The organism is Escherichia sp. MOD1-EC6162, assembly GCF_002965125.1.
GTDB lineage: Bacteria > Pseudomonadota > Gammaproteobacteria > Enterobacterales > Enterobacteriaceae > Escherichia > Escherichia marmotae.
In genome coordinates, this window is sequence record NZ_PTSB01000023.1 from 1 (window position 1) to 57,671 (window position 57,671).

General features: G+C 50.3%; 55 protein-coding genes, 7 tRNA genes and 4 pseudogenes (1 of these 66 running past the window's edge). 19 read left to right on the plus strand and 47 right to left on the minus strand.

The features are described from left to right. The 3 genes from A9587_RS25105 to dpiA form a co-directional block, all read left to right on the plus strand. Positions 1–181 (plus strand): hypothetical protein (locus tag A9587_RS25105; protein ID WP_105281937.1); only part of this gene is annotated, 181 nt, incomplete at its 5' end. Beyond that, on the plus strand, positions 168–1,826 hold the full coding sequence (gene dpiB, locus A9587_RS17490) for a sensor histidine kinase DpiB (protein ID WP_000938914.1): 1,659 nt from the start codon (positions 168–170) through the stop codon (positions 1,824–1,826). The genes A9587_RS25105 and dpiB, both read left to right, overlap by 14 nt. Further along, positions 1,795–2,475 (plus strand): two-component response regulator DpiA, encoded by a 681-nt coding sequence (gene dpiA, locus A9587_RS17495; protein WP_000126491.1) that lies wholly within the window; start codon positions 1,795–1,797, stop codon positions 2,473–2,475. Before dpiB ends, dpiA begins: the two co-directional genes overlap by 32 nt. A gap of 37 nt (positions 2,476–2,512) precedes the next feature. Here dpiA and dcuC read toward each other — a convergent pair whose 3' ends face one another. Beyond that, entirely contained in the window at positions 2,513–3,898 is a 1,386-nt protein-coding gene (dcuC, locus tag A9587_RS17500) for an anaerobic C4-dicarboxylate transporter DcuC (protein WP_000958609.1), read from the minus strand. 573 nt (positions 3,899–4,471) lie between these two features. Here dcuC and pagP point away from each other — a divergent pair. Beyond that, positions 4,472–4,902 (plus strand): annotated as a pseudogene (pagP, locus tag A9587_RS17510) (lipid IV(A) palmitoyltransferase PagP). 174 nt (positions 4,903–5,076) lie between these two features. After that, positions 5,077–5,286, plus strand: a complete 210-nt coding sequence (gene cspE, locus A9587_RS17515; RefSeq protein WP_000034825.1) for a transcription antiterminator/RNA stability regulator CspE — start codon at positions 5,077–5,079, stop codon at positions 5,284–5,286. Positions 5,287–5,338: 52 nt separating this feature from the next. Here cspE and crcB read toward each other — a convergent pair whose 3' ends face one another. Continuing rightward, positions 5,339–5,722, minus strand: coding sequence for a fluoride efflux transporter CrcB (gene crcB, locus A9587_RS17520; RefSeq protein ID WP_000939742.1), 384 nt, complete (start codon positions 5,720–5,722; stop codon positions 5,339–5,341). Positions 5,723–5,814: 92 nt separating this feature from the next. Between crcB and A9587_RS17525 the strand changes: the two genes are divergently transcribed. Continuing rightward, on the plus strand, positions 5,815–6,603 hold the full coding sequence (locus tag A9587_RS17525; RefSeq protein WP_105263419.1) for a deaminated glutathione amidase: 789 nt from the start codon (positions 5,815–5,817) through the stop codon (positions 6,601–6,603). Positions 6,604–6,731: 128 nt separating this feature from the next. Further along, on the plus strand, positions 6,732–6,935 hold the full coding sequence (gene tatE, locus A9587_RS17530; protein ID WP_000503933.1) for a twin-arginine translocase subunit TatE: 204 nt from the start codon (positions 6,732–6,734) through the stop codon (positions 6,933–6,935). Between the two features lie 99 nt (positions 6,936–7,034). Here the strand turns inward: tatE and lipA are convergent, their stop codons facing one another. The 15 genes and pseudogenes from lipA to leuS form a co-directional block, all read right to left on the minus strand. Further along, a complete protein-coding gene (gene lipA, locus A9587_RS17535; protein ID WP_105263418.1) occupies positions 7,035–8,000 on the minus strand; it encodes a lipoyl synthase in 966 nt (321 codons plus the stop codon). A 209-nt stretch (positions 8,001–8,209) separates the two neighbouring features. Continuing rightward, positions 8,210–8,374: pseudogene (locus A9587_RS25110) on the minus strand (YbeF family transcriptional regulator); the annotation flags it as partial. Between the two features lie 42 nt (positions 8,375–8,416). Next, entirely contained in the window at positions 8,417–9,058 is a 642-nt protein-coding gene (gene lipB / locus A9587_RS17550) for a lipoyl(octanoyl) transferase LipB (protein ID WP_000284037.1), read from the minus strand. A 99-nt stretch (positions 9,059–9,157) separates the two neighbouring features. Further along, on the minus strand, positions 9,158–9,421 hold the full coding sequence (gene ybeD / locus A9587_RS17555) for a DUF493 family protein YbeD (protein ID WP_000850550.1): 264 nt from the start codon (positions 9,419–9,421) through the stop codon (positions 9,158–9,160). Positions 9,422–9,529: 108 nt separating this feature from the next. Continuing rightward, the gene (dacA, locus tag A9587_RS17560; protein ID WP_010380725.1) at positions 9,530–10,741 is read right to left on the minus strand and encodes a D-alanyl-D-alanine carboxypeptidase DacA; all 1,212 of its coding nucleotides are present in this window, start codon (positions 10,739–10,741) and stop codon (positions 9,530–9,532) included. A 138-nt stretch (positions 10,742–10,879) separates the two neighbouring features. Then, complete coding sequence (gene rlpA / locus A9587_RS17565; protein ID WP_001231396.1) at positions 10,880–11,956, minus strand: endolytic peptidoglycan transglycosylase RlpA; 1,077 nt, start codon at positions 11,954–11,956, stop codon at positions 10,880–10,882. Positions 11,957–11,966: 10 nt separating this feature from the next. After that, positions 11,967–13,079 carry a peptidoglycan glycosyltransferase MrdB gene (gene mrdB, locus A9587_RS17570; protein WP_000131717.1) on the minus strand — a complete coding sequence of 371 codons (1,113 nt, stop codon included), beginning with the start codon at positions 13,077–13,079 and terminating at the stop codon, positions 11,967–11,969. Positions 13,080–13,081: 2 nt separating this feature from the next. Next, the gene (mrdA, locus tag A9587_RS17575; protein ID WP_000776176.1) at positions 13,082–14,983 is read right to left on the minus strand and encodes a peptidoglycan DD-transpeptidase MrdA; all 1,902 of its coding nucleotides are present in this window, start codon (positions 14,981–14,983) and stop codon (positions 13,082–13,084) included. Positions 14,984–15,013: 30 nt separating this feature from the next. Then, a complete protein-coding gene (gene rlmH, locus A9587_RS17580; RefSeq protein ID WP_105263417.1) occupies positions 15,014–15,481 on the minus strand; it encodes a 23S rRNA (pseudouridine(1915)-N(3))-methyltransferase RlmH in 468 nt (155 codons plus the stop codon). 3 nt (positions 15,482–15,484) lie between these two features. Beyond that, positions 15,485–15,802, minus strand: a complete 318-nt coding sequence (gene rsfS / locus A9587_RS17585) for a ribosome silencing factor (RefSeq protein ID WP_001161664.1) — start codon at positions 15,800–15,802, stop codon at positions 15,485–15,487. Positions 15,803–16,061: 259 nt separating this feature from the next. After that, positions 16,062–16,673, minus strand: coding sequence for an adenosylcobalamin/alpha-ribazole phosphatase (locus A9587_RS17590; protein WP_016248457.1), 612 nt, complete (start codon positions 16,671–16,673; stop codon positions 16,062–16,064). 23 nt (positions 16,674–16,696) lie between these two features. Next, entirely contained in the window at positions 16,697–17,338 is a 642-nt protein-coding gene (gene nadD, locus A9587_RS17595) for a nicotinate-nucleotide adenylyltransferase (RefSeq protein WP_024191849.1), read from the minus strand. Position 17,339: 1 nt separating this feature from the next. After that, positions 17,340–18,371 (minus strand): DNA polymerase III subunit delta, encoded by a 1,032-nt coding sequence (gene holA / locus A9587_RS17600; protein WP_000620521.1) that lies wholly within the window; start codon positions 18,369–18,371, stop codon positions 17,340–17,342. After that, positions 18,371–18,949, minus strand: a complete 579-nt coding sequence (lptE, locus tag A9587_RS17605) for an LPS assembly lipoprotein LptE (protein WP_105263416.1) — start codon at positions 18,947–18,949, stop codon at positions 18,371–18,373. The genes holA and lptE overlap by 1 nt, the downstream gene beginning before the upstream one ends. A gap of 14 nt (positions 18,950–18,963) precedes the next feature. Next, a complete protein-coding gene (leuS, locus tag A9587_RS17610; protein WP_001366479.1) occupies positions 18,964–21,546 on the minus strand; it encodes a leucine--tRNA ligase in 2,583 nt (860 codons plus the stop codon). A 234-nt stretch (positions 21,547–21,780) separates the two neighbouring features. On the opposite strand from leuS, the gene A9587_RS17615 reads away from it, so the two are divergent. Further along, positions 21,781–22,263 carry a zinc ribbon-containing protein gene (locus A9587_RS17615; RefSeq protein ID WP_001044880.1) on the plus strand — a complete coding sequence of 161 codons (483 nt, stop codon included), beginning with the start codon at positions 21,781–21,783 and terminating at the stop codon, positions 22,261–22,263. Positions 22,264–22,337: 74 nt separating this feature from the next. Here A9587_RS17615 and A9587_RS25115 read toward each other — a convergent pair. Next, a pseudogene (locus tag A9587_RS25115) lies at positions 22,338–22,442 on the minus strand (hypothetical protein); the annotation flags it as partial. A 91-nt stretch (positions 22,443–22,533) separates the two neighbouring features. Between A9587_RS25115 and A9587_RS24765 the strand changes: the two are divergent. After that, a pseudogene (locus A9587_RS24765) lies at positions 22,534–22,866 on the plus strand (J domain-containing protein); the annotation flags it as partial. 28 nt (positions 22,867–22,894) lie between these two features. On the opposite strand, the gene A9587_RS17630 reads toward A9587_RS24765, so the two are convergent. Then, positions 22,895–23,449, minus strand: a complete 555-nt coding sequence (locus A9587_RS17630; protein ID WP_001035173.1) for a tetratricopeptide repeat protein — start codon at positions 23,447–23,449, stop codon at positions 22,895–22,897. Positions 23,450–23,550: 101 nt separating this feature from the next. Between A9587_RS17630 and A9587_RS17635 the strand changes: the two genes are divergently transcribed. Both A9587_RS17635 and A9587_RS17640 read left to right on the plus strand, forming a co-directional pair. Further along, the gene (locus A9587_RS17635) at positions 23,551–24,258 is read left to right on the plus strand and encodes a DUF1266 domain-containing protein (RefSeq protein WP_016263043.1); all 708 of its coding nucleotides are present in this window, start codon (positions 23,551–23,553) and stop codon (positions 24,256–24,258) included. Beyond that, positions 24,255–25,706: a hypothetical protein gene (locus tag A9587_RS17640; protein WP_061090786.1), complete on the plus strand. Its 1,452-nt coding sequence runs from the start codon at positions 24,255–24,257 to the stop codon at positions 25,704–25,706. Before A9587_RS17635 ends, A9587_RS17640 begins: the two co-directional genes overlap by 4 nt. Before the next feature lie 110 nt (positions 25,707–25,816). On the opposite strand, the gene hscC is transcribed toward A9587_RS17640, so the two are convergent. From hscC to miaB, 11 genes are all read right to left on the minus strand, one after another. Beyond that, positions 25,817–27,487: a molecular chaperone HscC gene (gene hscC / locus A9587_RS17645; RefSeq protein WP_016248464.1), complete on the minus strand. Its 1,671-nt coding sequence runs from the start codon at positions 27,485–27,487 to the stop codon at positions 25,817–25,819. An 83-nt stretch (positions 27,488–27,570) separates the two neighbouring features. Next, positions 27,571–28,506 carry a pyrimidine-specific ribonucleoside hydrolase RihA gene (gene rihA / locus A9587_RS17650; RefSeq protein WP_105263415.1) on the minus strand — a complete coding sequence of 312 codons (936 nt, stop codon included), beginning with the start codon at positions 28,504–28,506 and terminating at the stop codon, positions 27,571–27,573. Positions 28,507–28,623: 117 nt separating this feature from the next. Beyond that, entirely contained in the window at positions 28,624–29,349 is a 726-nt protein-coding gene (gene gltL, locus A9587_RS17655; protein WP_000631384.1) for a glutamate/aspartate ABC transporter ATP-binding protein GltL, read from the minus strand. Beyond that, a complete protein-coding gene (gene gltK / locus A9587_RS17660; RefSeq protein ID WP_000272808.1) occupies positions 29,349–30,023 on the minus strand; it encodes a glutamate/aspartate ABC transporter permease GltK in 675 nt (224 codons plus the stop codon). Before gltK ends, gltL begins: the two co-directional genes overlap by 1 nt. Continuing rightward, complete coding sequence (gene gltJ, locus A9587_RS17665) at positions 30,023–30,763, minus strand: glutamate/aspartate ABC transporter permease GltJ (protein WP_000020950.1); 741 nt, start codon at positions 30,761–30,763, stop codon at positions 30,023–30,025. Before gltJ ends, gltK begins: the two co-directional genes overlap by 1 nt. A gap of 169 nt (positions 30,764–30,932) precedes the next feature. Beyond that, a complete protein-coding gene (gene gltI / locus A9587_RS17670; RefSeq protein ID WP_001515970.1) occupies positions 30,933–31,841 on the minus strand; it encodes a glutamate/aspartate ABC transporter substrate-binding protein GltI in 909 nt (302 codons plus the stop codon). Between the two features lie 396 nt (positions 31,842–32,237). Further along, positions 32,238–33,776 carry an apolipoprotein N-acyltransferase gene (gene lnt / locus A9587_RS17675; protein ID WP_016248466.1) on the minus strand — a complete coding sequence of 513 codons (1,539 nt, stop codon included), beginning with the start codon at positions 33,774–33,776 and terminating at the stop codon, positions 32,238–32,240. A 24-nt stretch (positions 33,777–33,800) separates the two neighbouring features. Then, positions 33,801–34,679: a CNNM family magnesium/cobalt transport protein CorC gene (corC, locus tag A9587_RS17680; protein WP_001278605.1), complete on the minus strand. Its 879-nt coding sequence runs from the start codon at positions 34,677–34,679 to the stop codon at positions 33,801–33,803. A gap of 89 nt (positions 34,680–34,768) precedes the next feature. Then, positions 34,769–35,236 (minus strand): rRNA maturation RNase YbeY, encoded by a 468-nt coding sequence (gene ybeY, locus A9587_RS17685; RefSeq protein WP_000084457.1) that lies wholly within the window; start codon positions 35,234–35,236, stop codon positions 34,769–34,771. Further along, positions 35,233–36,273: a PhoH family protein gene (locus tag A9587_RS17690; RefSeq protein ID WP_024191850.1), complete on the minus strand. Its 1,041-nt coding sequence runs from the start codon at positions 36,271–36,273 to the stop codon at positions 35,233–35,235. Before A9587_RS17690 ends, ybeY begins: the two co-directional genes overlap by 4 nt. Positions 36,274–36,425: 152 nt before the next feature. Next, entirely contained in the window at positions 36,426–37,850 is a 1,425-nt protein-coding gene (miaB, locus tag A9587_RS17695; RefSeq protein WP_001515972.1) for a tRNA (N6-isopentenyl adenosine(37)-C2)-methylthiotransferase MiaB, read from the minus strand. A 145-nt stretch (positions 37,851–37,995) separates the two neighbouring features. Here miaB and ubiF point away from each other — a divergent pair, with 145 nt between their 5' ends. Continuing rightward, entirely contained in the window at positions 37,996–39,171 is a 1,176-nt protein-coding gene (ubiF, locus tag A9587_RS17700) for a 3-demethoxyubiquinol 3-hydroxylase (RefSeq protein ID WP_000184597.1), read from the plus strand. A 153-nt stretch (positions 39,172–39,324) separates the two neighbouring features. Here ubiF and A9587_RS17705 read toward each other — a convergent pair. The 7 genes from A9587_RS17705 to A9587_RS17735 all read right to left on the minus strand — a co-directional run bounded on the left by A9587_RS17705 (position 39,325) and on the right by A9587_RS17735 (position 40,026). After that, positions 39,325–39,399, minus strand: a tRNA-Gln gene (locus A9587_RS17705). Positions 39,400–39,436: 37 nt separating this feature from the next. Further along, positions 39,437–39,511: transfer RNA gene (locus A9587_RS17710), tRNA-Gln, on the minus strand. Between the two features lie 46 nt (positions 39,512–39,557). Beyond that, positions 39,558–39,634, minus strand: a tRNA-Met gene (locus A9587_RS17715). A gap of 15 nt (positions 39,635–39,649) precedes the next feature. Continuing rightward, positions 39,650–39,724, minus strand: a tRNA-Gln gene (locus A9587_RS17720). Between the two features lie 34 nt (positions 39,725–39,758). After that, positions 39,759–39,833: transfer RNA gene (locus A9587_RS17725), tRNA-Gln, on the minus strand. A gap of 23 nt (positions 39,834–39,856) precedes the next feature. Then, positions 39,857–39,941 (minus strand) — tRNA-Leu (locus A9587_RS17730). 8 nt (positions 39,942–39,949) lie between these two features. Next, positions 39,950–40,026 (minus strand) — tRNA-Met (locus A9587_RS17735). Positions 40,027–40,358: 332 nt separating this feature from the next. Here A9587_RS17735 and A9587_RS17745 point away from each other — a divergent pair. Continuing rightward, complete coding sequence (locus tag A9587_RS17745) at positions 40,359–40,796, plus strand: hypothetical protein (protein ID WP_000943492.1); 438 nt, start codon at positions 40,359–40,361, stop codon at positions 40,794–40,796. 41 nt (positions 40,797–40,837) lie between these two features. Here the strand turns inward: A9587_RS17745 and asnB are convergent, their stop codons facing one another. The 5 genes from asnB to nagB form a co-directional block, all read right to left on the minus strand. Beyond that, positions 40,838–42,502, minus strand: a complete 1,665-nt coding sequence (gene asnB / locus A9587_RS17750; RefSeq protein ID WP_000337102.1) for an asparagine synthase B — start codon at positions 42,500–42,502, stop codon at positions 40,838–40,840. 405 nt (positions 42,503–42,907) lie between these two features. Further along, positions 42,908–43,660 (minus strand): ribonucleotide monophosphatase NagD, encoded by a 753-nt coding sequence (gene nagD / locus A9587_RS17760; protein WP_000153129.1) that lies wholly within the window; start codon positions 43,658–43,660, stop codon positions 42,908–42,910. Between the two features lie 47 nt (positions 43,661–43,707). Next, a complete protein-coding gene (gene nagC, locus A9587_RS17765; protein WP_000187581.1) occupies positions 43,708–44,928 on the minus strand; it encodes a DNA-binding transcriptional regulator NagC in 1,221 nt (406 codons plus the stop codon). 8 nt (positions 44,929–44,936) lie between these two features. Continuing rightward, complete coding sequence (gene nagA, locus A9587_RS17770; protein WP_105263412.1) at positions 44,937–46,085, minus strand: N-acetylglucosamine-6-phosphate deacetylase; 1,149 nt, start codon at positions 46,083–46,085, stop codon at positions 44,937–44,939. A 61-nt stretch (positions 46,086–46,146) separates the two neighbouring features. Beyond that, a complete protein-coding gene (gene nagB / locus A9587_RS17775; RefSeq protein WP_001237072.1) occupies positions 46,147–46,947 on the minus strand; it encodes a glucosamine-6-phosphate deaminase in 801 nt (266 codons plus the stop codon). A gap of 331 nt (positions 46,948–47,278) precedes the next feature. On the opposite strand from nagB, the gene nagE reads away from it, so the two are divergent. The 4 genes from nagE (at position 47,279) to chiQ (ending at position 53,377) form a co-directional block, all read left to right on the plus strand. Next, positions 47,279–49,225 (plus strand): PTS N-acetyl glucosamine transporter subunit IIABC, encoded by a 1,947-nt coding sequence (nagE, locus tag A9587_RS17780; RefSeq protein ID WP_001515974.1) that lies wholly within the window; start codon positions 47,279–47,281, stop codon positions 49,223–49,225. A 243-nt stretch (positions 49,226–49,468) separates the two neighbouring features. Then, positions 49,469–51,133 (plus strand): glutamine--tRNA ligase, encoded by a 1,665-nt coding sequence (glnS, locus tag A9587_RS17785; protein ID WP_001287173.1) that lies wholly within the window; start codon positions 49,469–49,471, stop codon positions 51,131–51,133. 455 nt (positions 51,134–51,588) lie between these two features. After that, the gene (gene chiP / locus A9587_RS17790) at positions 51,589–52,995 is read left to right on the plus strand and encodes a chitoporin ChiP (RefSeq protein ID WP_085448777.1); all 1,407 of its coding nucleotides are present in this window, start codon (positions 51,589–51,591) and stop codon (positions 52,993–52,995) included. Between the two features lie 49 nt (positions 52,996–53,044). Next, a complete protein-coding gene (gene chiQ, locus A9587_RS17795) occupies positions 53,045–53,377 on the plus strand; it encodes a ChiQ/YbfN family lipoprotein (RefSeq protein WP_001515975.1) in 333 nt (110 codons plus the stop codon). Between the two features lie 93 nt (positions 53,378–53,470). Here the strand turns inward: chiQ and fur are convergent, their stop codons facing one another. The 5 genes from fur to ybfF all read right to left on the minus strand — a co-directional run bounded on the left by fur (position 53,471) and on the right by ybfF (position 56,125). Beyond that, complete coding sequence (fur, locus tag A9587_RS17800) at positions 53,471–53,917, minus strand: ferric iron uptake transcriptional regulator (protein WP_000131707.1); 447 nt, start codon at positions 53,915–53,917, stop codon at positions 53,471–53,473. Beyond that, positions 53,910–53,996: a fur leader peptide gene (gene uof / locus A9587_RS17805; protein WP_010380762.1), complete on the minus strand. Its 87-nt coding sequence runs from the start codon at positions 53,994–53,996 to the stop codon at positions 53,910–53,912. Before uof ends, fur begins: the two co-directional genes overlap by 8 nt. A gap of 209 nt (positions 53,997–54,205) precedes the next feature. Continuing rightward, entirely contained in the window at positions 54,206–54,736 is a 531-nt protein-coding gene (gene fldA / locus A9587_RS17810; protein ID WP_001515976.1) for a flavodoxin FldA, read from the minus strand. Positions 54,737–54,927: 191 nt separating this feature from the next. Beyond that, a complete protein-coding gene (ybfE, locus tag A9587_RS17815) occupies positions 54,928–55,221 on the minus strand; it encodes a LexA regulated protein (RefSeq protein WP_001300829.1) in 294 nt (97 codons plus the stop codon). A gap of 139 nt (positions 55,222–55,360) precedes the next feature. Beyond that, positions 55,361–56,125 (minus strand): esterase, encoded by a 765-nt coding sequence (gene ybfF, locus A9587_RS17820; protein ID WP_001515977.1) that lies wholly within the window; start codon positions 56,123–56,125, stop codon positions 55,361–55,363. 184 nt (positions 56,126–56,309) lie between these two features. On the opposite strand from ybfF, the gene seqA reads away from it, so the two are divergent. Beyond that, positions 56,310–56,855, plus strand: coding sequence for a replication initiation negative regulator SeqA (gene seqA / locus A9587_RS17825; RefSeq protein WP_001515978.1), 546 nt, complete (start codon positions 56,310–56,312; stop codon positions 56,853–56,855). 28 nt (positions 56,856–56,883) lie between these two features. Beyond that, on the plus strand, positions 56,884–57,671 hold the beginning of the coding sequence (pgm, locus tag A9587_RS17830; protein ID WP_010380767.1) for a phosphoglucomutase (alpha-D-glucose-1,6-bisphosphate-dependent). Its footprint extends 853 nt past the window's final position; only the first 788 of its 1,641 coding nucleotides appear in the window; its start codon is at positions 56,884–56,886; its stop codon lies beyond the right edge, outside the window.

A 57,671-nucleotide genomic window follows, 5' to 3' on the forward strand; every position in this document is an offset into this window, starting at 1 on the left:
GGTTTTAAGTTTTTTAATTAATGTAATTGCGAATTGGCGCGTGGTTTTAAGTTGTTTAATTGATTTAATGAATGAATTTTGCCACGATTATATTTTATTTTTATCCGTCAAGATTCAACATTTTAATTACATTCACCAAAAACAGGGTTTACCCCGCAAGGAAAACAATGTTGCAGTTTAATGAGAATAAACAGTTTGCTTTTTTCCAACGACTGGCATTTCCGCTGCGTATCTTCCTGCTGATTCTGGTGTTCTCAATATTTGTCATCGCAGCACTGGCGCAATATTTTACGGCCAGTTTCGAGGACTATTTAACGCTCCATGTGCGTGACATGGCAATGAATCAGGCAAAAATTATTGCCTCCAATGACAGCATCATCACGGCGGTTAAAACGCGTGACTACAAACGACTGGCGACCATTGCCAACAAATTACAAAGAGATACTGATTTCGATTATGTGGTGATTGGCGACCGCGACTCGATCCGCCTTTACCATCCTAATCCGGAGAAAATTGGTCATCCTATGCAATTCACCAAACCCGGCGCACTGGAGAAAGGAGAGAGTTACTTCATTACGGGTAAAGGGTCGATAGGTATGGCGATGCGCGCCAAAACACCGATCTTTGATGATGATGACAACGTCATCGGCGTGGTTTCGGTGGGTTATCTGGTCAGTAAAATCGATAGCTGGCGCGCCGAATTTTTATTACCGATGGCAGGCGTGTTTGTCGTGCTGTTGGGCATTCTGATGCTGTTGTCGTGGTTCTTAGCCGCGCATATTCGCCGCCAGATGATGGGGATGGAACCGAAGCAAATTGCGCGCGTGGTTCGTCAGCAAGAGGCGCTATTTAGTTCTGTTTATGAAGGACTGATTGCGGTGGATCCACACGGTTACATTACCGCCATCAACCGTAACGCAAGAAAGATGCTGGGGCTGAGTTCCCCCGGACGGCAGTGGCTGGGCAGACCCATTGCTGAAGTGGTCAGGCCCGCCGATTTCTTCATCGAGCAGATTGATGAAAAACGCCAGGATGTGGTGACAAATTTTAACGGCCTGAGCGTCATTGCTAATCGGGAAGCTATTCGTTCTGGTGATGATTTGCTGGGGGCAATAATCAGCTTTCGTAGTAAAGACGAAATTTCCACCCTTAATGCGCAACTGACGCAAATTAAACAATACGTCGAAAGCCTGCGCACATTGCGTCATGAACATCTCAATTGGATGTCTACGCTCAATGGTCTGTTGCAAATGAAAGAGTATGATCGCGTGCTGGCGATGGTTCAGGGAGAGTCTCAGGCCCAGCAACAGCTTATTGACAGCCTGCGCGAGGCATTTGTCGATCGCCAGGTGGCGGGGTTGCTGTTTGGTAAAGTGCAGCGCGCTCGTGAACTGGGGCTAAAAATGACAATCGTCCCCGGCAGCCAGCTTTCCCAACTGCCGCCAGGGCTGGACAGCACTGAGTTTGCGGCGATTGTGGGCAACTTACTCGACAATGCCTTCGAAGCCAGTCTGCGCAACGATAAAGGGAATAAGATCGTCGAATTATATCTGAGCGACGAAGGCGATGATGTGGTGATTGAAGTGGCCGATCAGGGTTGCGGCGTCCCAGAGTCTCTGCGCGACAAAATATTTGAGCAGGGCGTCAGTACGCGTGCTGATGAACCCGGTGAGCATGGCATTGGGTTGTATCTTATTGCCAGCTATGTAACGCGCTGCGGGGGAGTTATCACTCTCGAAGATAATGATCCCTGCGGTACTTTATTTTCAATCTATATTCCGAAAGTGAAACCTAATGACAGCTCCATTAACTCTATTGATCGTTGAGGACGAGACGCCGCTGGCAGAGATGCATGCGGAATATATTCGTCACATCCCTGGATTCAGTCAGATATTACTGGCGGGAAACCTGGCGCAGGCCCGAATGATGATCGAGCGTTTTAAGCCGGGGCTTATCTTGCTGGATAACTATCTCCCTGACGGTAGAGGTATTAATTTGCTGCATGAGCTGGTGCAGGCGCATTATCCCGGCGATGTGGTGTTTACTACTGCTGCCAGCGATATGGAAACGGTGTCTGAAGCAGTACGCTGCGGTGTGTTTGATTATCTGATCAAGCCAATTGCTTATGAGCGTCTGGGGCAGACATTGACCCGCTTTCGCCAGCGTAAACATATGCTGGAAAGTATTGATAGTGCCAGTCAAAAGCAAATTGATGAGATGTTTAATGCTTATGCTCGCGGGGAACCGAAGGACGATCTTCCGACCGGTATTGATGCGTTGACACTGAATGCAGTGCGGAAACTTTTCAAAGAGCCGGATGTGCAACATACGGCGGAGACGGTAGCACAGGCATTGACCATCAGCCGCACTACCGCCAGACGTTATCTCGAATATTGTGCCAGCCGCCATCTGGTTATTGCCGAGATTGTTCACGGCAAAGTCGGCAGACCGCAGCGTATTTACCACAGTGGGTGAAGAGAGTGCCGGAGGAAGCACGCCTCCGGCCAGAGAATTACTTACCAGTAACGGCGGCGGTTGTACCGGGGACCATCAACTCCGTGGCCACGATGACAATTACCAGCCCAACAAGCACCGGCACCGAGGTGCGTTTTACCACTTCAAAAGGTGAAATTTTCGCCATTCCGGCAACCGCAACCACCACGCCAGAGACTGGCGAAAGTGTACGACCCAGGTTTGATGCTTGTAGCATCGGAATTGTCAGGTATGCCGGGTTAATTCCGGAAGAGTGCGCCAGTTTCGGGATCATCTCAACGAATGCATAGAACGGCGCATTGCCGGAACCAGTAGTCACCGCCGCCAGCATCGTCAGGATAACCAGCACCAGCATGAGGATAATGCTCGCTGAACCGAATGAGGTAGCGATTGAGATCAGGCTCTGGATAAAGCCAATGGTGCTAAGGCCCTGGGCAAAAACACCGGCGGCAACTAATAGCATTACCACGTTAGCGAAGGCATCAGCCATGCCACGATAAGCCACTTCCAGGCCAGAAAAGACTTTTTGCGTATTAAAGCTGCGAATAAATTCCAGAATGGAGGCAATTAGCATACATATCACCAGAATGGTGATGATGTGCAATTGCGGCCCCCATTTGCCGTCAAAAAACAGCACGCCAATGATTGGGGTGAACGGCAGAATGGCGTAAAACGCAGGAGCGGTGGTCGTGATTTCGCTGACATCTAACATTTCATGGGAAATGTGCTCTTTGTTGTCCAGATAGCGCTGCCAGAAAAAGTGGGCAATCGCCATGCCGATAATTGCAGCAATTGAGATTGGCAGTGTCGTTTTGAAGGCGAAGTCAATTAACGGCATTTCGGAAGCCTGCGCCGCCAGTACCACATCACCTGAAGTCGGCGCGAGAATAATCGCCGCAGGTGAGGCACAAATGGCAGCCGCCGCGCCGCGACTGATACCAACGTTCACCATGACCGGGAACAGCGTTGCCATCAGTAAAACGCCCAGGCCGGTTGCGGAGGAAACTGCCAGTGACATCAGACAGGCAACAAAATAGGCGGCAATCATCAGCAGGTAAGGGGAGTTAATGTACTGCAATGGTTTTGACGCCAGTTTGACGACCATATCGTTTGCGCCGATATGGGTCATGTAAGCGGCAAAGCCACACAGCATCATGATCATCATGCCGAGGTCGCCACCGCGACTCATCAGTAATATTTTAATGTATTCAACGATATCCGTGGCGCTGTAGCCCGTTGAAGTCTGGCTGGATGGTAAAACTTTGTGCCCCATAATGGCACTGATTATCAGTAATAACAGACCGCCTGCAAATAACACCCCGGTGGCGGAATACCCTTTAATGATGTAGCGAGCTACACCCACAATAACTACAACTCCAATAAGGAGCTCAATAACTGTCAGCATAATTTTTCCTGTTTCCAGACTCCAAGATAAATAATAACAAATTCCTAAAACTAGTGAAAAATATGCCGAACAAATGGGTGGTGAATGCTGATTAAAATCAAGAAAAGCGACCATTAATACATTGATGTTGTTGTTTTTTATACATGAATAACAAAATGAATTTTTATAGTTGGTAATTACCAGTGTGATAATGTGTATTAATTGATAAGTTAATGATGTGATTTTGTTAAATTGCGCGATAGTGGTTTCTTTACTTGTTTAAAAAATATGCGCTCATGTGTGCGCGCTGGTAGTGTTAGTGATATTTATTTGTTAGCTTGTCATTGCATCTGATTAAAAAGCAAGAGATTTTTTCTTTTGTTTATTGCTGTCTATGTCGGGGAAGATTTTTTTTGCTTAAGTTGTCATTTGGAAGGAAATATTGCTTAAGTCTCCAGAATAATTTGGTGATATTTATTTGTGTAAGCCTATAAAATATTAATAGTATTCTTTATGTAGGTGTTAATACGGTTATGTTCATTTTAGTCCAGCTATGCTGGAAGTGAATTTTTGATAAATATTTTATAGTCACTAATGGATATAAGTGAATGTATTACCGTAATTCCCTTTGTTTTTATTAAGTTAATCAGCGTGATGAAATTTCTGTCTGTACAGAACAATGGATTACGGCATTTAGAGAGAATGTCGCAGCAACCTGACGGCAGCCAGAACATATGATTTGTATATTCCTGCCATCACCAGGCATGCACGTTTCGCTTACGATAAAGAAAAAGCTGATCGCTATAACTAAAAACGTGGGGCGGCGGTTTCGGTTAGTCGCGTTGGGATGAGAAAGGCAACTGGCACGGTTTGTACGTGATGACATTTGAGGATTCGTGGAATAAATGGGAGCCTGTTGCTGGATAGGGCCGTGAAAGCCGCTGGCTATCTTTCAGATGACTTACATCCTTGGTATCTACAACAATGGCAATGTTTACTTTGCCTGGATGCGGTTTCAGTTTTAGACAAGTTGCGGTTTTATAAAAGCCTTAAAAAACATAATGTAAGGCAAGGAGCATCAAAAATAACGCGACTTTTATCACTTTTTAGCAAAGTTGCACTGGACAAAGCGTACCACAATTGGTGTACTGGTAACCGACACAGCATTTGTGTCTATTTTTCATGTAAAGGTAATTTTGATGTCTAAGATTAAAGGTAACGTTAAGTGGTTTAATGAGTCCAAAGGATTCGGTTTCATTACTCCGGAAGACGGCAGCAAAGACGTGTTTGTACACTTCTCTGCAATCCAGACTAATGGTTTTAAAACTCTTGCTGAAGGTCAGCGCGTAGAGTTCGAAATCACTAACGGTGCCAAAGGCCCTTCTGCTGCAAACGTAATCGCTCTGTAAGATACGTCAGCAAGAATTCAAAACCCGCTTAATCAGCGGGTTTTTTTTGCCTTTAATGTGCTGTTGACGCCGAAAAAAGCCAGAAAGCCAGCGCGGTCATGGCAAATGAACCTGACAGGTTAACGAAGACGTTCAGTAACGCCCAGCCAAAGCGTCCTTCTTGCAACAAAAACACCACTTCTGCTGAAAATGTAGAGAAAGTCGTCAGCCCGCCACAAAACCCGGTAGTGATTAGCACTTTCCACACGGGATCAATGTTCGTCATCCGGCTAAACCAGGCAAATCCCATTCCAATGATGAATGCCCCAATCAGGTTTGCTGCCAGCGTCCCCAACGGAATAGCCTGATGCAGCGGGTTAAACCGCATACTTAACAGCCATCTCGCCACGCTTCCCGTACCACCGCCAATAAAAACTGCTAAAAGGAGTTGTAACACTGCAAAATCCTGCTATTTGATTTGTATGAGTGATAAGTGTAACGCCGAATAATCGTCGTTGGCGAATTTTACGACTCTGACAGGAGGTAGTAATGCTGGTTGCCGCAGGACAGTTTGCTGTTACATCGGTATGGGAAAAGAACGCTGAAATTTGCGCCTCATTGATGGCGCAGGCGGCGGAAAGCGATGTCTCTTTGTTTGTCCTGCCGGAAGCCCTGCTGGCACGAGACGATCATGATCCCGATCTGTCTATTAAATCAGCACAGTTGCTGGAAGGTGAATTTCTCGGACGTTTACTGCGAGAAAGTAAACGTAACATGATGACGACGATTCTGACGATTCATGTTCCTTCAACGCCGGGGCGCGCGTGGAATATGCTGGTGGCCCTCCAGGCGGGAAAAATCATCGCACGTTATGCCAAACTGCATCTTTATGATGCGTTCTCCATTCAGGAATCGCGTCACGTGGATGCCGGGGATATGGTTGCTCCACTGCTGGACGTGGAGGGGATGAAAGTCGGTCTGATGACTTGCTATGATTTGCGTTTCCCGGAGCTGGCGTTGGCACAGGCTTTACAGGGAGCAGAAATCCTTGTACTTCCCGCTGCCTGGGTTCGCGGACCGCTGAAAGAGCATCACTGGTCAACCTTACTCACCGCTCGTGCTCTGGATACCACCTGTTATATGGTGGCGGCGGGGGAGTGTGGTAACAAAAACATCGGGCAAAGCCGTATCATTGATCCTTTTGGTGTCACTATTGCCGCAGCGGCTGAAATGCCTGCACTCATTATGGCGGAAGTGACGCCCGAACGTGTGCGTCAGGTGCGCGCGCAACTCCCCGTCTTAAACAACCGACGGTTTGCGCCGCCGCAATTATTATGATGTTTTTTTACTCGGTGCTTGATTCACCTTGTTACAGATTGCTATTGTGTGCGCGCGTCGAATGACCGTTAATATTCTCTGGTTTTTAAGGCGCGTTCTGCTGCCTGTTTTATGTCAAGAAGGTATCTATGGGTGAGATTAGTATTACCAAACTGCTGGTAGTTGCGGCACTGGTCGTTCTGCTGTTTGGGACTAAGAAGTTACGTACGCTGGGCGGAGACCTTGGAGCGGCCATTAAGGGATTCAAGAAAGCGATGAATGACGACGATGCTGCGGCGAAGAAAAGCGCAGATGTTGATCTTCAGGCTGAAAAGCTCTCTCATAAAGAGTGACGTGGCGAGCAGGACGCTCCCTCAATATCTTGTTCGATAAAAAAACCCGCTTCAGATAGCGGGTTTTTTATCAGACAGATGTAAGTAATTATTACAGAATTACTTAACTTCCATCCCTTTCGCCTGCAAGTCGGCGTGGTAAGAAGAGCGGACAAACGGACCGCATGCAGCATGGGTAAAGCCCATCGCCAGCGCTTCGGCTTTCATTTCGTCGAACTCATCCGGGCTAACGTAACGTTGAACCGGCAGGTGATGGCGGCTTGGCTGCAAATATTGCCCCAGCGTTAACATGGTCACGCCATGACGACGCAGATCGCGCATTACTTCAATAATTTCTTCATTGGTTTCACCCAGACCTACCATCAGACCAGATTTGGTCGGGATTTCCGGATGCGCTTCTTTAAAGCGTTCCAGCAGTTTCAGCGACCAGTTGTAATCTGCACCCGGGCGTACCTGACGGTAAATACGTGGTACGTTTTCCAGGTTATGGTTGAACACGTCTGGCGGTGTGGCGATCAGAATATCCAGCGCGCGATCCATACGACCACGGAAATCCGGCACCAGAGTTTCAATTTTGATTTCCGGGCTTTTTTCCCGGATGGCAGTAATGCAATCTGCAAAATGCTGAGCACCGCCATCGCGCAGGTCATCGCGGTCAACGGAAGTGATAACCACATAGCGCAGTGCCATATCGGCAATGGTCTGCGCCAGTTTCACCGGCTCATTGGCATCCGGAGCTACCGGGCGACCGTGGGCAACGTCACAGAAAGGGCAACGGCGGGTACAAATAGCGCCGAGGATCATAAACGTTGCTGTACCGTGGTTGAAGCATTCCGCCAGGTTAGGGCAGGAGGCTTCCTCGCAGACAGAATGCAGGCCATTTTTGCGCATTGCGGCTTTGATGCCCTGGATACGTGTAGAGTCCGCTGGAAGCTTGATTTTCATCCATTCCGGCTTGCGCAGCAGGGCTTCGCGCTCTGTTGCCACGTTTTTAACCGGGATAAGGGCCATCTTATCGGCATCGCGGTATTTAACACCGCGTTCCATCACAATGGGTTTACTCATAGCGTGCGTGTTCCAGTTGCGAATTACGAAGGAAAGCGTTTCAATTCAATAGATTGTTGTAATTATCAACTATTTTTGAATTAACGACTGGCAGTATATCATTGAAACGAACCTGAAAGCAGCCAAAGCGGTCGCGAAAATGTAAAATTGTTGTTGGATTGTGCCATTTTATCGTTCTACGCTGTGAACTGGCTGTAACAATACTTTTTTCAAAATGCGTTATCGGTAACATCAATCATTCACCGTGAAGTAGGGGGGTGGCGGATGAATCGTTTGTAATGAACAGCAAAATCAATTTGCTCTTCATTTAATGTTGGAAAGGGCTATCTCTCCAGAGGCCAGCAACGGCTAAAGAGGACATAAACGTGGGCGGGAAAGCAATGACCCAGTGTAAGTTGGGCCATTTATGAGAGCCATTAAACAGGGATGTATTCTACGACAGGGTTGTTTAGCAGCATTAAAATATTTGCCAGCAAACGCGGTGCTACATTATCGGTTGTCGCATCAGGTTTCCATTGCGATATTTTAGCCATTTCCATTCCCGCATAGCCACAAGGGTTAATGCGTAAAAATGGAGAAAGATCCATATTGACGTTTAATGCCAGACCGTGAAATGAACAACCGCGACGAATACGTAAGCCGAGTGAGCAAATTTTCTTTTCCCCGACATAGACCCCAGGGGCATCAGCACGAGGATGCGCTTCAATATCCAGTTCAGCCAGGGTATTAACGACCGTTTGTTCGAGTAAGGTCACCAGCTCACGCACGCCCAGTTTGCGGCGTTTAAGATTGAACAGAACGTACATCACCTGCTGACCTGGGCCGTGATAAGTCACCTGACCGCCACGGTCGCTTTGGATCACCGGAATATCGCCCGGCATTAAGATATGTTCTGCTTTCCCCGCCTGCCCCTGAGTAAATACAGGGGGATGTTCTACCAACCAGATCTCATCCAGGGTGTTTTCATCGCGGGTATCGGTGAATTCATGCATAGCCTGTGAAATAGGCTCATAGGGCTGAAGGCCGAGCTGGCGGACAAGAATTTTATCCTGATACAAAACGGCATCTCCGTGGAGAATGAGTAAAAGAGGAGAAAAAGTATATCACAGCGGGGGGAGGGGAGTTACCCGACCAGGGCCGGGTAACGGAGAAACGAATTACAGTACCATGCGGACAATATCGATTTTGCCCAGCTCTTCATACAGAGTTTCAACCTGCTCGATATGAGTGGCGTTGATAGTGATAGATACCGAGTGGTAGTTGCCTTTGCTGCTTGGTTTTACCGTTGGGGTGTAGTCACCTGGCGCATGGCGCTGTACCACTTCAACCACCTGATCAACCAGCTCAGGTAACGCCTGCCCCATTACTTTGTAGGTAAACGGAGTAGGGAATTCAAGCAGTTCGTTAAGTTTGGTTTTCATGTCAGCTCCGGCGTAACGTAATTAAATAGCAACTCCCGCCAGAAGGCGGGAGTTTTTACTGATGTTTAGTATATGGGGGCGGAAATTACACTTTCAAGTGTTCAATTTTTAGCCAAACCAGTGATGGAACATTAATTTAATGTAATCAATGATTTTACCGAAGAAGTTACCTTCCGGAATTTCCTGTAACACTACCAGCGGACGCTGTTCAATGGTTTTGCCGTCAAGCTGGAAGTTAATTGTGCCGACCACCTGATTCTTCTGCAGCGGCGCATGCAGTTCGCTGTTGTTCAGCACGTAACTGGCTTTCAGATCTTTCATGCGGCCACGCGGAATAGTCAGGTAAACATCTTTATCGACACCTAACGAAGCGCGGTCAGTATTACCAAACCATACCGGTTCAGAGGCAAATTCTTTGCCGACTTTCAGCGGGTTAACGGTTTCGAAGAAACGGAATCCCCAGGTCAGCAGTTTTTTACTTTCGGCTTCACGGCCTTTGAAAGTGCGCCCGCCCATGACTGCGGAGATCAGACGCATCTGACCTTCTGTCGCGGAAGCGACAAGATTGTAACCTGCTTTGTCAGTGTGACCGGTTTTGATACCGTCAACATTCAGGCTGTTATCCCACAGCAGGCCGTTACGGTTGAGCTGACGAATACCGTTAAAGGTGAACTCTTTCTCTTTATAGATAGAGTATTCATTTGGCACATCACGAATCAACGCCTGTCCGATCAGCGCCATATCACGTGCGGAGCTGTACTGACCGTCAGCGTCCAGACCATGTACAGTCTGGAAGTGGGTATTTTTCAGACCCAGCGCGTTAACGTAGCTGTTCATCAGGCCAACAAAAGCATCCTGGCTACCGGCGGCAAAGTCTGCCATCGCCACACAAGCATCGTTACCGGATTGCAGGTTGATACCGCGGATCAGCTGTGAAACCGGCACCTGCATACCAGGTTTGAGGAACATCAGTGAAGAACCTTTGAACACCGGGTTACCGGTAGCCCAGGCGTCGTTACCGATGGTCACTAAATCCGTTTCTTTAAATTTACCTGCTTTCATCGCCTGACCGATAACGTAGCTGGTCATCATTTTTGTCAGGCTGGCAGGGTCGCGGCGGACATCTGCATTTTGCTCAGCGAGCACTTTGCCAGAGTTATAGTCGATCAGGATGTAGGACTCCGCGTCGATCTGCGGTACACCCGGGATCATAGTTTTGATATTCAGGTCATCGGCATGTGCAGCAGAGATAAAGGCTGTGCAAAGAGCCGTGGTGAGCGCCAGGCGCTGCATGAAACGAGCGGAAAAAATGGTATTCATGGTCTGAACTACGACATCCGTGATGGAATTAAAAAAGTGCCCTACTATAGCAAATGCACTACCGCCAGGCATCTGACTTTCCGCGTGACTTTGTTAATGTCATTTACAGAAATTGACATTTCAGATGCCTGCTTTACGCTACTGCGCGGTGGTAATAAATGACTGTAATTGGGCTTCGGTTTGTAAACGTTGCTGCAAAGCACTGGCTTCGGCTTTGCTGGCAAATGGGCCAAGTTGAATACGCCAGACTGCGCCGTTTTGCGTCACACGCCCGGGTACTCCGAACTTCTGTCCTAACTGCTGCTGATACTGTTGCGCGCGCGCCTGATCGCTAACGGCGCCAACTTGCACCATAAAGTTACCGCTGGAGGCTGGCGACGCGGCTTGTGGTGTCACCATTGCTGACGTTGTAGCCGGTGCTGTGACCACGGGCTGTGGTGCAGGCGTCGGTTCACTGCCTTCCAGCACGCCAGGTGCCAGGGTGGTTGGCGCGCCGAGGAAGCCGCTGCTGGTTACCGGGGCTCCGGTTGGATCTTCGCTTTTCAGCGTCGAATTGCTGACGGGAAGAATATCGCCCTGCGGGCCAGATACTGAACTTGTTCCCGCTCCGCCGCTTAAATCAGGTGGTGCGGGCAGGGCGTAAGTTTGCTTGGCGACGGTGGTGCAGGCCATACCGGGACCAGACAGCGAACCATCTTGCGCCACAATAATGGGATCGATGCGAACTTTGGTGTTGTTCGACGTGTTAAGACGGTCGGCAGCTGCGCGAGAAAGCGAAATTACGCGATCATTGCCATAAGGACCACGATCGTTAATGCGCACCACAATCATCCGACCGTTAGCCAGGTTAGTGATTCGCGCATAGCTGGGGATCGGCAACGTCGGGTGCGCCGCTGTTAGCTGCATCGGATCGAATGCTTCACCTGAGGCCGTCAGATTGCTGCCAGGTTCGGCATCATAAATAGCAGCCAGGCCCGCCTGACTAAAGCGAGAAGGATCCTGCACGATTTTGTAGCTTTTGCCATCGCGCTGGTAATCCTGATTCGCCGTCGCGTTCAGTGGTTCGAAACGCGGTTCTGCCCCGCCAATCTCAACTATTGGGCCGTTACATACCGCAGGCTGCGGCACACTTACCGTCTGTTGCTGACCATCATCGCTTGTACATGCCGCGAGCATTCCTGCCGCGATGCAGATCCCGAGCCACTGCTTACGCATTGCACACCTCTTACACGCTTTTCGACAACATTTTCCTGTGGGTGTGGATTGACATAACAATCCCGAACCCAGCCATCAGCACTATGAGCGCCGATCCTCCATAACTGACCAGTGGGAGCGGAACCCCTACAACCGGCAGAATACCGCTTACCATACCAATATTTACGAAGACATAAACGAATAATATCAGCATTAAACCGCCAGCCATGACGCGACCAAAGGTGGTTTGCGCTCTGGCGGCTATCCACAGTCCGCGCATGATCAACAGAATGTAGAGGGCGAGCAGAATCAAAATGCCTACTAACCCCAGTTCTTCCGCCAGTACCGCGAAGATAAAGTCGGTATGGCGTTCGGGCAGAAATTCAAGCTGTGACTGAGTGCCGTGCAGCCAGCCTTTGCCGCGTAATCCACCGGAGCCAATAGCAATTTTAGACTGAATAATGTGATAGCCCGCGCCGAGTGGGTCTGATTCCGGGTCAAGGAGCATCATTACGCGCTGGCGCTGGTAATCATGCATCAGGAAGAACCACAGAATTGGAATGAATGCTGCTACCAGCACCACCGCAACGCCAATCAAGCGCCAGCTAAGGCCAGAGAGGAAAAGCACAAACAACCCGGAAAGCGCAACGAGGATTGATGTCCCCAGGTCTGGCTGCGCTGCCACCAGCAGTGTTGGCATAAAAATCAGCACCAGCGCGATGGCGGTATTTTTTAACGATGGCGGACAAACGTCACGGTTGATAAAACGAGCTACCATCAACGGTACGGCTATTTTGGCGATTTCCGATGGCTGGAAACGGACGATACCGAGATCCAGCCAGCGTTGAGCGCCTTTGGATATGGCACCAAAGGCATCTACTGCCACCAGTAAAATAATACAGATGATATAGAGATAGGGTGCCCAGCCTTCATAGACGCGCGGAGGGATTTGCGCCATGACCACCATAATGACCAGACCCATTGCGATTTGGCCAATTTTACGCTCCATCATGCCGATATCCTGGCCGCTGGCGCTCCAGATTACCAAAGCACTGTAGACCAGCAATGCCAGTAAGATCAGCAGCATTGTGGGATCAAGATGGACTTTATCCCAGAATGTTTTTTTATTCGGATTATCCGTCATGATTAATGATCCTCCGCTGCGGTAACCGCTGGATTTTCCGCAGGCAGATCGGTGTTGTTATCGCCAAGCATAATGTGGTCGAGGATCTGGCGCATTAGCGTACCGACCGCCGGGCCCGCGCCGCCGTTTTCCAGAATCATAGCGACAGCCACTTGCGGATTGTTATACGGTGCAAATGCGGTCATCAGTTTGTGGTCACGCAGACGTTCGGCAATTTTGTGCGCATTATAAGTTTCGTTCGCTTTCAGACCGAAGACCTGCGCCGTACCAGATTTCGCCGCAATTTTGTACGGTGCGCTGGCAAAGTATTTATGCGCCGTGCCATTAGGGCGGTTGGCAACCCCGAACATGCCATCTTTTGCCAGCTCCCAGTAACCTGAATGAATATCGCCAACTGGTGGTTCATGTGGCGGCACCCACGGCACCTGTTTGCCATCTTCGGCGGTGCTCATCAGCAAATGTGGAACCTTCACGATACCGTCGTTAATCAGGATCATCAGTGCTTTACTCATCTGGATAGGGGTTGCAGTCCAGTAACCCTGACCGATACCGACCGGAATGGTGTCACCCTGATACCACGGTTTTTTAAAGCGTTTCTGTTTCCATTCGCGGGTAGGCATGTTACCGGAACGTTCTTCAGCAAGATCGATACCGGTGTAATGACCGTAACCGAATTTACCCATCCATTCGGAAAGGCGATCGATCCCCATATCGTAGGCAACCTGATAGAAGAAGGTATCCGCAGATTCTTCCAGCGATCTCGTGACATTCAGGCGGCCATGCCCCCATTTTTTCCAGTCACGGTAACGTTTTTCCGAACCCGGTAGTTGCCACCAGCCGGGGTCGAACAAGCTGGTATTGCGGGTAATGACGCCCGCGCTAAGCGCAGAAACAGCTACATACGGCTTAACAGTCGAGGCTGGCGGATAAACCCCCTGCGTGGCGCGGTTCACCAGCGGTGTGTTCGGGTCGTTCAGCAACGCGGAATAATCTTTGCTGGAGATGCCGTCAACAAACAGGTTCGGGTCATAGCTTGGCGTGGAAACCAGCGCCAGAACGCCACCTGTACGCGGATCGGTGACCACGACAGCCGCACGACTGCCTGCCAGCAGTGTCTCAATATACTGCTGGAGTTTGAGATCAATCGTCAGGTAAATATCGTGCCCGGCTTGCGGTGGGACTTCTTTTAACTGGCGGATAACGCGACCACGGTTGTTAACTTCAACTTCTTCATAACCCGTCTGACCGTGCAGCACGTCTTCGTAATAACGCTCAATTCCCAACTTACCAATGTCATGCGTCGCGGCATAGTTGGCCAGTTTGCCGTCATTATTCAGGCGTTCGACATCTTTATCGTTGATTTTCGAGACGTAACCGATGACATGCGTCAGTGCTGAGCCGTAGGGATAGTAACGGCGTTTATAGCCTTTCACTTCCACCCCCGGAAAACGGTACTGATTGACGGCAAAGCGTGCAACTTGTACTTCGGTCAGATTAGTTTTCACCGGAATGGAGGTAAAACGGTGTGAACGTGCGCGCTCTTTTCTGAAGGCTGCAATATCGTCATCGGTCAGATCGACCACGTTGCGCAGGGCATCCAGCGTTTGCTGCACGTTATCGACTTTCTCTGGCATCATCTCTATCTGATAGATAGTGCGATTGAGTGCCAGAGGGATGCCGTTACGGTCGTATATAATGCCGCGGCTGGGGGCGATAGGCACCAGCTTGATGCGGTTTTCATTAGAACGGGTCTGATAATCGGTAAAACGAACAATTTGCAGATTATACAGGTTGGCGATAAGCACGCCGGTCAGCAGCAAAATCCCCAAAAAGGCGACCAGCGCCCGGCGCACAAACAGCGCGGACTCTGCCGTATAGTCGCGAAAAGAGTTCTGTAGTTTCATCCGCTGCGTTTTCTACTCAAAGCTTTCTTATCACTCACGATGATAAGGATGGTTGGTGGTGATGCTCCACGCCCGGTACAGACTTTCTGCGACCAGTACGCGAACCAGCGGATGGGGGAGTGTCAGCGCGGAAAGCGACCAGCTTTGTTCTGCTGCTGCTTTACAGGCAGGCGATAACCCTTCCGGCCCGCCAATAAGCAGGCTGACGTTGCGGCCATCGAGTTTCCAGCGTTCCAGTTCAGCGGCTAACTGCGGCGTGTCCCAGGGCTTGCCTGGAATATCGAGGGTGACAATGCGGTTTTTACCTGCGGCTGCCAGCATTTGCTCACCCTCTTTGTCGAGTATGCGCTTGATGTCCGCGTTCTTGCCGCGTTTTCCGGCCGGTATTTCAATCAGCTCAAAAGGCATATCTTTTGGAAAACGACGCAGGTACTCGGTAAAACCGGTTTGTACCCAGTCCGGCATTTTCGTTCCTACGGCGACAAGTTGCAGCTTCACACATTAACTCCAGAGTTTTTCCAGCTCATACAGGCGACGGCTCTCTTCCTGCATAACATGGACAATCACATCGCCCAGATCGACGACGATCCAGTCAGCGCTGTTTTCACCTTCAACGCCGAGCGGCAACAGACCCGCTGCACGGGACTCCTGCACCACATGGTCGGCAATAGACATGACATGACGGCTGGATGTACCCGTACAGATGATCATGCAGTCGGTGATGCTGGATTTGCCCTGAACGTCTAAGGCGATGATGTCCTGACCTTTGAGGTCATCAATTTTGTCGATAACAAAATCCTGGAGTGCTTTACCCTGCAAGTTTTCCCCCTGGGTGAATCAAAAAAGATAAAAATGGTCTGTCAGTATACCTGAACCAGAGGCGATTTCGGGACAATTGTCTCCGAATCGGCTTCGAAAGTGGGCTATCATCCCACCCCGCGCCGCAGATTGCATCGCCATTTTTGTAAAACAATTTCTACAAAGTCGTGTTTAGCGGAAAAAGTCTGGCTGCGGAGAATATCAGCCTGCCCGGGGCTGTCAATGGTCGTTGCGGCTTACCCGTAAAAAAACAGAAAAGTCATGCGCTCTCGAACCCGATGGCACGGCTATTGAGGACACGCAAGGTTACAAATGTTTCGTTGATATCAATGGCGCTCCAGCATCCCTGGTCGATGCGAAAATGCCACATTGCCCCGGCGGGCATGCCAATTAAACGGGCAATTAACAGGCTCAACACGCCCTGATGGCTGACGACTAATATATTTTTATATTGCTGATATTCCTTAAGCCCGGCGATAAAGCGCTCTACGCGTTGCGAAAACGCCTGAAACCCTTCACCGTTAGTCGGGATGGTATGCTGCCAGTCATCGCACCACGCGCTGTAATTTTCAGCATCTTCTTGCATCAAATCGCGATGGTGCCGCATCTCCCAGTCACCAAAAAACATTTCGTTGAGTTCAGGGACGGTGTGTAGGGAGAGCTGACGATCGCTGAGAACCAGCCGCGCGGTATGCTGCGCACGTTCCAGTTCACTGCATAAAACTATATCGAAGGGAACATCACGCAGCAGGGTATGCAGGCTTTGCGCTTGCTCGACACCGCGCGCGGTCAGTGGCGTTGGCGCATGACCACTATATAAACCATCGACATTCGCTTGCGTTTCTCCATGACGAATTAACCATAGTCGCATCATTCCCTCCGTGATGACAGGTATCAGCGATACAAGCTTTGTTGGTTAATGTAGGTCAATACTGACTCCGGCAACAAATCCTCACACGATTCACCGTTTTGCAAACGTTCGCGGATAATGGTCGCAGAAATGTTAAACCACGGCGTTTCAGCAAGATAAATTTTACCGGCAGACTGAAGATGCAGATCTTCCGGGTTATGCGTCAAATGATCTTCCAACCACTGTTGATACTGTGGTTGCGCCATTTCAAGCGGATAACCGGGACGCCGACAGACAATCAAGTGTGCATTGTCGAGAATGGTTTCGTATTCGTACCAGGTCGGAAAGGTCAGCAATGAATCCTGACCGATAATAAATGCCAGCGGCACATCTGGTCCTTGCTCTTGCCGCCACTCTTTTAGTGTTTGTGCAGTGTAAGAGGGGGCATTGCGCTTTAACTCGCGTTCATCCAGGGTAAACAGAGGCTTGTCGGCAATCGCCAGTTCAAGCATGTGTTTTCGCTGTGCGCTGTTCGCTTCCGGCTGCGGACGATGCGGAGGAACATTGTTAGGGATGATAGTAACCCGCGTCAGACCAATCAAATTCGCCAGTGTTTCCACGGGTTTAAGATGACCATAGTGCACCGGGTCAAAGGTGCCGCCAAACAGAGCCTGTAAAGATTTCATATCAACCATCGATAAATACGTCCGCCAGTGGTTTATGGCTTAACAGAAGAGATAACCCCTCCAGCTCTGCCCACACCGACTGACCGTAATCTTGTTTGAGGGTGAGTTCCGTTCGTGCCAGAAGTTGCACGGCCTGACGTAACTGCGGCTGGCTTAGGCGATTTAACGCCTCACCCATCATGCCCCGGCGGTTCTGCCAAACGCGATGCTTATCAAACAACACGCGTAATGGCGTATGGGCAGACTGGCGTTTCAGGTTAACCAGTAACAACAGTTCACGTTGTAACGTGCGCAACAAAATAACCGGCTCGCTGCCTTCCAGACGCAGTTGCTGAAGAATATGCAACGCGCGCTTGCTTTTGCCCATTAACAAAGCATCAACCCAATGAAAAGGGGTGAAATGCGCGGCATCATTCACCGCTTGCTCAACGCGTGGCAGCGTCAGTTTGCCGTCAGGCCAGAGTAACGACAATCGCTCCAGTGCCTGTGCCAGCGCCAACAGGTTACCTTCATAACAATAGCAGAGTACCTGATTTGCGGCGTCATCCAGTTCCAGGTTGAGCTGTTTGGCTCGCGTGGCAACCCAGCGAGGGAGCTGAGCCTGTTCCGGCGTCTGACAGGTTACCTGCACACTTCGATTGGCAAGTGCGGTAAACCAGGCGGCATTTTCCTGCGCTTTACTTAACTTATTGCCGCGTATGATCAACAGCAGATCGTCATGCAGAAGTCCGGTGAGCGTGAATAGTTGTTCATTGATCGCTGCATTTGGCCCATTTTCTGGTAATAACAGCAACAGCGTTTGTCGACTGGCGAACAGGCTCATGGCCTGGCATAACGAAAAAATCGCATTCCAGTCCGTGTTGGGATCAATGGAGAAAGTGTGGTGTTCTTCGAATCCTTGTGCTGCGGCCACCTGACGAACAGCGTCCTGGCTTTCCTGCAACAACAGGGGATCGTTACCAAGTAAAAGATACGCCGCGCGCAGCCCTTCATTGAGCTGCGCGCGGAGTTGTTCTGGGTACAACCGAATCATCAGTTACCCAGTGTGGTGGAGACGCGTGCAGGCGTTGCTGTAGTATCCGTTGTTGTCGACGTATCTTCGTCGGAACGGATATCCGCAGCGCGAATGCTTGGCAGCTTACGAATAAGCTGTTCGGCGGCACGGTCGTACATCTCTTGAATGATCATGCTCTGCTCATTATCTTTCGCTAACGCCATTTGCGGGTTATCGAAGAACGAACGGAAGACTTTGGCGCTAATCGGGTAGATGTCACGGCCAGGGATCAATACGGTCGCATTCACCGTCATGATCATCTGATACTCTGCTGTTTGACCGTTACGGAATACCGAGGCGGTATCTTTCGCGATGCCCACTTTGCCCAGACGCAGAGATGGGACATCCTTGCGTGTAGTTTCTTTATCAAGTAGCTCAACACCGTTCAGACGCAACTGATTACGCACCGCACGGCTTAACGGCCCGTTCGGGTCGCCAGAGTCCAGGATCATGACTTTCATGGTGGAAGGAATCTGCGTGGTGTTACGCAGATGCCAGCCACACCCGGCGGTGATTAACACCGCCAGAGATAACAACAATGTTGCCAGATATCGCACGCTTCCTCCCGCGCTTAGCCAACGACCAGATTGAGGAGTTTACCCGGTACGTAAATCACTTTACGTACGGTAACGCCATCAAGATATTTTGCCACCAGATGTTCCTGGCCAGCACGTTCGCGAACCTGCTCTTCCGTTGCATCCACCGGAACGGTGATTTTGGCACGGACTTTACCGTTAACCTGCACAACCACCAGCGTGGAATCTTCCACCATCGCTTTTTCGTCAGCAACCGGCCACGGCGCGTTGTCGATATCGCCTTCGCCTTTCAGCTCCTGCCACAAGGTGAAGCAGATGTGCGGCGTGAACGGGTTAAGCATACGCACAACGGCCAGCAGAGCTTCCTGCATCAGCGCGCGATCCTGCTCGCTATCGGTCGGCGCTTTCGCCAGCTTGTTCATCAGCTCCATAATCGCCGCAATTGCGGTGTTGAAGGTCTGACGACGGCCGATATCATCGGTTACTTTAGCGATAGTTTTATGAACATCGCGACGCAGAGCTTTCTGATCTTCAGTCAGTGCATCGACGTTCAGTGCCGCAACATCACCTTTTGCAGTGTGCTCGTAAACCAGTTTCCAGACACGTTTCAGGAAGCGGTTAGCCCCTTCAACGCCGGACTCCTGCCATTCGAGCGTCATATCTGCCGGAGATGCGAACATCATAAACAGACGAACGGTGTCCGCACCATAACGTTCAACCATTACCTGCGGGTCGATACCGTTATTCTTCGATTTGGACATTTTGCTCATGCCGGTATACACCAGCTCATGACCTGCCGCGTCTTTCGCTTTCACGATACGGCCTTTCTCGTCACGCTCAACGATGGCATCAACCGGAGAAACCCAGTTACGCTCGCCGTTTTCGCCAACGTAGTAGAAAGCATCTGCCAGCACCATGCCCTGACACAACAACTGTTTCGCTGGTTCGTCAGAGTTCACCATACCTGCATCACGCATCAGTTTATGGAAGAAGCGGAAGTAGAGCAGGTGCATGATGGCGTGTTCGATACCACCAATGTAGATATCTACCGGCAGCCAGTAGTTAGCCGCTTTGGAATCCAGCATACCTTCTTTGTACTCCGGGCAAGTGTAGCGCGCATAGTACCAGGAGGACTCCATAAAGGTGTCGAAGGTGTCGGTTTCACGCAGTGCTGGCATACCGTTAACAGTGGTTTTCGCCCACTCAGGATCTGCTTTGATTGGGCTGGTAATGCCGTCCATCACCACATCTTCCGGTAGGATCACCGGCAGTTGGTCATCCGGAGTTGGCATTACAGTACCGTCTTCCAGCGTAACCATTGGGATTGGCGCACCCCAGTAACGTTGACGGGAAACACCCCAGTCACGCAGGCGATAGTTAACTTTACGCTCGCCAACGCCCATTGCCGTCAGTTTGTCGGCAATGGCGTTAAAGGCCGCTTCATGGTCAAGACCGTTGAACTCGCCAGAGTTGAACAGCACGCCTTTTTCCGTCAGCGCCTGCTGGGAGAGATCCGGTTCAGAACCGTCAGCCGCCAGGATAACCGGCTTGATGTTCAGACCATATTTAGAGGCAAATTCGTAATCGCGCTGGTCGTGACCCGGAACGGCCATGACTGCGCCAGTGCCGTACTCCATCAATACGAAGTTTGCCGCCCAAACCGGAATTTCTTCGCCAGTTAATGGATGAACAGCTTTAAAGCCGGTATCGACGCCTTTTTTCTCCATCGTCGCCATTTCAGCTTCGGCAACTTTGGTGTTACGGCATTCATCAATAAAGGCCGCCAGTTCAGGATTATTTTCCGCTGCCTTCTGTGCCAGCGGGTGACCTGCCGCTACCGCCAGGTAGGTACAACCCATAAAGGTGTCAGGGCGGGTAGTGTAAACGGTCAGTGTGTTGTCATAGTCGTTAACGTTGAAGGTGATTTCCACGCCTTCGGAACGACCGATCCAGTTACGCTGCATGGTTTTAACAGTGTCTGGCCAGTGATCCAGTTTATCCAGATCGTTAAGCAGCTCGTCAGCGTAAGCGGTGATTTTGATAAACCACTGCGGGATCTCTTTACGTTCAACTTTGGTATCACAACGCCAGCAGCAGCCGTCGATAACCTGCTCGTTCGCCAGTACGGTCTGGTCGTTCGGGCACCAGTTGACCGCAGAAGTCTTCTTATACACCAGGCCTTTTTTATACAGCTCGGTGAAGAATTTCTGTTCCCAACGGTAGTATTCTGGCGTACAGGTCGCCAGCTCGCGGCTCCAGTCATAACCAAAGCCCAGCATTTTGAGCTGGTTTTTCATGTACGCGATGTTGTCATACGTCCACGGTGCTGGCGCGGTGTTGTTTTTCACCGCTGCGCCTTCCGCAGGCAGACCAAACGCATCCCAGCCGATCGGCTGAAGAACGTTTTTGCCCAGCATACGCTGGTAGCGGGCGATCACGTCACCAATGGTGTAGTTACGAACGTGGCCCATGTGTAGTCGACCAGAAGGATAGGGAAGCATAGACAGGCAGTAATACTTCTCTTTGCTCTCGTCTTCGGTTACTTCAAATGTGCGCTTCTCATCCCAGTGAAGCTGTACTTTGGATTCTATCTCTTCCGGGCGGTATTGCTCTTGCATGGCAGCCAGTGGTCCTGTTTTCAATACGGCTACAAATGTAGCGTTGAGGTGGTTTTTCAGATCCGCATAGCATAGCCCAAACGTCCGCGTCAAAACAGCCTTTCGCGCACTCGACGTTGAAATGATGCCCGGATTATTCATACATTAATTTACAGAGTTTGTGGGCGTATTAGCAAAGTAAGGAACAAAGAACGTCTATTATTATAGTCAGTTAACGACCCGGGAGATGAAACGATGAACAAGGTTGCTCAATATTACCGTGAACTGGTCGCGTCACTGAGCGAACGCCTGCGCAATGGCGAGCGTGATATCGACGCGCTGGTAGAACAGGCGCGCGAGCGCGTAATAAAAACAGGGGAGTTAACGCGAACCGAGGTCGATGAACTGACACGCGCCGTCAGACGTGACCTGGAAGAGTTCGCTATGAGCTATGAAGAGAGTCTGAAAGAAGAATCTGACAGTGTTTTTATGCGGGTGATTAAAGAAAGCTTGTGGCAGGAGCTGGCGGATATCACCGATAAAACGCAGCTTGAGTGGCGCGAAGTTTTCCAGGATCTCAACCATCACGGGGTTTACCACAGCGGAGAAGTGGTAGGGCTGGGGAATCTGGTCTGCGAGAAATGTCATTTTCATCTCCCAATCTACACGCCGGAAGTGCTGACGCTATGCCCGAAATGCGGTCACGACCAGTTCCAGAGACGCCCGTTCGAGCCGTAATAGTCTGATTTCGCACAGTAATAAAGATAATTTGGGTCGAATGAAAATCGTCCGACCCTTATCTGTTTTTATCTCTACAGTAAATTTTCAATCTCACGGATTTCTTTACTGACATCTCTTGTAGCGGATGACTGAACTTTACGGTACAAGTTGAGAGCCTGTCGGAGATCGACAGCCTTTACCAGTCAACCGCTTCTTCATATTTAGGGGGCTGTATCGTCGAGAATGCGCCCCGGCAAATTGGCTGCTAATGCATGTTCTTAATACACTGAAATTGCAGAACATGAAATTTTGCTGGCATTTCGCGCATTATTATCCTCGGATGAGGAACGATTTAAGCAGTCCACCTGGCAGCGATTCATTCATCAATTAAATCATTGCTCAATGGAATAGATTGATAAGTTACGCTGGTTGCTGTGCAGGATAACCATGAATGCTGCCTATTTATCTTTCGAGTATGTCGTGTTATTAGCAGAAAGAGTGCGGTGGTTGCAGGAGGAAAATGCCGGGATAATAGACGAAAAAGAACTGGAATCCTTTTTATATGCCATTGCCAGGGGTAATGTTTTTAACTTCCAGACCATCCTGTATTTACCCGTTGCATTCTCCATTTAGTTGGCTGATAAAAATCTTAATGTGCGGGAAGCTCTGCAAGTAATTCTTCCGCATTTTTATAATGTTGTTCCGCTGCCAGTTTCAACCATTTGCGGGCTTCATAATTATTGACGTTTATGCCTGTGCCGTTTCTGTAGATCAAACCCAATGTGTATTGTGCATGAACATACCCTTGTTTAGCGGCTTCTTTATACCAGAGAATTGCTTTACGGGTATCGGGTTTGACTCCCAGCCCTTTCAGGTAGATCCACCCTAGTTTGCTCTGCGCGCGCGGATTTTCCTGTTCCGCCGATTGCTCATACCAGTACCTCGCCATTGCATAATCCAGCGGTTTACCATTACTACCATGAAGATAAAATTCGCCAAGGCGATATTGCGATGTTGAGTGACCATGAATGGCGGAAAGTTCCGTTGCTGCCGTGGTAAACGGAAGGCTGCCCGGTGCGCTTAAATAATCAAAGACATAATTCGCCATAGCTTTATCGCGCAAGGTCGTTTTCTTAGGTTGGCTAATACAAGTGATTGCCGCAACTATAAATATTGCGAATATAAAATATATTTTTTTGTTCATTTATCAATGCTTCGATTTTCTTTTTATTTTGAAAGCGTCAAGTTTATACTCATCATTAATAAAAAAGTAGTCAGTTAATGTACTTAAAGGATTGTTAATAAATGGATAAGGATGAACAACACCTTCTATTTGCGCTTTCTACGCCAATGGAAATTCTTAATCAGGGATGCAAGCCTGCACACGACTCGCCAAAAATGTATACCGGAATAAAAGAATTTGATCTCTCATCATCCTGGGGAATAAATAATCGTGATGATTTAATTCAGACTATTTACCAAATGACTGATGATGGCCACGCGAATAATTTAGCTGGTTTATATCTGGCATGGCATCGCTCTTCCCCTGATGAGTGGAAAGCATTAATTGCTGGTGGCTCCGAACGCGGGTTGATTTATACCCAATTCGTTGCCCAAACCGCTATGTGCTGTGGGGAAGGGGGAATCAAAGCCTGGGATTATGTTCGGATGGGGTTTTTGTCGCGCGTCGGTGTACTCAATAATTGGCTGACAGAAGACGAAAGTTTATGGCTGCAATCGCGCGTTTATGTTCGGGCACACTATTACTATCACAGTTGGATGCACTATTTTTCCGCCTATTCGTTAGGGCGTCTCTACTGGCAATCCTCCCAGTGTGAAGACAACGCTTCGCTACACGAGGCGCTAACCCTGTACAAATACGATAGTGCCGGAAGCCGAATGTTTGAAGAACTGGTGGCAGGAAGCGATCGTTTCTATGCCACGCTTCCCTGGCGGCCATTAACTGTTCAGCCTGAATGCCCGGCAACGCTTAAGGATGTGAGCGACCTATGAAAACATGTTGGCAAATTCTCGAAATCGAAAGCACAACGCAAATTGATATTATCCGTCAGGCTTATCTTGCTCGCTTACCGTTGTGTCATCCCGAAACCGATCCGCAAGGGTTTAAAGCATTACGTCAGGCCTATGAAGAGGCGCTGCGACTGGCGGTAAATCCTGTAGAAGAATCAGTTGATGAAAAGAGCAACACCGCAGTTGAACATGAAGCACTGAGCGCATTCAGGGCATTACTGAATTCAGAAAGTGAACGTTTTCAGCCCTCCGCCTGGCAGAAATTTATTCAACAATTAAATAACTACAATATGGAAGAGGTGGATCAATTACGCTGGTCGCTGTGCGCAATCGCCATAGAAGCGCGATACCTTTCATTAAATTGCGCTTCTTTGCTGGCCGGGCGTTTGAACTGGCATTCATTTAGTGACAGCGAAGGAATGGATGAAGAAGAGCGGGAGGCTTTTCTTGAGGCTATTCAGGCTGGGGATTGTTTCGATTTTCTTAGCCTTCTGGAATACCCCGTCGCGTTACAAAACCAGACTATTGAGTATTACTTCGCGCTGGAACGCTGCTGTCGTTACCATCCTGACTATGTTACTGCGTTTTTAGCGATGGAAGGTCCGTGGTTCATTCCTGATGATGCGAAGTTACATCGCAAACTGTTGCGCTGGTACAGCTCGGTGCAAACAGGTATGGCGGAACTCATTCCTGTAGCCCAACAGTGGCAAGCGGAAGAACCAGAAAGCGAAGATGCCCGTTATTACCAGTGTGCACAACGGTTGTACTGCGGCGAGGGGGAAAGCCTGCTTGCCGATCTCTGTGCATACTGGGAGAGTCATTCATCGACGCAAGCGGATAATTTGTTGTTGCAGTGGAGTGCGCAACATTGCCCGGATTATTTCGCGCTGTTAGTGATGGTTATCGAAGCGCAGAGCATGGTTGATGCACAAGGTAAGCCGCTGAAATATGTTCCAGGCGAGAGCGCCCGAACACGGCTTTTGTGGGCGCAAATATTACATAGCGGTAAATTATCCTCTTTAGGGCAATCATTTATTGAATCGCTGTTTTATAAGCGCAAAGCATGGGCGTGGTGGAAATCAAAAGTCGGTAGCGAGACAGAGCAAGATTCACCGTTACTGAATCTGTATCAGGTAGCGGAACAGGTTGTGCTGGAAGCGTTTCCGAAACAAGAGAAGCTGGCCCGCCTGAAGGCGCGGCTGGAATGCGGAGAAGCACATCCGTTAGAAGCGATTATCACTCGTATGCTGTTGACAAAAGTGAAGCTGGAGCCGGTGGATGAAGATGTCGATGAGCCAATACCTGAAAAACATGAAGAGAAGAATGATGAGATTGAAAAACCACAGAGCATTATCAGCATTATCAAAATCAGCTTAACGGTGCTGGTGATAGGTTATGCACTCGGCAAAATTGCGATGTTGTTCAGTTAGATGTGAGGCTAACGCATCCTATCCTTCAATGTCGGATGCGATGCTAACGCATCTTATTCGACCTACGGGTAGGCCGGATAAGGCGTTTACGCCGCATCCGGCAGCCGTGCTTAAGGGATCTCAATGGCCAGATAATCGCTCGCCCGCCGACGAACTTCATCGACGCGCGCTATGTCGTTTGACTGCAATGCCGCATCAAAATCGGCAATCACCCGGCCAATCTCTTCTCTTTCATCGCCCAGCGCTCGTGCCCATAACTCTTCCAGTTTGGCTTTAAAAGTTCGGTTAATAAGCATATCGCGCGGATAAATTTTTAATGCCGATAACCGCGCCCGACTCTCTTCTATTTGCTGCGCATTTAACGTCACCGGGCTGTGATTAATCACTCTGGACTTAACGTTACCATCTTCCAGAAGCACGTCAACTTCAAGCAATCCGTTGATATCATAGCTAAAACGAATATCGATAGACTGGTAAGCGCCGGTTTTTTTCAGCGGCACATCGAAGGACTCCACCAGAATATTGTTCTTAACTTTGTGGTTTTCCCCCTGGTAGACATTAACCGTAATTGAATCCTGCTCCGGGTGCATGGTCGAGTAAGTTTCTACACGCGATACAGGTACAGTCGTGTTTCGTTCAATAATCGGTGAGAAAATGCCGGAAACCCCCTGACGGTTTACTTCTACGCCCAAAGAGTAAGGGCAGATATCGGTGAGGATCACTTCTTCAATATCTTCACTGCGTAAGCGGCAGGCGGCCTGGATTGCTGCGCCCAATGCGACAATGGTGCTCGGATCGTAGCTTTGATACGGCAACTTGCCAAACAGACGTACCGCAATTCGCTGTACTAATGGCATTTGCGAAGCGCCACCAACCAGCACCAGACTGTCGATTTGACTCGGTTTCAAACGTGCATCGCGCAATGCCTGTTCGATAGGCACACGCAAGCGGTTGAGTAGCGGTAACCACAAATCTTCCAGTTCGTTCTCGTAAAATTCGCACTCCCGCGTTTCTTCCTGGTACTGCCAGTGAATGTGCAGCGGTAATTGATTGCCACATTTTGCCGCTTCTACACAGACATACAGCGCCGCCAGTTCACTTTCGTTGAGCGTGTTTTTAGCCACTGCGGCGCGTTTTAACACTTCATCCACCAGCATATGAGTAAAATCTTCGCCACCAAGGAAGTTGTCGCCAGCGGAGGCGTGAACTTCAATCACCGGCGTGGCGTATTCGAGCACCGTGACGTCAAACGTGCCGCCTCCGAGATCAAAAACCAGCGAGCGGGTGTTTTGTTGCGTATGCAGGCCATACGCCATCGCGGCTGCTGTGGGTTCATTAATTAAGCGTACTGCATTTAACCCGGCTAACTCCGCTGCTAAACGGGTATGCTTGCGTTGTTCATCGCTGAAATAAGCCGGAACGGAGATCACCACATCTTTAATCGGACGTTGCAGAAATTCTTCGGCATCTTCTTTTAATGAGCGTAATACCAAAGAGGATAGTTCTGGCGCGTTAAATGTGTCGCTGCCTAACCGCCAGTTGGTATTACTGCCCATTGCGCGTTTAAATAACGCTGCGGTTTTATCCGGATGCGAAGTGCGCCGTGATACAGCCGGTTTTCCGACCAGAATATGATTATTTTCATCCATGCTAATTATGGATGGTGTTAAATATTCACCGAATTTATTTGGAATTAATTGTGCGGCACCGCCTTTCCAGACGGCAATTAAACTATTGGTAGTACCGAGATCGATACCAATGGCGAGTTCTGCATTATCCATTGCATTTATATCTTGAAGGAAAAAGAGAGAGTCAGAGTAAGATCACCCCATTTTCACGTGGTGATCTTAATCAATGACGTGTATTAAGCGTAAAATTTCAGACGATCGGCCAGTAAATCAACAAAGCCCTGACGATCCACATCGACCATTATGGTGGTATTTGGTTTATTACCAGTGAGATAGTAATAATCAACAACCGTCATACCCTGAGTATATTTCCCTTGTGTTTCGACACCAACCCAGCGTTCAACGGTGGTAAACAGTTCAGGTTTTAGCAGCCAGGCGATGGTGCATGGATCATGCAACGGTGCGCCGACAAAGCCCCATTTTTCGTCTTTGTGATATTCGAGGAAGAAATCCAGCAGTTCGGCAACGATGGTTGAAACAGGGTTACCAATAGCGCGGAAACGCTCGGTATCCTCAACGTAAATTTGCGCTTTGTGGGTGACATCCAGACCAGCCATCACCACCGGAATCCCTGACTGGAAGACAATTTCCGCCGCTTCCGGGTCAACGTAAATATTAAATTCTGCCGCTGGCGTCCAGTTACCGAGTCCCATCGCGCCGCCCATAATCACAATTTGAGCGATTTTGTTATGCAGCTCCGGGTGGCTGTTGAGCAACAACGCAACGTTAGTTTGTGGTCCGGTGGAAACTATCGTGACGGGTTCAGCACTTTCGCGCAGCGTTTTCGCCATCAGCTCCACCGCCGTGCAATTTTGCGGCGCAAACGCCGGTTCCGGCAATGCCGGGCCGTCCAGGCCGCTTTCGCCGTGCACATTGTCCGCGATAATCAAGTCACGCATTAACGGTTTTACTGCGCCACCAGCCACCGGAATATCGGTGCGATTAAGTAGGGTCAGCATACGCAGAACATTACGTAATGTTTTATCGGGCGTCTGGTTTCCGGCGGAGGATGTGATGGCTTTGACATCAAGCTCTGGTGAGGCGAGGGCGAGAACTATTGCGATAGCGTCATCATGACCTGGGTCGCAATCTAACAGAATTGGCAGTGCCATTGTTGCTCCTTGTTGTGTGCTTCTTTGCGACAAGGGTAACGCCGGGATGTAACAGATACGAGAGGCGAAACGATAAAGCGTGAGATGGCGCGCACTTGAGTATGCGCGCCTGACTTATTAGTGCAGTATTTTCGCGAGGAAGTCTTTTGCGCGGTCTGATTTCGGATCATCAAAGAACGCGTCTTTTGGCGAGTCTTCGACAATTTTACCTTCATCCATAAAGATCACCCGATTTGCTACTTTACGGGCAAAGCCCATTTCGTGGGTGACCACCATCATAGTCATTCCTTCATTCGCCAGCTCCACCATCACATCCAGCACTTCGTTGATCATCTCCGGATCCAGTGCCGATGTCGGTTCGTCGAACAGCATCGCAATAGGATCCATACATAATGCGCGGGCAATCGCTACACGCTGCTGCTGACCACCGGAAAGCTGCGCCGGAAACTTATTGGCATGCGCAGAAAGTCCCACGCGTTCCAGCAGTTTCAGGGCCTTTTCGCGGGCGGGCGCTTTATCGCGTTTAAGCACTTTTACCTGCGCCAGGGTCAGGTTTTCGATAATCGACAGATGGGGAAACAACTCAAAATGCTGGAACACCATTCCGACGCGGGAACGCAGTTTTGCCAGATCGGTTTTCTTATCGTTAACCACGATGCCATCAACGGTGATTTCACCTTGCTGCACCGGTTCGAGGCCGTTGACGGTTTTAATCAGTGTCGATTTACCGGAGCCGGACGGGCCGCAAACCACCACCACTTCACCTTTTTTTACTTCGGTTGAGCAGTCGGTCAGCACCTGAAAGTGACCATACCATTTTGAAACATTTTTCAGGGTAATCATTATGCTGTCCTTCTTTTCAAGTAGCTGACCAACAACGATGCGCTAAGGCTAATGATGAAATAAACAAATCCGGCAAACAGGATCATCTCCACCTGCGTACCATCACGTTCACCAATGGTTGAGGCGGTACGGAAGAAATCGGCCAGAGATAACACATACACCAGCGAGGTATCCTGAAACAGGACGATGCCCTGAGTGAGCAGCAGCGGCACCATCGCACGGAACGCCTGCGGCAGAATAATCAGTTTCATCGACTGCCAGTGGGTCATTCCTAACGCCAGCGCAGCGCTCGACTGACCACGAGAAATACTTTGAATACCGGCGCGGATAATCTCGGAATAGTAGGCCGCTTCAAACATCGAAAATGCCACCATTGCAGAAATTAAGCGGATATCGGTTTTGGGTGATAATCCCAGCACGTTTTGCAGAAAACCCGGCACGATCAGGTAAAACCACAACAGAACCATCACTAACGGTATTGAACGGAACACGTTGACGTAGGCTTTGGCAAACCACGCCACGGGTGCAAAGCTGGACAGGCGCATTACCGCCAGCATCGTGCCCCACAAAATACCAATCACGACTGCCGTGATGGTGATTTTCAGGGTGATCACCAGCCCATCCAGCAGATACGGCAGGGAAGGAACGATTGAACTCCAGTCAAACTCGTACATTATTTGCCTCCCATGTTGCCGGGCAGGCGAACTTTACGTTCGACCAGCGTCATCACCAGCATAATAACGGCGTTAATCAGCACATACGCCAGCGTGATGGCGGTAAACGATTCCCAGGCGTGGGCGGAGTAATCGAGCAATTTTCCGGCCTGTGCTGCCATATCTACCAGACCAATGGTTGAGGCGATGGCGGAGTTTTTCACCAGGTTCATCATCTCAGAGGTCATCGGTGGGACGATAACACGATAGGCGTTAGGTAACAGAACATAGCGGTAGGCTTGCGGCAGCGTCAGCCCCATCGCCAGTGCGGCATTCTTCTGCCCTCGTGGCAGCGACTGGATCGCGGCGCGTACCTGTTCGCAAACACGAGCGGCAGTAAACAGCCCCAGGCAGAGCATGGAAGAAAGGAAAAACTGAATATTGGGATCCAGCTCCGCCTTAAACCACATGCCGATTTTTTCCGGCAGTAGTTCTGGGATCACCAGATACCAGGTAAAGAATTGCACAATCAGTGGCACGTTGCGGAACAGTTCGACATACAACGTGCCCAGACCGGAGAGAAAACGGTTTGGAACGGTACGTAAAATGCCGAATAACGAGCCGACGAGGAAAGCGATAATCCAGGCGCAGATCGACAGAGCGATAGTGACCTGAAAGCCGCTCCAGATCCAGCCGAGATAGGTGGTGTTGCCGAACGGGGCTTGTTGTAAAAAAATACCCCAGTTCCAGTCTATAGACATAAATCTACTCCAGAAAAAAAAGGGTAGCAGCGTTAACTGCTACCCTCGAAGATTGTTACCCAGCGTATTGCGGTTTTCAGGCCCGATGGGGAACGACCATCAGGCGTATAGTCTGTCCGTGCTACGTAACAATCGAGAGGGCTGAACTTTCCGCCCCTGGTTCTTGTAATTAGTTCAGTGCTTTGTCATTAGGTTCTTTGAACAGTGCTTTCATTTCGTCCGACAACTCGAAATTCATGTTCAGGTTTTTCGGTGGAATGGGGTTTTTGAACCACTTATCAAACCATTTTTCCGCTTCACCGGAGGTCTGCACCTGGGCGATGGTGTCATCCATCAGCTTTTTGAATTGCGGATCATCTTTGCGCAGCATGCAGCCGTAAGCTTCCTGAGACTGCGGTTTGCCGACGATTTCCCAGTTATCAGGCTTCTTCGCTTTCGCTCGTTCACCGGCCAGCAGGGCGTCATCCATCATAAAGGCAACGGCACGACCGCTTTCCAGCGTGCGGAAAGAGTCACCATGGTCTTTGGCGCTGATGATGCGCATATTCATCTTCTGATCTTCATTCAGTTTGTTGAGCAGAACTTCAGAAGTGGTGCCGGAAGTGACTACTACGGCTTTGTCTTTCAGATCAGCAAAATCTTTAACATCACCGTCTTTTTTGGTCAGCAGGCGCGTACCGACCACGAAAATGGTGTCGGAGAAAGCCGCCTGTTTCTGGCGTTCGAGGTTGTTGGTGGTAGAACCACATTCAAAATCGAAAGTGCCGTTTTGCAGCAGCGGAATACGGTTTTGTGAGGTGATCGGGATCAGTTTCACCTGCAGATCCGGTTTGTTGAGTTTCTTTTTCACTGCCTCGACAATGGCGTTGGAATAATCCTGAGAGTAACCCACCACTTTTTGCTGGTTGTCGTAATAAGAGAAAGGCACCGAAGATTCGCGGTGACCGACGACAATCACGCCGTTTTTGGCGATTTTGTCCAGCGTACTGCCTGCAGTCGGGGCAGTGTCTTCTGCCTGTGCCAGACCTGCGGAAAGCGCCAGGGCCAGGATTGCTGTGGCAGATTTACGTAATTGCATATCCAACTCCTTTATCTTCTGCGTTAAGAACGCATGGATACCCGTTGTGAGTGTTTGTGTTGTTATCATCTGCAACTTTATTGTGCAGTGTTGTGCTTGTTAGGTAACATTTAGTTTGTATAAATGTAAAGATATTGATGTTTTATTGTTTGTTTTTGCGAGATGCACCGCACCATTCCGAAGCAAAATTCTCAAAATGCACTCTTTTGGTGCTATCGGTGGATTGCTATGGTGCAACCTGGTTGTACCGACACCGGTTCAAGGTTTGCCTTGTATAACAAAGCAATAGATGTGCCAAAGTTGGATAGGGGAATTTTGTCATCCGGATAACGCATTGACGCCGCATCCGGTGAGCGTGCCGAAATACGTAATGTATTCCGGCACAATTAGAAGGGATTATTTACGTCGCTGACGGAGACTCATCAACACAGAGGCAAAACCAAACAGTGCCGTCAGCACCCACAGCGGCCAGTTGCCGGTACGTGCGTACGGTGTGAGTCCGGTAGTCGGCGTCACGTTAGTGGTTAACACCTCGCGGGTGAATTGCGGGATCATCGCCTGAACCTCACCCTGTGGGCCAATCACCGCCGTAATGCCGTTGTTGGTGCTACGCAGCAGCGGGCGCGCCAGTTCCAGCGCACGCATTCGCGCCATCTGGAAGTGCTGCCACGGGCCAATAGACTTACCAAACCATGCATCGTTGGAGATAGTCAGCAGATAGTCGGTATCCGGGCGGAAGTTATCGCGCACCTGCTCGCCAAGAATGATCTCGTAGCAAATGGCTGCGGTAAGCTGAATACCATTCACGGACAGCGGCGGCTGGATATAAGGCCCGCGGCTGAATGACGACATCGGCAGATCAAAGAACGGCGCTAACGGACGCAGAATCGACTCCAGCGGGACAAACTCGCCAAACGGCACCAGATGGTTTTTGTTATAGCGATTGGTCGATTCATAGCTGTAAGGTGCACCTTTACCCAGCGTGATGATGGTGTTGTAGGTATCGTAGCGGTTCAGCTTATTGAGGCGCGCGTCGACAATCCCGGTGATCAGCGAGCTACCTTTTTCACGCAGCACGCCATCCAGCTCTTTGAGGAACGGTTGCTGATTCATTTCCAGATCGGTAATTGCTGACTCTGGCCAGATAATCAATGACGATTTACCCATCAGCGGTGCTGTCGCGTTGTAGTAAATCTTCAGCGTATTAAGAAGCTGGCTTTCATCCCACTTCAGTGATTGTGGAATATCACCCTGAACCATTGAAACCTGAATGGTTTTCTCCGGTTGCGGGGTAAACCACTGGATGTAACGCAGAGGGAAGGGGAGTGCAAACAGCACAACGGCCACCACCAGCGGACGCCAGTTGCGTTTGACCAGCGCCAGCGCCAGCAGGCCACTAACCATCATCAGCAGGAAGTTAATGGCTTCCACGCCCATTATCGGTGCCAGCCCTTTTAACGGCCCGTCAATCTGGCTATAGCCGAACTGCAACCACGGAAAGCCAGTTAGCACCCAACCGCGCAGAAACTCGGTGACTTGCCAGAGGGCAGGGGCGGCAATCGTCACGCGCAGCCAGGTGGTTTTCGGCCACAGCCGCGCCAGAACACCAGCAAACAGTCCGGTATACAGCGAAAGATACGCCGCCAGCAGCACCACCAGGAAGATGTTTACCGGGCCTGGCATCCCGCCAAAGGTCGCGATGCTGACATATACCCAGTTAATACCGGTGCCAAACAGGCCAAATCCCCAGCAGAAGCCGATAGCGGCAGACTGAAGTGGGCGGCGGTTAAAGGTCAGAGCCTGAAGCCCCATCAGCGAAACAATCGCCGCAGGCCAGACGTCATAAGGGGAGAAGGCCAGCGTTCCGCAGGCACCGAATAATAACGCCAGCAGCAGGCGAATGCGCTGGCGTTCAAGTAATGAGGCAAAAGCCATGTAGTTATCTATCCAGTTTCGGTTTTATTCATCCAGCTTCGGCTGGGGTGAGTCATCCGGGATTTTGACATGAACCTGAATAATACGCCGACTGTCGGCCATCGCCACTTTGAACTGGTAACCGTCGATGTCGATGGTTTCGCCACGCGCCGGAAGATGCCCAAACGCCTGCATCACCAGACCACCGATGGTATCGACCTCTTCATCGCTAAAGTGGGTGCCGAACGCTTCGTTGAAATCTTCGATGGAAGCCAGCGCACGCACGGTCCAGGTGTGACGGCTAAGTTGACGGAAGTCAATATCATCTTCTTCGTCATACTCGTCTTCAATCTCACCAACAATCAGTTCCAGGATGTCTTCAATGGTCACCAGACCGGAAACACCGCCGAATTCGTCAATGACGATCGCCATGTGGTATCGCTGAGAGCGAAACTCTTTCAGCATCCGGTCTACGCGCTTACTTTCAGGAACGACAACCGCCTGACGTAACACTTTGTCCATGCTGAAGGCTTCAGCATCGCTGCGCATAAACGGCAGCAAGTCTTTCGCCATCAGAATCCCTTCAATGTGATCTTTATCCTCGCTGATCACCGGGAAACGCGAGTGGGCAGACTCGATGATGACATCAAGGCATTCATCCAGCGTCTGGTTGCGTTTCAGAGTAATCATCTGGGAGCGCGGGATCATGATGTCGCGAACGCGTTGGTCTGCGATGTCCATTACCCCTTCGAGCATATCGCGCGTATCTTCGTCGATAAGGTCGTTCTGCCCGGAATCACGGATCAGCGCCAGCAGTTCGTCACGGTTTTTCGGTTCACCGTGGAAAAGTTGGCTGAGTAACAGGGAGAAAAATCCCTTCTTGTTGCTTATCGTGTCACTACTGTGTGAATTGTCGTCGCTCATGGCGTCGTATGGGTTCTCATGTTAGTTAATCAAAACACCGTCGTTACTTACCAACGGCGGGGACGTCTGCCAGTCAAATGCCCGGCAAATTATTCTTTCTCGGCAATGTACGGATCCTCATAGCCCAGAGCAAGCATAATCTCTGTTTCGAGGGCTTCCATCTCTTCTGCTTCGTCATCTTCGATGTGATCGTAACCTAACAAATGCAGACTGCCGTGCACCACCATATGCGCCCAGTGCGCCTCCAGTGGTTTACCTTGTTCCTGCGCTTCTTTCTCAACCACCTGACGGCAGATAACCAGATCGCCCAGCAGCGACATCTCCATGCCAGGCGGCACTTCAAATGGGAAGGAAAGCACGTTGGTCGGCTTATCTTTACCGCGATAGGTCAGATTCAGACTGTGGCTTTCGGCGGTATCGACCAGGCGAATAGTCACTTCTGATTCTTCCTGAAACTGCGGGATCACCGCATTCAGCCATGTCTGAAACTGGCTCTCTTCCGGTAGCCCGGAATTATCTTCACAGGCCAGTTGTAAATCGAGGATCACCTGACTCATTTTTGTTCCTGTTCTTCACGCTTGCGCTCTGCCGCCAGCGCCGCTTTACGTTTTTGTTCGGCTTCTTCCCAGGCTTCATAGGCGTTAACGATACGCGCCACTACCGGGTGACGAACAACGTCTTCGCTGTGGAAGAAGTTAAAGCTGATCTCTTCGACATCGGCCAGCACTTCGATGGCGTGGCGCAGACCCGATTTGGTATTACGCGGCAGGTCGATCTGCGTGACGTCGCCGGTGATAACCGCTTTTGAGTTAAAACCGATACGGGTCAGGAACATCTTCATCTGTTCGATGGTGGTGTTCTGGCTCTCATCAAGAATGATAAATGCGTCGTTCAGTGTTCGACCACGCATATAGGCCAGCGGCGCGACTTCAATAACGTTGCGCTCAATCAGTTTCTCGACTTTTTCAAAGCCAAGCATTTCGAACAGCGCGTCGTATAGCGGGCGCAGATACGGGTCTACTTTCTGGCTTAAATCGCCGGGCAGAAAACCTAATTTTTCACCAGCTTCTACTGCCGGACGGGTCAGCAGAATACGACGGATTTCCTGACGTTCCAGCGCATCAACCGCCGCAGCCACAGCCAGGTAGGTTTTACCCGTACCCGCCGGACCCACGCCGAAGGTGATGTCATGGTCAAGAATATGGGCGATGTACTGCGCCTGGTTCGGTGTGCGTGGTTTAATGACCCCGCGTTTGGTCTTGATATTGACCGCTTTGCCGTACTCCGGCACGCTTTCCGCACTTTGTTCCAGCACTCGCGCTTCTTTAATCGCAAGGTGGATCTGCTCCGGTTCGATATCCTGGATCTGACCGCGCATTGGGGCAGTATCGACATACAGACTGCGCAGAATGTCTGCCGCGGCAGTGACGCAAATCGGACGACCGGTCAGTTTAAAGTGGTTATCGCGGCGATTGATTTCGATGCCGAGACGGCGTTCGAGTTGCTTGATGTTGTCATCAAACGGGCCGCACAGGCTCAACAGACGCGCGTTGTCTGCTGGCTCCAGGGTGATTTCGCGAGTGTCTATGTTCAAACCGTTCCTCTTATTTGTATGCCGCCGGAAGCTGAACATTCACCGGCCTATAAGGAAATTATTCACGCCACAGGAAAAAGGCGCAAGCATTGCGATAAAAATGGGGATAAAGAGAGAAAAAACAAGGCCCACCGGAACGGCGGGCCTGAGAATTACGGCTGATAATAACCCACGCCAAGGTCGTTTTCTTTGCGGGTACGGGCAATCACTGATTCCGGAGCCTCTGCCACGCGCAGACCCATTTCCTCTTCGGTACGTACCACTTTACCGCGCAGGGAGTTCGGGTAAACGTCGGTAATTTCCACATCGACGAATTTACCGATCATATCCGGCGTGCCTTCGAAATTGACCACGCGGTTATTTTCGGTACGCCCGGAAAGTTCCATGATGTTCTTACGCGAAGTACCTTCCACCAGAATACGCTGGGTGGTGCCGAGCATCCGGCGGCTCCATGCCATCGCTTGCTGATTGATACGTTCTTGCAGAATATACAGACGCTGCTTCTTCTCTTCTTCCGGAACATCATCAACCATATCGGCGGCTGGTGTACCCGGACGTGCGGAGAAGATGAAGCTATAGCTCATGTCGAAATTGACGTCGGCAATCAGCTTCATGGTTTTCTCAAAGTCTTCGGTGGTTTCGCCAGGGAAGCCAACGATGAAGTCAGAACTGATCTGAATATCCGGACGCGCCGCACGCAATTTACGGATGATCGCCTTGTATTCCAGCGCCGTGTGGGTACGGCCCATCAGGTTGAGGATGCGATCGGAACCGCTCTGTACCGGCAGGTGCAGGAAACTCACCAGTTCTGGCGTATCGCGATAAACCTCGATGATATCGTCGGTAAATTCGATCGGATGGCTGGTGGTAAAGCGAATACGATCGATCCCGTCGATAGCGGCAACCAGACGCAGCAGATCGGCAAACGAGCCGGTGGTGCCGTCGTAGTTCTCACCGCGCCAGGCGTTCACGTTCTGACCGAGCAGATTGACTTCACGCACGCCCTGAGCGGCAAGCTGGGCAATCTCAAACAGAATATCGTCGGATGGACGGCTTACCTCTTCACCACGGGTGTAAGGCACCACGCAGTAGGTGCAATATTTATTGCAACCTTCCATGATGGAGACAAACGCGGTTGGTCCTTCGGCGCGCGGTTCTGGCAGACGGTCAAACTTCTCGATTTCCGGGAAGCTGATATCTACGACCGGGCTGCGGTTTCCGCGCACGGAGTTGATCATCTCCGGCAGACGGTGCAGCGTTTGCGGCCCAAAAATAATATCGACGTAGTGGGCGCGTTGACGAATGTGGTCGCCTTCCTGCGAAGCCACGCAGCCGCCAACACCGATAATCAGGTCCGGATTCTTCTCTTTTAACAGTTTCCAGCGACCCAACTGATGGAAGACTTTTTCCTGAGCCTTCTCGCGGATTGAGCAGGTGTTCAGCAGCAGCACATCCGCTTCTTCCGCCACGTCGGTCAGTTGATAGCCGTGGGTGGCATCCAGCAGATCGGCCATCTTCGATGAATCGTACTCGTTCATCTGACAGCCCCAGGTTTTAATATGGAGTTTTTTGGTCATCGACTTGCTCTTGCGAAATAGTAGCCAGGAATGCAGGGCGCATAGTGTAATGCTTTGCTGCCGTTGTGACCAGTATGAGCGTTATCAGCCCTTGGGGGTAAAAATCCTGTAAACTTAAAGCATATTGCTAACAGGATGATTGACCATGACAAATCAACCAACGGAAATTGCCATTGTCGGCGGAGGAATGGTCGGCGGCGCACTGGCGCTGGGACTGGCGCAGCACGGATTTTCGGTAACGGTTATTGAACACGCTGAACCTGCGCCGTTTGTAGAGGACAGCCAGCCTGACGTGCGTATTTCAGCGATTAGCGCTGCGTCGGTATCATTGCTTAAAGGTTCAGGTGTCTGGGATGCGGTACAGGCTATGCGTTGCCATCCTTATCGCAGACTGGAAACGTGGGAGTGGGAAACGGCGCATGTGGTGTTTGACGCCGCTGAACTTAAGCTACCGTTGCTTGGCTATATGGTGGAAAACACCGTTCTGCAACAGGCGTTGTGGCAGGCACTGGAGACGCATCCGAACGTGACGCTACGTGTACCGGCCTCGCTGATTGCGTTGCATCGCGATAATGATCTTCAGGAGCTGGAGCTGAAGGGCGGAGAAGTGATCCGCGCGAAGCTGGTGATTGGTGCCGATGGGGCAAATTCACAGGTGCGGCAGATGGCGGGAATTGGCGTTCATGCCTGGCAGTATGCGCAGTCGTGTATGTTGATTAGCGTGCGGTGCGAGAATGATCCTGGCGACAGCACCTGGCAGCAGTTTACACCTGACGGGCCGCGTGCTTTCCTGCCGTTGTTTGATCACTGGGCGTCGCTGGTGTGGTATGACTCTCCGGCGCGCATTCGCCAGTTACAGAATATGAATATGGCGCAGTTACAGGCGGAAATCGCGAAACATTTCCCGTCGCGTCTCGGTTATGTGACGCCGCTTGCTGCGGGGGCGTTTCCACTGACGCGTCGTCATGCATTGCAATATGTTCAGCCAGGTCTGGCACTGGTGGGCGATGCGGCGCACACCATTCATCCGCTGGCGGGGCAGGGCGTGAATCTTGGTTATCGCGATGTTGATGCTCTGATTGACGTTCTGGTGAGCGCGCGCAGTCATGGCGAAGCGTGGGCCAGTTATCCAATCCTCAAGCGTTACCAGATGCGTCGCATGGCGGATAACTTCATTATGCAAAGCGGTATGGATCTGTTTTATGCCGGATTCAGCAATAATCTGCCGCCACTGCGTTTTGTACGTAATCTTGGTTTGATGGCGGCGGAACGTGCTGGCGTCTTGAAACGTCAGGCGCTGAAATATGCGTTAGGGTTGTAGCCTCACAACATTGCCGGATGCATGCCAACCGTAGGTCGGATAAGACGCGGCAGCGTCGCATCCGACTTCGTAGGGTAAGGCGTGCCAACATCGCATTCGATATTGAATAAACGCAGAAAAGCAAAAAGCCCGCCGAAGCGAGCTTTTTTAATGTGGCTGGGGTACGAGGATTCGAACCTCGGAATGCCGGAATCAGAATCCGGTGCCTTACCGCTTGGCGATACCCCAACAGGGTGCACTTACGATGTAAGCGTCTTGAATAAATTGGCTGGGGTACGAGGATTCGAACCTCGGAATGCCGGAATCAGAATCCGGTGCCTTACCGCTTGGCGATACCCCAACAAATTTTTTTGAACTTGCCGAACCTGTTCGACACATTCAGAATTTGGTGGCTACGACGGGATTCGAACCTGTGACCCCATCATTATGAGTGATGTGCTCTAACCAACTGAGCTACGTAGCCAGATTATTTCTTCGATGGCTGGGGTACCTGGATTCGAACCAGGGAATGCCGGTATCAAAAACCGGTGCCTTACCGCTTGGCGATACCCCAATAACCGGGCGGTGAACCGCTTACTCGAAGAAGATGGCTGGGGTACCTGGATTCGAACCAGGGAATGCCGGTATCAAAAACCGGTGCCTTACCGCTTGGCGATACCCCATCCGTACAACGCTTTCTGGTGAATGGTGCGGGAGGCGAGACTTGAACTCGCACACCTTGCGGCGCCAGAACCTAAATCTGGTGCGTCTACCAATTTCGCCACTCCCGCAAAAAAGATGGTGGCTACGACGGGATTCGAACCTGTGACCCCATCATTATGAGTGATGTGCTCTAACCAACTGAGCTACGTAGCCATCTTTTTTTTCGCGATACCTTATCGGCGTTGCGGGGCGCATTATGCGTATAGAGCCATGCAGCGTCAACCTCTTTTTCAAGGAAAATTGCTTGAAATTGACTGTTTGGTTAGGTTGCGAACAGCGTGGCGCTATATTCGTCAATTATTGTTTACTTTGTGTTTTTTCTACAGCCTGCAGCCATTCTTTTGTCATACGGGGTGAAATTCAGAATTCAACAATAGCGGTGGGAAATTAATCTATGAAATACTGACCCGTTGCAACAGGACAGAACAGGGATCGCTACGCCTGCATCTCTGCTACCACTTCAGGCGATTTATTGAGGGAATAATATGTTGCGTTTTATGACGGTGCTGGTCAGTGCTTTATTACTTATGCAATCGGCGTTTGCCGATACAGCCCGACCGGAAATTGGTAAGTATGTCTTTGGTTATCGTGGTCAGGAAGGAGCAGTGGTCTGGATGATGCGAATTGGGCCGAAAGCGGAAAATGAAGCCCTTGTTCAGGTATCTCATGTTGATAATGACATCGATGGTCAGATTTTTCGCTGCAAAGTAAAAGCATTACAGGAAGGTGAGAAATCGTATACCGCTGTAATCAAGGGCGAATCTTTTGAGTTATTACGCCTGAAAGAGGGAAATGGAAGCCTGCATATCCCGGATGAATCGGCAGCCTGGTCAGTCGCCTACAGTAATGAGTTATCTGACAGCGATGTAGCAAATCCGGAACATTTCCTCACAGCCTATCAGAATCAACAAGTTCCCCAGTAACTGAAATTGCCCCGGATTTCTCCGGGGCATTATTACACGTCTTATTTATACGCCGACTGGTGAACACCGACTGCACGACCCGATGGATCGTCCATTTTCTTGAACGCTTCATCCCACTCAATCGCTTTGGCAGAAGAACAGGCAACGGACGGCCCCCCTGGTACGCACTCTGCGGCACTTGGGAGCGGGAACAGTTCTTCAAAGATTTCGCGATACAGATACGCTTCTTTTGAGGTCGGCGTATTGTATGGGAAGCGGAAGCGGGCCGTTTCCAACTGTTGATCAGAAACCTGCTGCGCCGCCACTTCTTTCAGAGTGTCGATCCAGCTATAACCGACGCCATCTGAGAACTGCTCTTTCTGCCGCCAGGCCACACTTGCGGGCAGATACGCTTCAAAACATTCACGCAGGATGTGTTTTTCCATCTTGCCGTTGCCGCACATTTTGTCCTGCGGATTAATGCGCATCGCTACATCAAGGAATTTCTTGTCAAGGAACGGCACGCGTGCTTCCACGCCCCAGGCCGACATCGCTTTGTTGGCGCGTGCGCAGTCATACATATGCAGGGCCAGCAGCTTACGCACCGTCTCTTCATGCAACTCTTTGGCGTTCGGCGCTTTGTGGAAATAGAGATAACCGCCAAACACTTCGTCAGAACCTTCACCGGACAGTACCATCTTAATGCCCATCGCCTTGATCTTACGCGACATTAAATACATCGGCGTTGAAGCGCGAATCGTGGTCACATCATACGTTTCAATGTGATAAATCACGTCGCGGATGGCATCGAGACCTTCCTGTACGGTGAAGTGAATTTCGTGATGCACAGTGCCCAGATGATTTGCCACTTCCTGGGCCGCTTTCAGATCCGGTGAACCAGGCAGACCCACGGCAAAAGAGTGCAATTGCGGCCACCAGGCTTCTGAACGTTCCTGATCTTCCACGCGGCGGGCGGCGTATTTTTTGGTGATAGCCGAAATAATTGAGGAATCCAGACCACCGGAGAGCAGCACGCCGTAAGGCACGTCAGACATCAGGTGGCTTTTAACGGAATCTTCCAGTGCCTGACGCAGCTCGTTTTTGTCGGTCACGTTATCTTTCACCGCATCGTAGTCGAACCAGTCGCGGTGATAATAAGAACGGATTTCGCCGTCCTGACTCCACAGATAGCTCCCTGCCGGGAACTCTTTAATGGTGCGGCAAACCGGCACCAGGGCTTTCATTTCTGAGGCCACATATAGCTGGCCGTGTTCGTCATAACCCATATACAGAGGGATGATCCCCAGATGGTCGCGACCAATCAGATATGCATCTTTTTCGCTGTCGTACAGGGCAAAGGCAAACATGCCCTGCAAATCGTCGAGAAATTCCGCCCCTTTTTCCTGATACAACGCGAGGATCACTTCGCAGTCAGATCCAGTCTGGAACTGGTAACGATCGCCATACTCAGCACGCAGCGCCTGGTGGTTGTAGATTTCCCCGTTCACTGCCAGTACGTGGGTTTTTGATTGATTGTAGAGAGGCTGCGCACCCGCGTTAACATCAACAATTGACAGACGTTCGTGGGCGAGAATTGCATTATCGCTGGCATAAATACCGGACCAGTCCGGGCCACGATGACGCATCAGGCGTGACAGCTCGAGTGCTTTCTTCCGCAGCTCAACTGCGTCTGTTTTGATATCGAATACGCCAAAAATTGAACACATAACCTTCTCCGTTAACCTGGTGTTTGCTGCTTGTTGTGTTTGCTTGTTTAAAAAAATGCCGCAAAGCAGCAATGTGCGCAAGAGATTTGGCGGTGAAAAAATAAAAAACGTAATGGTGATTGATGAATAGTGAAAAAGAGTGGGGTGCAGTGACCTGTTTATTGATGGATCGATAATTTTTGGCAGATTTTATTGAATGGATATATTTTGCAGGGGGATCAGAAACCAAATCGCTTACAAAGTGAGATTTGTTCATGCCGGATGCGGCGTAAACGCCTTATCCGGCCTACAAAATTATGAAAATTCAATATATTGCAGGAGCTGCGTAGGCCTGATAAGCGTAGCGCCTCAGGCAGTTTGGCGTTTGTCATCAAAATCAACCACGTCCTGAGACGTGGTTGATTTTCAGATAACGTCGATTTCAGCGACTGATGGGTAAATCCAGCTAGGGCGGAACGGCATACTGTCGATATCGTCGAGCGACGAAACACCAGAGAGTACCAGAATCGTCTCCAGACCCGCCTGGAAGCCAGCCAGAATGTCGGTACGCAGGTTATCGCCAACAATCACCGTTTCTTCCGAGTGCGCCTGCATTTTGTTTAATGCTGCACGGATGATCCACGGGCTGGGTTTACCAACATAGAACGGTTTACGTCCGGAGATTTTCTCGATCCCCGCGCACAATGCGCCACAGGCCGGATAGAAACCACGTCCGTGAGTATCCGGGTTGGTGGCGATAAAACGTGCGCCGTTGGCGACGAAATATGCCGCTTTATGCATCATGTCCCAGTTGTATGAGCGCGTTTCGCCAACAATCACAAAGTCAGGATTAACATCGGTAATGGTAAAACCGGCTTTGTACAGTTCATGGATCAGCGCGCCTTCGCCCACTACATACGCTTTTTTGCCTTCCTGTCGACGCAGGAAATCGGCAGTTGCCATCGCGGAGGTATAAAACACACTGTCTGGCACATCGACACCGGCAGTGGCAAAGCGGTTTGCCAGGTCTTGCCCGGTCTGCGAAGGATAGTTGGTCAGCAACACCAGCGGCAGGCCTTTATCCATAATCCCGTGCAAAAACTCCGCTGCACCCGGTACGGCGACGTTATCGTGCATCAGCACGCCGTCGATATCGCAAATTACATTTTTAATGGTCATGGACTACCCAGAATATTGACAACAATAAGCGCCACTATAAAAGCACATTAATTTTCCAGCAAATGCTGGAGCAAAATACCGTTGAGCATGGCGCGTTTTACCAGTGCAAAAGCACCGATTGCTGAGCGGTGATCCAGTTCGGAACGCACTACCGGCAGATTAGTGCGAAACGCCTTCAACGCCTGGGTATTAATGCAGCTTTCAATGGCGGGCAGCAGCACTTTATCGGCTTCGGTGATCTCACCGGCAATAACAATTTTTTGCGGGTTAAATAAGTTGATGGCAATGGCGATGGTTTTACCCAGATGGCGACCGACATACTCAATCACTTCCGACGCCAGACTGTCGCCTTTGTTTGCGGCTTTACAGATAGTTTTGATGGTGCAGTCATCCAGCGGCACGCGGCTCTGATAGCCCTGCTTTAACAGATTCAACACTCGTTGTTCAATGGCGGCGTTGGCAGCGATAGTTTCCAGACAACCGAAATTTCCGCAGTGGCAGCGTTCACCCAGCGGTTCAACCTGAATATGGCCAATTTCACCAACGTTGCCGTTGCGGCCGATAAAAATGCGCCCGTTAGAGATGATTCCGGCACCCGTTCCGCGGTGCACGCGCACTAGAATGGAGTCTTCGCAATCCTGACTTGCACCGAAGTAGTGCTCTGCCAGCGCCAGACTGCGGATATCGTGACCGACAAAACAGGTCACTTTAAAACGTTCTTCCAGAGCCTCTACCAGCCCCCAGTTTTCCACCTGGATATGCGGCATGTAATGAATTTTGCCGCTGTCCGGGTCGACAAGCCCTGGCAGAATAACCGAAATAGCGATTAACTCTCGCAGTTTGCGCTGGTAGCCATCAATAAACTGGGCGATGGCGTTTAAGAGCGCATGTTCCAGCGTTTGCTGGGTACGCTCTGGCAGCGGGTAATGTTCTTCTGCCAGCACTTTGCTGCTGAGATCAAACAGGGTGATGGTAGCGTCGTGACGACCAAGTCGTACGCCGATAGCCTGGAAATTGCGGGTTTCGGTGACAATAGAGATTGCGCGGCGGCCTCCGGTGGAGGCCTGCTGATCAACTTCTTTGATCAACCCGCGTTCGATAAGCTGACGCGTAATTTTAGTTACGCTGGCGGGGGCAAGCTGGCTTTGTTCGGCAATCTGAATTCGCGAGATTGGCCCATGTTGGTCAATCAGGCGATAAACCGCCGCGCTGTTAAGCTGTTTTACGAGATCAACATTACCTATCTGAGCTTGTCCGCCTGGTGTCATACTTTCTCTTATTGAGTTACGACCTCGTTACCGTTAACGATGGTCCTGGTGATTTTAAAATCAGGTGTGAATGCGGTCAGGTTGGCCACTTTACCTGCGGCGAGAGTGCCGAGACGTTTCTCAACGCCAATTGCACGCGCCGGATAGAGCGACGCCATACGCAGCACTTCATCCAGTGCGATACCACAATGTTCGACCAGATTACGCACGCCTTCAATCATGGTTAAGGATGAACCACTTAACGTACCGTTCTCATCCACACAAAGTCCGTTGCGGTAGTATATTGTTTTACCCGCAAAAATGAACTGTTCAATATTGGCACCTGCTGGCGCAGTCGCATCGGTAACCAGACACAGTTTGTCGCCTTTCAGACGTTTGGCGTTGCGAATGTTAGCGTAATCAACGTGCAGGCCATCGGCAATAATACCGCAATAAATGTCAGCTTCGTCGAGGATCGCGCCCGCCAGACCCGGCTCACGCCCCGTAATATACGGCATCGCATTGTACAGATGGGTGGCAAAGGTAATCCCCGCGCGGAAACCGGCTTTCGCTTCTTTCAATGTGGCGTTGGAGTGACCGGCTGAAACCACAATACCAGCATTTGCCAGTTTACTGATCACTTCCGTTGGCACCATTTCCGGCGCTAGTGTGACTTTGGTAATAACATCGGCATTTTCACAAAGGAAATCGACCAGCGCGGCATCGGGCTTACGCACGAAATTCGGATTATGAGTGCCTTTTTTTACCAGATTCAGCCACGGACCTTCCAGATGCAGACCTAATGCCTGATTCGGATGTTTTGCCAGGTATTCGCGCATTACGCGCACACCCTGTTTCATCAGCTCATCGCTGGTGGTGATAAGCGTCGGCAGGTAGTTAGTACAGCCTGATTTCTCATTGGCTTTCTGCATGATTTCCAGCGTTTCCACGCTGACCGCTTCAGCAGTATCGTTGAACTGTACGCCACCGCAGCCGTTTAACTGCACATCGATAAAACCGGGGGAGAGAATGGCCCCGTTCAGTGAACGTTGTTCAATCTCTGGCGGCAGTTCCGCTACTGGACAGACGCTTTTAATCAGGCCATCAGCGATAACAACCGCATGGTCATCAAGAAATTCGTGGCCGGTAAAGATCCGGCCCAGGGTTAATGCATACATTCCGACCCCCGATATCAAAAATAATACAGCCCTGAACGAAACGTCAGGGCAGGGATAACAATTACAGACCTTTGATGTTTTCTGCTTCTAATTCATTGAAATATCTTAAAGTCTTAACTTTCAGCTCCATGGTCGAAGGTTCATCACACACCATGATCGCTTTCGGATGCAGTTGCAGACAGCTAATAGTCCACATGTGGTTAACGCAACCTTCAACGGCCGCCTGCAGTGCCAGTGCTTTCTGGCTACCCAGCACCAGAATCATCACTTCTTCGGCATCCAGCAGTGTACCCACACCGACGGTCAGCGCATATTTTGGCACCTGATTAACATCATTATCAAAGAAACGAGAGTTTGCGACGCGAGTGTCATGTGTCAGGGTTTTGATACGGGTGCGAGAGGCGAGAGAAGAGGCTGGTTCGTTAAATGCAATATGACCGTCGTTACCTACACCGCCCATAAACAGATGAATTTTACCGTAAGAGCGGATTTTTTCTTCATACTGGCGGCATTCGGCGTCGATATCCGGGGCGTTGCCATTGAGAAGGTTGATATTTTCTGCTGGAATATCAACGTGATCGAAGAAATTACGGTGCATAAAGCTGTAGTAGCTTTCCGGATGCTCTTTCGGCAGACCGACATACTCGTCCATGTTGAAAGTGACAACGTGCTTAAAGCTGACCTGGCCTGCTTTATGCATTTCGACTAACGCTTTATAGGTGGTCATCGGTGTGCCACCGGTCGGCAAGCCAAGCACGAACGGGCGATCGGCAGTCGGTTTGAACGCATTGATGCGATTGACGATATGGCGCGCAGCCCATTTGCCGACCTGTTCAGCAGTAGTCAGGGGGATCAGTCTCATTATTCACCTCGATAAGAAAAATTAAGCCGTTGGCGGATTTGGCATCTTTAAGCGTAACCTGGATTTGCGCAGACAGGCGTCAATCCGACCTGATTTTTTGAATGATAAAATAAGTTTTCTGGTTTAGCCAGTAAAAGGGAGTGATGATAACGATATTTGGTGACAAAACTCACAAAAGACACGCGTTTAATTTGCGGTACGAATTAATTTTTTACACACTCTGTAGCAGATGATCTAACAACCTGATTACAGAACATCGGCAGTACAGTTTGCAGCAAAATAAAAATACGGCTTTAAACAAGCCAAATAGGGTTCTCGTAGGGGGAATAAGATGAATATTTTAGGGTTTTTCCAGCGACTCGGTAGGGCGTTACAGCTCCCTATCGCGGTGCTGCCGGTGGCGGCACTGTTGCTGCGATTCGGCCAGCCAGATTTACTTAACGTTGCGTTTATTGCCCAGGCGGGCGGTGCGATTTTTGACAACCTTGCGCTTATCTTCGCGATCGGTGTGGCATCCAGTTGGTCAAAAGACAGCGCGGGCGCGGCGGCGCTGGCGGGGGCGGTCGGGTATTTTGTACTGACCAAAGCGATGGTAACCATCAACCCGGAAATTAACATGGGTGTTCTGGCGGGTATCATTACCGGTCTGGTCGGTGGTGCAGCCTATAACCGTTGGTCCGCGATTAAACTGCCTGACTTCCTGAGCTTCTTCGGCGGTAAACGCTTTGTGCCGATTGCCACTGGCTTCTTCTGTCTGGTGCTGGCAGCCATTTTTGGTTATGTCTGGCCGCCGGTGCAGCACGCTATTCATGCAGGTGGCGAATGGATCGTTTCTGCAGGCGCGCTGGGTTCTGGTATCTTTGGTTTCATCAACCGTCTGCTGATCCCAACGGGTCTGCATCAGGTGCTGAACACTATCGCCTGGTTCCAGATTGGTGAATTCACCAACGCGGCGGGTGCTGTATTCCACGGCGATATCAACCGCTTCTATGCGGGTGACGGCACGGCGGGGATGTTTATGTCCGGCTTCTTCCCGATCATGATGTTCGGTTTGCCGGGTGCAGCGCTGGCGATGTATTTTGCCGCGCCGAAAGAGCGTCGTCCGATGGTGGGTGGGATGCTGCTTTCCGTGGCTATCACCGCGTTCCTGACCGGTGTGACTGAGCCGCTGGAATTCCTGTTCATGTTCCTCGCTCCGCTGCTGTACCTCCTGCACGCACTGCTGACCGGCATCAGCCTGTTTGTCGCAACGTTGCTGGGTATCCACGCGGGCTTCTCCTTCTCTGCGGGTGCCATCGACTATGCGTTGATGTATAACCTGCCGGCCGCCAGCCAGAACGTCTGGATGCTGTTGGTGATGGGCGTTGTTTTCTTCGCTATCTACTTCGTGGTGTTCAGTGTGGTTATCCGCCTGTTCAACCTGAAAACGCCAGGTCGTGAAGATAAAGAAGACGAAATTGTTACTGAAGAAGCCAACAGCAACACTGAAGAAGGTCTGACTCAACTGGCGACCAACTATATTGCTGCGGTTGGCGGTAGTGACAACCTGAAAGCGATTGACGCCTGTATTACCCGTCTGCGCCTGACGGTGGCTGACTCAGCTCTCGTCAACGATGCGATGTGTAAACGTCTGGGTGCTTCTGGTGTGGTGAAACTGAACAAGCAGACTATTCAGGTGATTGTCGGTGCGAAAGCCGAATCTATCGGTGATGCAATGAAGAAAGTCGTTGCCCGTGGGCCGGTAGCAGCAGCGTCTGCTGAAGCCGCTCCGGCAACCGCTGCTCCGGCAGCAAAACCACAGGCTGTACCAAACGCAGTGTCTATCGTTGAACTGGTATCACCGATTACTGGTGATGTTGTGGCGCTGGATCAGGTGCCAGACGAAGCATTCGCCAGCAAAGCGGTGGGTGACGGTGTGGCGGTGAAACCGACGGATAAAATCGTTGTATCACCAGCCGCAGGGACTATCGTGAAAATCTTCAACACCAACCACGCGTTCTGCCTGGAAACCGAAAAAGGCGCGGAAATCGTAGTCCACATGGGTATCGATACTGTGGCGCTGGAAGGTAAAGGTTTTAAACGTCTGGTGGAAGAGGGTGTGCAGGTAAGCGCAGGGCAACCGATTCTGGAAATGGATCTGGATTACCTGAACGCTAACGCTCGCTCGATGATCAGTCCGGTTGTTTGCAGCAATATCGACGATTTCAGCGGCCTGGTTATTAAAGCCCAGGGGCACGTCGTAGCGGGTCAAACACCGCTGTTTGAAATCAAAAAGTAATCGGCTTTATGCCTGATGCGACGCTTGACGCGTCTTATCAGGCCCGTAGGTTGGATAAGACGCGTCAAGCGTCGCATCCAACAATGACAAGCGGTGGGGATCTTCTCTACCGCTTTTTTTTTCATCAATCATCCCCATAATCTTTGTTAGATTTTTCGATTTTCTCTAACTAACAGTTGTCAGCCTGTCTCGCTTATAAGATCATACGCCGTTATACGTTGTTTACGCTTTGAGGAATCCACGATGAGTGAGGCTGAAGCCCGCCCGACTAACTTTATTCGTCAGATCATCGATGAAGATCTGGCCAGTGGTAAGCACACCACAGTACACACCCGTTTCCCGCCGGAGCCGAATGGCTATCTGCATATTGGCCATGCGAAATCTATCTGCCTGAACTTCGGGATCGCCCAGGACTATAAAGGCCAGTGCAACCTGCGTTTCGACGACACCAACCCGGTAAAAGAAGATATCGAGTACGTCGAGTCGATCAAAAACGACGTTGAGTGGTTAGGTTTTCACTGGTCAGGTAACGTCCGTTACTCCTCCGATTATTTTGATCAACTCCACGCCTATGCTGTTGAACTGATCAATAAAGGCCTGGCATATGTTGATGAACTGACGCCAGAGCAAATCCGCGAATATCGTGGCACTCTGACGCAGCCGGGTAAAAACAGCCCATACCGCGACCGCAGCGTTGAAGAGAACCTGGCGCTGTTCGAGAAGATGCGTACCGGCGGTTTTGAAGAAGGTAAAGCCTGCCTGCGTGCGAAAATCGACATGGCATCGCCGTTTATCGTGATGCGCGATCCGGTGCTGTATCGCATTAAGTTTGCTGAACATCATCAGACCGGCAACAAGTGGTGCATCTACCCGATGTACGACTTCACCCACTGCATCAGCGATGCGTTGGAAGGTATTACCCACTCTCTGTGTACGCTGGAGTTCCAGGACAACCGTCGTCTGTACGACTGGGTTCTGGACAACATCACTATTCCTGTTCATCCGCGCCAGTACGAATTCTCGCGTCTGAATCTGGAATACACCGTGATGTCCAAGCGTAAACTGAACCAGTTGGTGACCGACAAGCACGTAGAAGGCTGGGACGATCCGCGTATGCCGACCATTTCCGGTCTGCGTCGTCGTGGTTATACCGCGGCTTCTATTCGTGAGTTCTGCAAACGCATTGGCGTGACCAAGCAGGACAACACTATTGAGATGGCGTCGCTGGAATCCTGCATCCGTGAAGATCTTAACGAAAACGCCCCTCGCGCAATGGCAGTTATCGATCCAGTAAAACTGGTTATCGAAAACTATCAGGGCGAAGGCGAAATGGTTACCATGCCGAACCATCCGAACAAACCGGAAATGGGTAGCCGCCAGGTGCCGTTTAGTGCTGAGATTTGGATCGATCGTGCCGATTTCCGCGAAGAAGCCAACAAACAGTACAAACGTCTGGTGCTGGGTAAAGAAGTGCGTCTGCGTAATGCTTACGTGATTAAAGCGGAACGCGTGGAGAAAGATGCCGAAGGCAATATCACCACTATCTTCTGTACTTACGATGCTGACACCCTGAGCAAAGATCCGGCTGATGGTCGTAAGGTCAAAGGCGTTATCCACTGGGTAAGTGCGGCACATGCGCTACCGGTTGAAATCCGTCTGTATGACCGTCTGTTCAGCGTGCCGAATCCAGGCGCTGCGGATGATTTCCTGTCGGTGATTAACCCGGAATCGCTGGTGATCAAACAGGGCTTTGCTGAACCGTCGCTGAAAGATGCGGTAGCAGGTAAAGCGTTCCAGTTTGAGCGTGAAGGCTATTTCTGTCTCGACAGTCGCCATTCCACTGCGGAAAAACCAGTATTTAACCGCACCGTTGGGCTGCGTGATACCTGGGCGAAGGTTGGCGAGTAACGTTAAGTTCCACTTTGCCGGATAAGGCGTCCACGCCGCATCCGGCATGAACAAAGTGCACTTCGTCAACAATCCCAAACGCCGCACTCTGCGGCGTTTTTTCTGCTTTTCTTCGCGAATTAATTCCGCTTTGTAATTTATCCATAAAACAAATTTAAAATCACCAGCCATAATTTAATAGAATGCGACTGCCTTCATCCCACTGGAAAGCCGCATATTTTTCTTCTACGCGCTCTCCTGGTACAAATTTAAACCTTGTAACAAAAATCATCAAAATATGTGCGGTTGCTCATGTTCTTACATTCTCGTTACAGAAAGAGATTGATAATTCGCGGCGCGAAAAATAGTCTGTTCCTGTAGTCAGCGAGACTTTTCTCAACGCTACTTTTTTAATTTTTTATTTTTTCGCTGTTCACCCTTGGTGCAGCAATTTATACGTCAAAGAGGATTAACCCATGCGTACGTTTAGTGGTAAACGTAGTACGCTGGCGCTGGCTATCGCCGGTGTTACAGCAATGTCGGGCTTTATGGCAATGCCGGAGGCTCACGCCGAAGGATTTATCGACGATTCAACCTTAACCGGCGGTATCTATTACTGGCAGCGTGAACGTGACCGTAAAGATGTTACCGACGGCGACAAATACAAAACCAACCTTTCTCACTCCACCTGGAACGCCAACCTCGATTTTCAGTCTGGTTATGCCGCGGATATGTTCGGCCTTGATATTGCTGCGTTTACGGCGATTGAAATGGCGGAAAATGGCGACAGTTCACACCCGAACGAAATCGCTTTTTCGAAAAGTAATAAAGCCTATGACGAAGACTGGTCAGGCGATAAAAGCGGTATAAGCCTGTATAAAGCAGCGGCCAAATTTAAATACGGTCCGGCGTGGGCGAGAGCAGGTTATATTCAGCCAACCGGTCAGACGCTGTTAGCGCCGCACTGGAGCTTTATGCCGGGTACTTATCAGGGCGCGGAAGCCGGGGCTAATTTTGATTACGGTGATGCTGGTGCGTTGAGCTTCTCCTACATGTGGACCAACGAATATAAAGCGCCGTGGCATCTGGAAATGGATGAGTTTTATCAGAACGATAAAACCACCAAAGTTGATTACCTGCACTCCCTCGGGGCGAAGTACGATTTCAAAAATAACCTCGTGCTGGAAGCGGCATTTGGTCAGGCTGAAGGGTATATCGATCAGTATTTTGCTAAAGCCAGCTACAAATTTGATATCGCCGGTAGCCCGCTAACTACCAGCTACCAGTTCTACGGTACGCGCGATAAAGTTGACGATCGCAGCGTCAACGATCTTTACGACGGCACCGCCTGGCTACAGGCGTTGACCTTTGGCTACCGGGCGGCTGACGTAGTGGATTTGCGCCTGGAAGGCACCTGGGTGAAAGCTGACGGTCAGCAGGGGTACTTCTTACAGCGTATGACCCCAACCTACGCTTCCTCTAACGGCCGCCTGGATATCTGGTGGGATAACCGTTCTGATTTTAACGCCAACGGCGAAAAAGCGGTCTTCTTCGGCGCGATGTATGATCTGAAAAACTGGAATCTTCCAGGTTTCGCCATCGGCGCTTCTTACGTTTACGCCTGGGATGCCAAACCCGCTACCTGGCAGAGCAACCCGGATGCGTTCTACGACAAGAACCGGACTATTGAAGAGTCTGCATACAGCCTGGATGCGGTCTACACCCTTCAGGATGGGCGCGCCAAAGGTACGATGTTCAAGCTGCACTTCACCGAATACGATAACCACTCCGATATCCCGAGCTGGGGCGGCGGTTACGGCAACATCTTCCAGGATGAGCGTGACGTGAAGTTTATGGTTATCGCGCCATTCACTATCTTCTGATGTCCGACGCGGCAGGTTTTTCGCCTGCCGCACGTTTGAGGAATTTGCTATGAAGAAACTGATTCTCATCGCCATGATGGCATCGGGGTTGGTGGCCTGTGCGCAATCAACCGCGCCACAGGAAGATAGTCGTTTGAAAGAGGCGTACAGCGCCTGTATTAATACCGCACAAGGCTCGCCGGAAAAAATTGAAGCCTGCCAGAGCGTGTTAAACGTGCTGAAGAAAGAGAAACAACATCAGCAGTTTGCCGAGCAGGAAAGTGTGCGCGTGCTGGATTATCAGCAGTGTATTCAGGCAACGCAAACCGGTAATGATCAGGCGGTGAAAGCCGATTGTGATAAGGTCTGGCAGGAAATTCGCAGTAATAACGCTACGCAGTAAAAAACAAAAAGCGAGAGCTGTAACTCTCGCTTTTCTTATTTCTCTTTATAAAAAAGCCAACCCGCAGGTTGGCTTTTTCTCGTTCAGGCTGACTTAATTGCCTTCGTGCGCGTGCTCATCTTCGCGGCAATCGCCTTCGGCGCAGTGACCGTAAAGATAGAGACTATGGTTAGTCAGGCGAATGCCGTGTTTTGCGGCAATTTCACGCTGACGCGCTTCGATAGATTCATCACTAAATTCGATAACCTTGCCGCAATCGAGGCAGATCAGGTGATCGTGGTGATGTTGCTGGGTCAGTTCAAATACGGATTTACCGCCTTCAAAATTGTGGCGGGTGACGATACCGGCGTCGTCAAACTGGTTCAGTACGCGATATACGGTAGCCAGACCAATTTCTTCACCCATATCGATCAGACGTTTATACAAATCTTCCGCACTGACGTGATGGTTGTCCGGCTCCTGAAGAACTTCCAGGATTTTTAAGCGTGGAAGCGTTACTTTCAGGCCAGCTTTCTTTAGGGCGGTATTGTTATCAGTCATGCGGAATCTGTCCTGTTACTAAGCGATTCACTTCATTAAAAGAAGTGACAGAATTTGCTCTTGAGATAATGCGTATCATTATAGAATTGCCATGCCTAAATGAAAACTACAAGTCCCTGGCAAATATTGTTAATAAAAACGTGGCTTAGCTTACATTTACATCGGTAAGGCCACTTCAACACTGGAACATTGTACAGGTACAACGGCAAAAGTTACAAATTTGTAGCAATTATTTTGATTGGCATTATCTATTAATACGGCGTAGACATGAGTCTACGCCGCATCACATCAGGCGTTGATAATTTCGTCGAGATGCAGCTCTTCAGAAATTTGTTTCACCCATTTTTCCACGCGTTCGGCGGTCAGTTCCGGCTGACGGTCTTCGTCGATAGCCAGACCGACAAAGTGGTTGTCATCCGCCAGACCTTTTGAGGCTTCGAAATGGTAGCCCGCAGTTGGCCAGTGACCAACGATGGTAGCACCACGTGGTTCGATGATGTCACGGATAGTGCCTAACGCGTCGCAGAAATATTCTGCGTAATCTTCCTGGTCGCCACAGCCAAACAGTGCAACCAGTTTACCATTGAAATCAATCTCTTCGAGAGTCGGGAAGAAGTCGTCCCAGTCACACTGCGCTTCGCCGTAGTACCAGGTTGGGATGCCCAGCAGCAGAATGTCATAAGCTTCCAGATCTTCTTTGCTGCTTTTTGCAATGTCATGGACATCGGCAACGTCTTTACCAAGCTGTTTTTGAATCATTTTTGCGATATTTTCGGTATTACCGGTGTCGCTGCCGAAAAAGATGCCAGTGATAGCCATGAGTGAAATAACCTCTTGAAACTTATTGAAATGGGGGTGGCAAATTGCCCACGGATAAAGGCAATCATAGCAGAACAGGCAGTCTTGCGGAATCAGCAAACTCGCAGGACTGCACACTGTGCTACACGATTTTTTTGTCCAACTTCAAGTTACATGGGCTGTAACCCGAATTATTTGAGTAAAGGATGGGATCAGACGATGCCCTGACTACGCAGCGCCGCGAGTTGTTGCATCAACATCTCTTCGATCAGTTCGCTACGGCTCATATTACGCGACTCTGCCAGCTCGTTCAGCGCCTCGACAGCTTCTGCATTCAGCTTCAGTTCGACACGCTTAAGACCACGTACTTTGTCGCGTTTTAGCTGGTTGCGTTTATTAATACGCAGCTGTTCATCGCGCGAAAGCGGATTGGTTTTCGGTCGTCCCGGTCGACGCTCGTGCGCGAACAGATCTAATGTCGTACGGTCCGTTTGTTCTTTGGCCATGATCTTGGTGACTTCGGGGGAAACAATCAGCCAGGCGTCTGCCCGGATGGATAGCGCGCCATAATACATCAGCGCGATGAGTCACGCCAACGCCCACGCGCGGAAAGCGACGCAGACGCTGGGTTTTTAATCAGTTGCATTAATCATTGAGATAGCGGCGGATGGCGCGCAGCACTGCATCAGGTTTTTCTGCGTGTACCCAGTGACCCGCACCTGCAATCACATGCGCCCGTGCCTGCGGAAATTGCGCCAGTAAATCATCACGATATTGTTCAGTAACATACGGCGAATTACCACCGGGGATAAATAGGGCGGGGTGATCCCACGCCGGGATTTTCTCCCAACCCACAATATGCGGATACTGATCCCACAACACCGGCACGTTAAAACGCCATTCGCCGTCAACGTAGGATTTCAACAGAAACTGAATCACCCCTTCTTCATTCAGATGCTGACGCATCACCGTCGCTGCCTGTTGACGTGTTTGGGCGTCAGATTCGCTGACCGCGTTGATGGCCGCGAAAATCTCATCATGACGGCGCACGTGATAATCGACGGGCGCAATATCGATTGCCACCAGTTTATCGATGCGATCGGGGGCCAGCGCGGTGAGCGCCATTACTGCTTTGCCGCCCATTGAGTGGCCAATAAATGTCGCCTTATCGATCTGCTGCGCATCCAGCGTATCCAGCAGATCCTGCGCCATCGCCGGATAATTCATCACAGGATCGCGCGGTGAAAGTCCGTGGTTACGCATATCCACCTGGATGATATCGTGGTCGCTCACCAGGTCGCGTGCCAGCACGCCGAGGTTGTCGAGACTACCAAACAGACCATGAACAAGGACGATGGGAGAATTATTGTGCTGATTTTGTGTAGATTGCGCGCGGATATTCAATTTCATGGCAAAGTTCTTTTTTTCGCGAAGTCGGGTTAGGGTATTATGTTGACCATTGTGCCACAGGGCTGCAACAAATAAGGTTTAATCCGAGTTTTTCTGCAAGCCAGGCTTGACGCTATCCGCTGCCGGGATTTATTCATATACTCCTGGCGACTTGTATTCAGCTAAGACACCGCACTGGATTAAGATGAAAACGATTGAAGTTGATGATGAACTCTACAGCTATATTGCCAGCCACACTAAGCATATCGGCGAGAGCGCATCCGACATTTTACGGCGTATGTTGAAGTTTTCCGCCGCATCACAGCCTGCTGCTCCGGTGACGAAAGAGGTTCGCATTGCGTCGCCTGCTATCGTCGAAGCGAAGCCGATCAAAACGATTAAAGACAAAGTACGCGCAATGCGTGAACTTCTGCTTTCCGATGAATACGCAGAGCAGAAGCGTGCGGTCAACCGCTTTATGCTGCTGTTGTCTACACTATATTCTCTTGACGCCCAGGCGTTTGCCGAAGCAACGGAATCGTTGCACGGTCGCACGCGCGTTTACTTTGCGGCAGATGAACAGACGCTGCTGAAAAATGGTAATCAGACCAAGCCGAAACACGTGCCAGGCACGCCGTATTGGGTGATCACCAACACTAACACTGGCCGTAAATGCAGCATGATTGAACACATCATGCAGTCGATGCAATTCCCGGCGGAATTGATTGAGAAGGTTTGCGGGACAATTTAAAACAACGTTGCAGATAAAGGACAAAGCAATGGCAATCCACAATCGTGCAGGCCAGCCTGCACAACAGAGTGATTTGATTAATGTCGCCCAACTGACGGCGCAATATTATGTACTGAAACCAGAAGCAGGGAATGCGGAGCACGCGGTGAAATTCGGTACTTCCGGTCACCGTGGCAGTGCAGCGCGCCACAGCTTTAACGAGCCGCACATTCTGGCGATCGCTCAAGCGATTGCCGAAGAACGTGCGAAAAACGGCATCACTGGCCCTTGCTATGTGGGTAAAGATACTCACGCCTTGTCCGAACCTGCATTCATTTCCGTGCTGGAAGTGCTGGCAGCAAACGGGGTTGATGTCATTGTGCAGGAAAATAATGGCTTCACTCCGACACCTGCCGTTTCCAATGCCATTCTGGTTCACAACAAAAAAGGTGGCCCGCTGGCAGATGGTATCGTGATTACGCCGTCCCATAACCCGCCGGAAGATGGTGGTATCAAATACAATCCGCCAAATGGTGGCCCGGCTGATACCAACGTCACCAAAGTGGTGGAAGACAGGGCCAACGCACTGCTGGCCGATGGCCTGAAAGATGTGAAGCGTATCTCCCTTGACGAAGCGATGGCATCCGGTCATGTGAAAGAACAAGATCTGGTGCAACCGTTCGTGGAAGGCCTGGCCGATATCGTCGATATGGCGGCGATTCAGAAGGCTGGCCTGACGCTGGGTGTCGATCCGTTGGGTGGTTCCGGTATCGAATACTGGAAGCGCATTGGCGAGTATTACAATCTCAACCTGACCATCGTTAACGATCAGGTCGA

Excerpts from the sequence above, each read along its gene's own strand:
- nagE (WP_001515974.1), top strand. The coding sequence starts at position 47,279 with ATGAATATTTTAGGGTTTTTCCAGCGACTCGGTAGGGCGTTACAGCTC.
- hscC (WP_016248464.1), bottom strand. The coding sequence starts at position 27,487 with ATGGATAATGCAGAACTCGCCATTGGTATCGATCTCGGTACTACCAAT.
- chiP (WP_085448777.1), top strand. The coding sequence starts at position 51,589 with ATGCGTACGTTTAGTGGTAAACGTAGTACGCTGGCGCTGGCTATCGCC.
- lnt (WP_016248466.1), bottom strand. The coding sequence starts at position 33,776 with ATGGCTTTTGCCTCATTACTTGAACGCCAGCGCATTCGCCTGCTGCTG.
- A9587_RS17635 (WP_016263043.1), top strand. The coding sequence starts at position 23,551 with ATGGATAAGGATGAACAACACCTTCTATTTGCGCTTTCTACGCCAATG.
- mrdB (WP_000131717.1), bottom strand. The coding sequence starts at position 13,079 with ATGACGGATAATCCGAATAAAAAAACATTCTGGGATAAAGTCCATCTT.
- lipA (WP_105263418.1), bottom strand. The coding sequence starts at position 8,000 with ATGAGTAAACCCATTGTGATGGAACGCGGTGTTAAATACCGCGATGCC.
- holA (WP_000620521.1), bottom strand. The coding sequence starts at position 18,371 with ATGATTCGGTTGTACCCAGAACAACTCCGCGCGCAGCTCAATGAAGGG.
- A9587_RS17745 (WP_000943492.1), top strand. The coding sequence starts at position 40,359 with ATGTTGCGTTTTATGACGGTGCTGGTCAGTGCTTTATTACTTATGCAA.
- dpiA (WP_000126491.1), top strand. The coding sequence starts at position 1,795 with ATGACAGCTCCATTAACTCTATTGATCGTTGAGGACGAGACGCCGCTG.
- gltI (WP_001515970.1), bottom strand. The coding sequence starts at position 31,841 with ATGCAATTACGTAAATCTGCCACAGCAATCCTGGCCCTGGCGCTTTCC.
- fur (WP_000131707.1), bottom strand. The coding sequence starts at position 53,917 with ATGACTGATAACAATACCGCCCTAAAGAAAGCTGGCCTGAAAGTAACG.
- ubiF (WP_000184597.1), top strand. The coding sequence starts at position 37,996 with ATGACAAATCAACCAACGGAAATTGCCATTGTCGGCGGAGGAATGGTC.
- tatE (WP_000503933.1), top strand. The coding sequence starts at position 6,732 with ATGGGTGAGATTAGTATTACCAAACTGCTGGTAGTTGCGGCACTGGTC.
- nagB (WP_001237072.1), bottom strand. The coding sequence starts at position 46,947 with ATGAGACTGATCCCCCTGACTACTGCTGAACAGGTCGGCAAATGGGCT.
- miaB (WP_001515972.1), bottom strand. The coding sequence starts at position 37,850 with ATGACCAAAAAACTCCATATTAAAACCTGGGGCTGTCAGATGAACGAG.
- ybfE (WP_001300829.1), bottom strand. The coding sequence starts at position 55,221 with ATGGCCAAAGAACAAACGGACCGTACGACATTAGATCTGTTCGCGCAC.
- A9587_RS17590 (WP_016248457.1), bottom strand. The coding sequence starts at position 16,673 with ATGCGACTATGGTTAATTCGTCATGGAGAAACGCAAGCGAATGTCGAT.
- nagC (WP_000187581.1), bottom strand. The coding sequence starts at position 44,928 with ATGACACCAGGCGGACAAGCTCAGATAGGTAATGTTGATCTCGTAAAA.
- mrdA (WP_000776176.1), bottom strand. The coding sequence starts at position 14,983 with ATGAAACTACAGAACTCTTTTCGCGACTATACGGCAGAGTCCGCGCTG.
- leuS (WP_001366479.1), bottom strand. The coding sequence starts at position 21,546 with ATGCAAGAGCAATACCGCCCGGAAGAGATAGAATCCAAAGTACAGCTT.
- seqA (WP_001515978.1), top strand. The coding sequence starts at position 56,310 with ATGAAAACGATTGAAGTTGATGATGAACTCTACAGCTATATTGCCAGC.
- dcuC (WP_000958609.1), bottom strand. The coding sequence starts at position 3,898 with ATGCTGACAGTTATTGAGCTCCTTATTGGAGTTGTAGTTATTGTGGGT.
- gltK (WP_000272808.1), bottom strand. The coding sequence starts at position 30,023 with ATGTACGAGTTTGACTGGAGTTCAATCGTTCCTTCCCTGCCGTATCTG.
- A9587_RS17630 (WP_001035173.1), bottom strand. The coding sequence starts at position 23,449 with ATGAACAAAAAAATATATTTTATATTCGCAATATTTATAGTTGCGGCA.
- corC (WP_001278605.1), bottom strand. The coding sequence starts at position 34,679 with ATGAGCGACGACAATTCACACAGTAGTGACACGATAAGCAACAAGAAG.
- gltJ (WP_000020950.1), bottom strand. The coding sequence starts at position 30,763 with ATGTCTATAGACTGGAACTGGGGTATTTTTTTACAACAAGCCCCGTTC.
- rlpA (WP_001231396.1), bottom strand. The coding sequence starts at position 11,956 with ATGCGTAAGCAGTGGCTCGGGATCTGCATCGCGGCAGGAATGCTCGCG.
- A9587_RS17640 (WP_061090786.1), top strand. The coding sequence starts at position 24,255 with ATGAAAACATGTTGGCAAATTCTCGAAATCGAAAGCACAACGCAAATT.
- uof (WP_010380762.1), bottom strand. The coding sequence starts at position 53,996 with ATGATACGCATTATCTCAAGAGCAAATTCTGTCACTTCTTTTAATGAA.
- A9587_RS17615 (WP_001044880.1), top strand. The coding sequence starts at position 21,781 with ATGAACAAGGTTGCTCAATATTACCGTGAACTGGTCGCGTCACTGAGC.
- ybfF (WP_001515977.1), bottom strand. The coding sequence starts at position 56,125 with ATGAAATTGAATATCCGCGCGCAATCTACACAAAATCAGCACAATAAT.
- fldA (WP_001515976.1), bottom strand. The coding sequence starts at position 54,736 with ATGGCTATCACTGGCATCTTTTTCGGCAGCGACACCGGTAATACCGAA.
- nagD (WP_000153129.1), bottom strand. The coding sequence starts at position 43,660 with ATGACCATTAAAAATGTAATTTGCGATATCGACGGCGTGCTGATGCAC.
- chiQ (WP_001515975.1), top strand. The coding sequence starts at position 53,045 with ATGAAGAAACTGATTCTCATCGCCATGATGGCATCGGGGTTGGTGGCC.
- A9587_RS17525 (WP_105263419.1), top strand. The coding sequence starts at position 5,815 with ATGCTGGTTGCCGCAGGACAGTTTGCTGTTACATCGGTATGGGAAAAG.
- nadD (WP_024191849.1), bottom strand. The coding sequence starts at position 17,338 with ATGAAATCTTTACAGGCTCTGTTTGGCGGCACCTTTGACCCGGTGCAC.
- glnS (WP_001287173.1), top strand. The coding sequence starts at position 49,469 with ATGAGTGAGGCTGAAGCCCGCCCGACTAACTTTATTCGTCAGATCATC.
- gltL (WP_000631384.1), bottom strand. The coding sequence starts at position 29,349 with ATGATTACCCTGAAAAATGTTTCAAAATGGTATGGTCACTTTCAGGTG.
- rihA (WP_105263415.1), bottom strand. The coding sequence starts at position 28,506 with ATGGCACTGCCAATTCTGTTAGATTGCGACCCAGGTCATGATGACGCT.
- asnB (WP_000337102.1), bottom strand. The coding sequence starts at position 42,502 with ATGTGTTCAATTTTTGGCGTATTCGATATCAAAACAGACGCAGTTGAG.
- cspE (WP_000034825.1), top strand. The coding sequence starts at position 5,077 with ATGTCTAAGATTAAAGGTAACGTTAAGTGGTTTAATGAGTCCAAAGGA.
- ybeY (WP_000084457.1), bottom strand. The coding sequence starts at position 35,236 with ATGAGTCAGGTGATCCTCGATTTACAACTGGCCTGTGAAGATAATTCC.
- dpiB (WP_000938914.1), top strand. The coding sequence starts at position 168 with ATGTTGCAGTTTAATGAGAATAAACAGTTTGCTTTTTTCCAACGACTG.
- ybeD (WP_000850550.1), bottom strand. The coding sequence starts at position 9,421 with ATGAAAACCAAACTTAACGAACTGCTTGAATTCCCTACTCCGTTTACC.
- dacA (WP_010380725.1), bottom strand. The coding sequence starts at position 10,741 with ATGAATACCATTTTTTCCGCTCGTTTCATGCAGCGCCTGGCGCTCACC.
- nagA (WP_105263412.1), bottom strand. The coding sequence starts at position 46,085 with ATGTATGCATTAACCCTGGGCCGGATCTTTACCGGCCACGAATTTCTT.